The sequence below is a fragment of the Nocardioides marinus genome (assembly GCF_013408145.1).
In the GTDB taxonomy this organism is placed as follows: Bacteria; Actinomycetota; Actinomycetes; order Propionibacteriales; family Nocardioidaceae; genus Nocardioides; species Nocardioides marinus.
Genome location: NZ_JACBZI010000001.1, coordinates 111,669 through 166,164, shown reverse-complemented (window position 1 = coordinate 166,164; position 54,496 = coordinate 111,669). Strand labels below are relative to the sequence as shown.

57 protein-coding genes and 4 tRNA genes (1 of these 61 running past the window's edge) are annotated in these 54,496 nt (G+C 73.4%); 31 read left to right on the top strand and 30 right to left on the bottom strand.

Features of this window, described 5'->3' with window-relative positions:
• Positions 1–1,200, top strand: partial view of a hypothetical protein gene (locus tag BKA05_RS00870; RefSeq protein ID WP_179529740.1) — the 3' portion only. Its footprint begins 348 nt before the window's first position; only the last 1,200 of its 1,548 coding nucleotides appear in the window; the start codon falls outside the window, past its left edge; its stop codon occupies positions 1,198–1,200.
• Between the two features lie 56 nt (positions 1,201–1,256).
• Positions 1,257–1,931, top strand: a complete 675-nt coding sequence (locus BKA05_RS00865) for a PaaI family thioesterase (protein WP_179529739.1) — start codon at positions 1,257–1,259, stop codon at positions 1,929–1,931.
• 66 nt (positions 1,932–1,997) lie between these two features.
• On the opposite strand, the gene BKA05_RS00860 is transcribed toward BKA05_RS00865, so the two are convergent.
• Positions 1,998–3,509 (bottom strand): NAD(P)/FAD-dependent oxidoreductase, encoded by a 1,512-nt coding sequence (locus BKA05_RS00860; RefSeq protein WP_179529738.1) that lies wholly within the window; start codon positions 3,507–3,509, stop codon positions 1,998–2,000.
• A 344-nt stretch (positions 3,510–3,853) separates the two neighbouring features.
• On the opposite strand from BKA05_RS00860, the gene BKA05_RS00855 reads away from it, so the two are divergent.
• The 3 genes from BKA05_RS00855 (at position 3,854) to BKA05_RS00845 (ending at position 5,594) form a co-directional block, all read left to right on the top strand.
• Complete coding sequence (locus BKA05_RS00855) at positions 3,854–4,816, top strand: ATP-binding protein (protein WP_179529737.1); 963 nt, start codon at positions 3,854–3,856, stop codon at positions 4,814–4,816.
• Between the two features lie 68 nt (positions 4,817–4,884).
• On the top strand, positions 4,885–5,259 hold the full coding sequence (locus BKA05_RS00850; RefSeq protein WP_218842197.1) for a CrcB family protein: 375 nt from the start codon (positions 4,885–4,887) through the stop codon (positions 5,257–5,259).
• Positions 5,256–5,594: a CrcB family protein gene (locus BKA05_RS00845; protein ID WP_179529736.1), complete on the top strand. Its 339-nt coding sequence runs from the start codon at positions 5,256–5,258 to the stop codon at positions 5,592–5,594. Before BKA05_RS00850 ends, BKA05_RS00845 begins: the two co-directional genes overlap by 4 nt.
• A gap of 19 nt (positions 5,595–5,613) precedes the next feature.
• Here the strand turns inward: BKA05_RS00845 and BKA05_RS00840 are convergent, their stop codons facing one another.
• Positions 5,614–5,970 carry a metallopeptidase family protein gene (locus BKA05_RS00840; RefSeq protein ID WP_179529735.1) on the bottom strand — a complete coding sequence of 119 codons (357 nt, stop codon included), beginning with the start codon at positions 5,968–5,970 and terminating at the stop codon, positions 5,614–5,616.
• A gap of 95 nt (positions 5,971–6,065) precedes the next feature.
• A tRNA-Asp gene (locus BKA05_RS00835) sits at positions 6,066–6,142 on the bottom strand.
• 176 nt (positions 6,143–6,318) lie between these two features.
• Between BKA05_RS00835 and BKA05_RS00830 the strand changes: the two genes are divergently transcribed.
• Positions 6,319–7,674, top strand: coding sequence for a helix-turn-helix domain-containing protein (locus BKA05_RS00830; protein ID WP_179529734.1), 1,356 nt, complete (start codon positions 6,319–6,321; stop codon positions 7,672–7,674).
• A gap of 132 nt (positions 7,675–7,806) precedes the next feature.
• Here BKA05_RS00830 and BKA05_RS00825 read toward each other — a convergent pair.
• Together BKA05_RS00825 and BKA05_RS00820 are read right to left on the bottom strand one after the other, a co-directional pair.
• Positions 7,807–7,884: transfer RNA gene (locus BKA05_RS00825), tRNA-Gly, on the bottom strand.
• A 25-nt stretch (positions 7,885–7,909) separates the two neighbouring features.
• Positions 7,910–7,982, bottom strand: a tRNA-Glu gene (locus BKA05_RS00820).
• A gap of 123 nt (positions 7,983–8,105) precedes the next feature.
• Here BKA05_RS00820 and BKA05_RS00815 point away from each other — a divergent pair.
• The 3 genes from BKA05_RS00815 to BKA05_RS00805 all read left to right on the top strand — a co-directional run bounded on the left by BKA05_RS00815 (position 8,106) and on the right by BKA05_RS00805 (position 9,535).
• Positions 8,106–8,318: a hypothetical protein gene (locus BKA05_RS00815; protein WP_179529733.1), complete on the top strand. Its 213-nt coding sequence runs from the start codon at positions 8,106–8,108 to the stop codon at positions 8,316–8,318.
• 56 nt (positions 8,319–8,374) lie between these two features.
• Complete coding sequence (locus BKA05_RS00810; RefSeq protein WP_179529732.1) at positions 8,375–9,427, top strand: LacI family DNA-binding transcriptional regulator; 1,053 nt, start codon at positions 8,375–8,377, stop codon at positions 9,425–9,427.
• Between the two features lie 34 nt (positions 9,428–9,461).
• Positions 9,462–9,535 (top strand) — tRNA-Phe (locus BKA05_RS00805).
• A gap of 71 nt (positions 9,536–9,606) precedes the next feature.
• Here the strand turns inward: BKA05_RS00805 and BKA05_RS00800 are convergent.
• Both BKA05_RS00800 and BKA05_RS20150 read right to left on the bottom strand, forming a co-directional pair.
• Positions 9,607–10,857, bottom strand: a complete 1,251-nt coding sequence (locus BKA05_RS00800) for a cytochrome P450 (RefSeq protein ID WP_343045456.1) — start codon at positions 10,855–10,857, stop codon at positions 9,607–9,609.
• Positions 10,858–11,068: 211 nt separating this feature from the next.
• Positions 11,069–12,277, bottom strand: coding sequence for a cytochrome P450 (locus BKA05_RS20150; protein ID WP_218842195.1), 1,209 nt, complete (start codon positions 12,275–12,277; stop codon positions 11,069–11,071).
• Positions 12,278–12,358: 81 nt separating this feature from the next.
• Here BKA05_RS20150 and BKA05_RS00790 point away from each other — a divergent pair, with 81 nt between their 5' ends.
• Positions 12,359–13,327, top strand: coding sequence for a bile acid:sodium symporter (locus BKA05_RS00790; protein ID WP_179529731.1), 969 nt, complete (start codon positions 12,359–12,361; stop codon positions 13,325–13,327).
• A gap of 138 nt (positions 13,328–13,465) precedes the next feature.
• Here the strand turns inward: BKA05_RS00790 and BKA05_RS00785 are convergent, their stop codons facing one another.
• Positions 13,466–13,744: an HU family DNA-binding protein gene (locus BKA05_RS00785; RefSeq protein WP_179529730.1), complete on the bottom strand. Its 279-nt coding sequence runs from the start codon at positions 13,742–13,744 to the stop codon at positions 13,466–13,468.
• Positions 13,745–13,843: 99 nt separating this feature from the next.
• Here BKA05_RS00785 and BKA05_RS00780 point away from each other — a divergent pair, with 99 nt between their 5' ends.
• The 9 genes from BKA05_RS00780 (at position 13,844) to BKA05_RS00740 (ending at position 17,083) form a co-directional block, all read left to right on the top strand.
• A complete protein-coding gene (locus BKA05_RS00780; RefSeq protein WP_179529729.1) occupies positions 13,844–14,119 on the top strand; it encodes a type B 50S ribosomal protein L31 in 276 nt (91 codons plus the stop codon).
• Entirely contained in the window at positions 14,116–15,201 is a 1,086-nt protein-coding gene (locus tag BKA05_RS00775) for a GTP-binding protein (RefSeq protein ID WP_179529728.1), read from the top strand. The genes BKA05_RS00780 and BKA05_RS00775 overlap by 4 nt, the downstream gene beginning before the upstream one ends.
• Before the next feature lie 87 nt (positions 15,202–15,288).
• Positions 15,289–15,507 carry a 50S ribosomal protein L32 gene (gene rpmF, locus BKA05_RS00770; RefSeq protein ID WP_179529727.1) on the top strand — a complete coding sequence of 73 codons (219 nt, stop codon included), beginning with the start codon at positions 15,289–15,291 and terminating at the stop codon, positions 15,505–15,507.
• Positions 15,504–15,746, top strand: a complete 243-nt coding sequence (gene rpsR / locus BKA05_RS00765) for a 30S ribosomal protein S18 (protein WP_179529726.1) — start codon at positions 15,504–15,506, stop codon at positions 15,744–15,746. Before rpmF ends, rpsR begins: the two co-directional genes overlap by 4 nt.
• A 37-nt stretch (positions 15,747–15,783) precedes the next feature.
• Entirely contained in the window at positions 15,784–15,906 is a 123-nt protein-coding gene (gene ykgO / locus BKA05_RS00760) for a type B 50S ribosomal protein L36 (RefSeq protein ID WP_179529725.1), read from the top strand.
• Positions 15,907–15,941: 35 nt separating this feature from the next.
• A complete protein-coding gene (gene rpmB, locus BKA05_RS00755) occupies positions 15,942–16,178 on the top strand; it encodes a 50S ribosomal protein L28 (RefSeq protein WP_179529724.1) in 237 nt (78 codons plus the stop codon).
• A complete protein-coding gene (gene rpmG / locus BKA05_RS00750; RefSeq protein ID WP_179529723.1) occupies positions 16,178–16,348 on the top strand; it encodes a 50S ribosomal protein L33 in 171 nt (56 codons plus the stop codon). Before rpmB ends, rpmG begins: the two co-directional genes overlap by 1 nt.
• On the top strand, positions 16,348–16,650 hold the full coding sequence (rpsN, locus tag BKA05_RS00745) for a 30S ribosomal protein S14 (RefSeq protein WP_179529722.1): 303 nt from the start codon (positions 16,348–16,350) through the stop codon (positions 16,648–16,650). Before rpmG ends, rpsN begins: the two co-directional genes overlap by 1 nt.
• 37 nt (positions 16,651–16,687) lie before the next feature.
• Positions 16,688–17,083: a Fur family transcriptional regulator gene (locus tag BKA05_RS00740; protein ID WP_179529721.1), complete on the top strand. Its 396-nt coding sequence runs from the start codon at positions 16,688–16,690 to the stop codon at positions 17,081–17,083.
• Positions 17,084–17,149: 66 nt separating this feature from the next.
• Here BKA05_RS00740 and BKA05_RS00735 read toward each other — a convergent pair whose 3' ends face one another.
• The 4 genes from BKA05_RS00735 to BKA05_RS00720 are packed head-to-tail and all read right to left on the bottom strand — an operon-like array spanning position 17,150 to position 21,290.
• A complete protein-coding gene (locus BKA05_RS00735) occupies positions 17,150–18,124 on the bottom strand; it encodes a carbohydrate ABC transporter permease (RefSeq protein ID WP_179529720.1) in 975 nt (324 codons plus the stop codon).
• A complete protein-coding gene (locus tag BKA05_RS00730) occupies positions 18,121–19,122 on the bottom strand; it encodes an ATP-binding cassette domain-containing protein (RefSeq protein ID WP_218842192.1) in 1,002 nt (333 codons plus the stop codon). The genes BKA05_RS00735 and BKA05_RS00730 overlap by 4 nt, the downstream gene beginning before the upstream one ends.
• Positions 19,123–19,131: 9 nt before the next feature.
• Positions 19,132–20,451 (bottom strand): ABC transporter substrate-binding protein, encoded by a 1,320-nt coding sequence (locus tag BKA05_RS00725; RefSeq protein ID WP_179529719.1) that lies wholly within the window; start codon positions 20,449–20,451, stop codon positions 19,132–19,134.
• Positions 20,448–21,290, bottom strand: a complete 843-nt coding sequence (locus BKA05_RS00720) for an ABC transporter permease subunit (protein WP_179529718.1) — start codon at positions 21,288–21,290, stop codon at positions 20,448–20,450. Before BKA05_RS00720 ends, BKA05_RS00725 begins: the two co-directional genes overlap by 4 nt.
• Before the next feature lie 23 nt (positions 21,291–21,313).
• Between BKA05_RS00720 and BKA05_RS00715 the strand changes: the two genes are divergently transcribed.
• Positions 21,314–21,796: a hypothetical protein gene (locus BKA05_RS00715; protein ID WP_179529717.1), complete on the top strand. Its 483-nt coding sequence runs from the start codon at positions 21,314–21,316 to the stop codon at positions 21,794–21,796.
• Positions 21,797–21,858: 62 nt separating this feature from the next.
• Here BKA05_RS00715 and BKA05_RS00710 read toward each other — a convergent pair whose 3' ends face one another.
• Positions 21,859–25,500 carry a WD40/YVTN/BNR-like repeat-containing protein gene (locus BKA05_RS00710; RefSeq protein WP_179529716.1) on the bottom strand — a complete coding sequence of 1,214 codons (3,642 nt, stop codon included), beginning with the start codon at positions 25,498–25,500 and terminating at the stop codon, positions 21,859–21,861.
• A 206-nt stretch (positions 25,501–25,706) separates the two neighbouring features.
• Here BKA05_RS00710 and BKA05_RS00705 point away from each other — a divergent pair, with 206 nt between their 5' ends.
• Positions 25,707–26,546, top strand: coding sequence for an ATP-binding protein (locus tag BKA05_RS00705; RefSeq protein ID WP_179529715.1), 840 nt, complete (start codon positions 25,707–25,709; stop codon positions 26,544–26,546).
• Here BKA05_RS00705 and BKA05_RS00700 read toward each other — a convergent pair.
• Entirely contained in the window at positions 26,527–27,861 is a 1,335-nt protein-coding gene (locus tag BKA05_RS00700) for a helix-turn-helix domain-containing protein (RefSeq protein WP_179529714.1), read from the bottom strand. The two genes, BKA05_RS00705 and BKA05_RS00700, sit on opposite strands and share 20 nt — an antisense overlap.
• Before the next feature lie 158 nt (positions 27,862–28,019).
• Between BKA05_RS00700 and BKA05_RS00695 the strand changes: the two genes are divergently transcribed.
• The gene (locus BKA05_RS00695) at positions 28,020–29,675 is read left to right on the top strand and encodes a GMC family oxidoreductase N-terminal domain-containing protein (RefSeq protein WP_179529713.1); all 1,656 of its coding nucleotides are present in this window, start codon (positions 28,020–28,022) and stop codon (positions 29,673–29,675) included.
• Positions 29,672–31,183, top strand: a complete 1,512-nt coding sequence (locus BKA05_RS00690; protein WP_179529712.1) for an aldehyde dehydrogenase family protein — start codon at positions 29,672–29,674, stop codon at positions 31,181–31,183. Before BKA05_RS00695 ends, BKA05_RS00690 begins: the two co-directional genes overlap by 4 nt.
• A gap of 72 nt (positions 31,184–31,255) precedes the next feature.
• Here BKA05_RS00690 and BKA05_RS00685 read toward each other — a convergent pair whose 3' ends face one another.
• The gene (locus BKA05_RS00685) at positions 31,256–31,519 is read right to left on the bottom strand and encodes a metal-sensitive transcriptional regulator (protein ID WP_179529711.1); all 264 of its coding nucleotides are present in this window, start codon (positions 31,517–31,519) and stop codon (positions 31,256–31,258) included.
• On the bottom strand, positions 31,519–31,965 hold the full coding sequence (locus BKA05_RS00680) for a DUF302 domain-containing protein (protein WP_179529710.1): 447 nt from the start codon (positions 31,963–31,965) through the stop codon (positions 31,519–31,521). Before BKA05_RS00680 ends, BKA05_RS00685 begins: the two co-directional genes overlap by 1 nt.
• Positions 31,966–32,071: 106 nt before the next feature.
• Between BKA05_RS00680 and BKA05_RS00675 the strand changes: the two genes are divergently transcribed.
• Together BKA05_RS00675 and BKA05_RS00670 are read left to right on the top strand one after the other, a co-directional pair.
• Positions 32,072–34,237 (top strand): MMPL family transporter, encoded by a 2,166-nt coding sequence (locus BKA05_RS00675; protein WP_179529709.1) that lies wholly within the window; start codon positions 32,072–32,074, stop codon positions 34,235–34,237.
• Between the two features lie 16 nt (positions 34,238–34,253).
• A complete protein-coding gene (locus BKA05_RS00670; RefSeq protein ID WP_179529708.1) occupies positions 34,254–34,457 on the top strand; it encodes a YgaP family membrane protein in 204 nt (67 codons plus the stop codon).
• 12 nt (positions 34,458–34,469) lie between these two features.
• Here BKA05_RS00670 and BKA05_RS00665 read toward each other — a convergent pair whose 3' ends face one another.
• The 3 genes from BKA05_RS00665 to BKA05_RS00655 are packed head-to-tail and all read right to left on the bottom strand — an operon-like array spanning position 34,470 to position 37,439.
• Positions 34,470–35,438 (bottom strand): ArsA family ATPase, encoded by a 969-nt coding sequence (locus BKA05_RS00665; protein WP_179529707.1) that lies wholly within the window; start codon positions 35,436–35,438, stop codon positions 34,470–34,472.
• Positions 35,435–35,689, bottom strand: a complete 255-nt coding sequence (locus BKA05_RS00660) for a cory-CC-star protein (RefSeq protein ID WP_179529706.1) — start codon at positions 35,687–35,689, stop codon at positions 35,435–35,437. Before BKA05_RS00660 ends, BKA05_RS00665 begins: the two co-directional genes overlap by 4 nt.
• Positions 35,690–35,732: 43 nt before the next feature.
• Positions 35,733–37,439, bottom strand: coding sequence for a carbon starvation CstA family protein (locus tag BKA05_RS00655; RefSeq protein ID WP_179529705.1), 1,707 nt, complete (start codon positions 37,437–37,439; stop codon positions 35,733–35,735).
• 156 nt (positions 37,440–37,595) lie between these two features.
• Here BKA05_RS00655 and BKA05_RS00650 point away from each other — a divergent pair, with 156 nt between their 5' ends.
• Both BKA05_RS00650 and BKA05_RS00645 read left to right on the top strand, forming a co-directional pair.
• On the top strand, positions 37,596–38,270 hold the full coding sequence (locus BKA05_RS00650; RefSeq protein ID WP_179529704.1) for a hypothetical protein: 675 nt from the start codon (positions 37,596–37,598) through the stop codon (positions 38,268–38,270).
• A gap of 64 nt (positions 38,271–38,334) precedes the next feature.
• A complete protein-coding gene (locus BKA05_RS00645; RefSeq protein WP_179529703.1) occupies positions 38,335–39,126 on the top strand; it encodes a siderophore-interacting protein in 792 nt (263 codons plus the stop codon).
• Between the two features lie 21 nt (positions 39,127–39,147).
• Here the strand turns inward: BKA05_RS00645 and BKA05_RS00640 are convergent, their stop codons facing one another.
• Positions 39,148–39,699, bottom strand: coding sequence for a TetR/AcrR family transcriptional regulator (locus BKA05_RS00640; RefSeq protein ID WP_179529702.1), 552 nt, complete (start codon positions 39,697–39,699; stop codon positions 39,148–39,150).
• A gap of 58 nt (positions 39,700–39,757) precedes the next feature.
• Here BKA05_RS00640 and BKA05_RS00635 point away from each other — a divergent pair, with 58 nt between their 5' ends.
• On the top strand, positions 39,758–40,939 hold the full coding sequence (locus BKA05_RS00635; protein WP_179529701.1) for an acyl-CoA dehydrogenase family protein: 1,182 nt from the start codon (positions 39,758–39,760) through the stop codon (positions 40,937–40,939).
• Positions 40,940–40,998: 59 nt separating this feature from the next.
• Here BKA05_RS00635 and BKA05_RS00630 read toward each other — a convergent pair whose 3' ends face one another.
• Positions 40,999–42,090 carry an NAD(P)H-dependent amine dehydrogenase family protein gene (locus BKA05_RS00630; protein WP_179529700.1) on the bottom strand — a complete coding sequence of 364 codons (1,092 nt, stop codon included), beginning with the start codon at positions 42,088–42,090 and terminating at the stop codon, positions 40,999–41,001.
• Between the two features lie 61 nt (positions 42,091–42,151).
• Between BKA05_RS00630 and BKA05_RS00625 the strand changes: the two genes are divergently transcribed.
• The gene (locus tag BKA05_RS00625) at positions 42,152–42,889 is read left to right on the top strand and encodes an SDR family oxidoreductase (RefSeq protein ID WP_179529699.1); all 738 of its coding nucleotides are present in this window, start codon (positions 42,152–42,154) and stop codon (positions 42,887–42,889) included.
• Between the two features lie 55 nt (positions 42,890–42,944).
• Here BKA05_RS00625 and BKA05_RS00620 read toward each other — a convergent pair whose 3' ends face one another.
• Both BKA05_RS00620 and BKA05_RS00615 read right to left on the bottom strand, forming a co-directional pair.
• On the bottom strand, positions 42,945–43,343 hold the full coding sequence (locus tag BKA05_RS00620) for a response regulator transcription factor (protein ID WP_179529698.1): 399 nt from the start codon (positions 43,341–43,343) through the stop codon (positions 42,945–42,947).
• Entirely contained in the window at positions 43,337–43,702 is a 366-nt protein-coding gene (locus BKA05_RS00615) for a hypothetical protein (protein WP_179529697.1), read from the bottom strand. Before BKA05_RS00615 ends, BKA05_RS00620 begins: the two co-directional genes overlap by 7 nt.
• A 251-nt stretch (positions 43,703–43,953) precedes the next feature.
• Here BKA05_RS00615 and BKA05_RS20145 point away from each other — a divergent pair, with 251 nt between their 5' ends.
• Entirely contained in the window at positions 43,954–45,420 is a 1,467-nt protein-coding gene (locus BKA05_RS20145; RefSeq protein ID WP_179529696.1) for an ATP-binding protein, read from the top strand.
• 7 nt (positions 45,421–45,427) lie between these two features.
• Here the strand turns inward: BKA05_RS20145 and BKA05_RS00605 are convergent, their stop codons facing one another.
• The 3 genes from BKA05_RS00605 to BKA05_RS00595 are packed head-to-tail and all read right to left on the bottom strand — an operon-like array spanning position 45,428 to position 49,733.
• Positions 45,428–46,870 (bottom strand): M28 family peptidase, encoded by a 1,443-nt coding sequence (locus tag BKA05_RS00605; protein ID WP_179529695.1) that lies wholly within the window; start codon positions 46,868–46,870, stop codon positions 45,428–45,430.
• Positions 46,867–48,162, bottom strand: a complete 1,296-nt coding sequence (locus BKA05_RS00600) for an alpha/beta hydrolase family protein (RefSeq protein WP_179529694.1) — start codon at positions 48,160–48,162, stop codon at positions 46,867–46,869. Before BKA05_RS00600 ends, BKA05_RS00605 begins: the two co-directional genes overlap by 4 nt.
• A complete protein-coding gene (locus tag BKA05_RS00595; protein ID WP_179529693.1) occupies positions 48,159–49,733 on the bottom strand; it encodes a M28 family peptidase in 1,575 nt (524 codons plus the stop codon). Before BKA05_RS00595 ends, BKA05_RS00600 begins: the two co-directional genes overlap by 4 nt.
• Positions 49,734–49,872: 139 nt before the next feature.
• Here BKA05_RS00595 and BKA05_RS00590 point away from each other — a divergent pair, with 139 nt between their 5' ends.
• Positions 49,873–50,541 carry a TetR family transcriptional regulator gene (locus BKA05_RS00590; protein ID WP_218842188.1) on the top strand — a complete coding sequence of 223 codons (669 nt, stop codon included), beginning with the start codon at positions 49,873–49,875 and terminating at the stop codon, positions 50,539–50,541.
• A 15-nt stretch (positions 50,542–50,556) separates the two neighbouring features.
• Here BKA05_RS00590 and BKA05_RS00585 read toward each other — a convergent pair whose 3' ends face one another.
• The 4 genes from BKA05_RS00585 to BKA05_RS19315 form a co-directional block, all read right to left on the bottom strand.
• The gene (locus BKA05_RS00585; protein WP_179529692.1) at positions 50,557–50,940 is read right to left on the bottom strand and encodes a nuclear transport factor 2 family protein; all 384 of its coding nucleotides are present in this window, start codon (positions 50,938–50,940) and stop codon (positions 50,557–50,559) included.
• 10 nt (positions 50,941–50,950) lie between these two features.
• Positions 50,951–52,291 (bottom strand): molybdopterin-dependent oxidoreductase, encoded by a 1,341-nt coding sequence (locus BKA05_RS00580; RefSeq protein WP_179529691.1) that lies wholly within the window; start codon positions 52,289–52,291, stop codon positions 50,951–50,953.
• A gap of 16 nt (positions 52,292–52,307) precedes the next feature.
• On the bottom strand, positions 52,308–53,759 hold the full coding sequence (locus BKA05_RS00575; protein WP_179529690.1) for an LVIVD repeat-containing protein: 1,452 nt from the start codon (positions 53,757–53,759) through the stop codon (positions 52,308–52,310).
• Between the two features lie 118 nt (positions 53,760–53,877).
• Entirely contained in the window at positions 53,878–54,363 is a 486-nt protein-coding gene (locus tag BKA05_RS19315) for a VOC family protein (RefSeq protein WP_218842186.1), read from the bottom strand.
• Between the last annotated feature and the right edge of the window lie 133 nt (positions 54,364–54,496).

Genomic DNA, 54,496 nt, shown 5'->3' with positions numbered 1-54,496 from the left:
CCCGGCGAGGCCCTGGTCGACGCGCCCGCCACGCCGCCGTCGGGCCGGCACCCCGCCGCCCCGGCCACCAGCACCGGACTGACCGACTTCGAGCCCGTGGTGCTGGCGTCGGTCCGCCGCAGCGAGCAGCAGCCCGCTACGACCTCTCGGTTCGGTCGCCGTCGCCGCGCGGAGGCCCCGGCACCGGCTGCGCCGGACGAGGAGGAGACCGCCACCCCCGAGGACGAGATCTCGGACGAGGGCGGGGACGCGATCACCGAGACCCAGGCAGCCGAGACCGAGTCGGAGCCACCCGCGGAGGCCGAGCAGGTGGCGTTGGCGGAGGACACGACTCCCGCGCCGGACTCGGCGGCGGCCGAGGTCTTCGCTGCGTTCAACGACCCCGCACCCGTCACTGCTCCCCCTGCCGACTCCCCAGACGGGTCGGCCGAGGAGCCGCGGCGCCCGCGCGCCCGCACCCCGAAGCCCAGTGCAGCCAAGCCGGCCCGCACGCCGACGGCCAGGCCCGCGGCCGGCGCCGCCGTCGCGAAGTACGCCGCCGGCGCGCGCGAGCTGCTCGACCGCTCGGTCCGCGGGGCACCCGAGGAGCGCGGCGCCTCCCCGACCGCTCCGGCTCCCCGCGCACCCGACCCCGCGACCACCGACCCGGCACACACCGACCCCGCACACACCGACCCGGGGTCGACGCCCGCGGCCGCGGCTCGGTCGACGTCGGCGTACGACGCCCTGCGGGCCGAGCGCGAGGCAGCCGTGCCACCGCGACCCGCCGTGCTCCCGCCCGACATCGACTTCCGGCCCCGCACCCTCGCGCGGCGGATCACCTCCGCGCTCCTGCTGGTCGGGATCGCTCTCACCCTGCTCGCCGCGTGGCGCGCCTACGACTCCCGGGTCCAGACCGACATCGGGTTCGCTGCGATCCTGGCGCTGTTCACCGGCATCGTGTGGGCCGTGCGCGCCGGCTCGGTGCCGACCCGGATGAGCCTGCACGGGGGGTTGCTGGAGGTGCGGACGCAGGCGGGTCGGTTCCTCTTCGAGCTCACCAGCGCCCACACGCACCTCGAGATGGTCGGCACGCCGGGTCGCCCCGGCTGGAAGGTCCTCATCCACCGACGGGGCATGAACCCCTTCGAGATCACCCGCGCCATGGTCGATCCGCACGAGTTCGTGGACGCCGTGCGCTACTACCGGCCTCGCCTCTGAGGGATCCCGCGCGAGCGACCCCAGCCTGGAACTGGAACCTGTTCTAGAGTCCCGGCATGGCCGGCTACGTGCGCGACGACCTCCCGGAGACGGAGGTCCAGCGCCAGCGCGACCTCTACGGGCCCTTCACCCAGTCCCTGCGCGAGCTGGTCGACGCCGGGCTGCGCACCCTCGTCGACGACGAGGAGATCCGGGCGGCGCAGGCCGAGGTCGAGGCGATCACCGCGCGACTGCGGGCCCGCCAGCTCGAGGGGGCATACGGCGTCCGCTTCTCGGCCGAGGGTCGCGGTCGCCCCTGGGGCAACACCGTCGTGGGGCTGCGCAACGCGGTGGCCCCGCCGTTGCGCATCGAGCACCACCCCGACCGGGACGGCAGGGTCTGGTCGGACTTCCACCTCGGCGCCGTGTACGAGGGCCCGCCCGGCCTGGTGCACGGAGGCGTCTCGGCACTCCTGCTCGACCAGCTGCTCGGCGAGTCCGCCGGGGCGGGCGGTCGGCCGGGCATGACGGCGACGTTGACGCTGTCATACCGGCAGGGGACGCCGCTCGGCGACCTGCGCGGTGAGGCCTGGATCGAGCGCTCCGAGGACCACAAGACCTGGTGCCGCGGGCACCTGGTCGGCCCCGACGGGGTCACCGTCGAGGCCGAGGGTCTCTTCATCCTGCCGCGGTGGGCCCGGGAGCGGATCGCCAGCGAGCAGCCGCACCCCACCCCGCGCTACTTCGAGTAGGCGGCTCGGGGCTCCGGGGTCTCGTGGCTCGTCGCTGGCGCTCCTCGCACCTCGACCAGCGGGGAGTCAGCCGCCGACGCGCACGCCACGCTCGCCGGCGTCGGTGAGGCGGGCCTCCTCGAGCGCCTGCTGCTCCAGCGCCGCGCGACGCTCGGCCTCGTCGGCGATCCGCTTGTCGGCGTACGAGCCGGGGTCGGAGACGAGGTCCTGGGTGCCGCGCTCGAGCCGGCTCAGCGCGGACCGCGCGAAGATCTGCTGCTCGGTGGCGGTGCGCTCGGAGCGACCGCGACCCAGGAACGAGACGAACCAGTGCAGGACCGCGGTGACGCGGTTCTTGAAGCCGGTGATGTAGACGAGGTGGACCGCCAGCCACATCAGCCAGGCGACGAAGCCGGTGAGCCGCAGCTTGCCGATCATCGCGACCGCACGGAAGCGGCTGATCGTGGCCATCGAGCCCTTGTCGAAGTACTTGAACGGCGGCTGCGACGGCTTGCCCTTGAGCCGCCCGTCGATCTCCTTGGCGGCGTACTTCGCGCCCTGGATGGCCACCTGCGCGACACCCGGCAGGTTGTCGAGCGCGATCATGTCGCCGACGACGAAGACCTCGGGGTGGCCGGGGAGGGTCAGGTCGGGGTTGACGCCGATGCGACCGGCGCGGTCCAGCGGGGCACCGGTCTGCTCCGACAGGGTGCGGGCCAGCGGGCTGGCCTGGACACCGGCGGCCCAGATCTTGCAGACCGACTCGATCCGCTCGACGGTGCCGTCGCGGTGCTTCATCTGCAGCCCGCGCTCGTCGACGTCGGTGACCATCGCGCCGAGCTTGACCTCGACGCCGAGCTTCTCGAGCTCCTTCTTGGTCTTCTCGCCCAGCTTGGCGCCGAAGGGGGGCAGCACCTGTCCGGCGGCGTCGACCAGGACCACGCGGGCGGTGCGGGTGTTGATCGCCCGGAAGTCGCGGCGCAGCGTGCGGTGCGCCAGCTCGGCGATCTGCCCGGCCATCTCGACACCGGTCGGGCCGGCGCCGACGACGACGAAGGTCAGCAGGTGGTCGACCTCCTCGCCGCGGGTCGCGCCGAGCTCGGCCATCTCGAAGGCGCCGAAGATCCGGCCGCGCAGCTCGAGGGCGTCGTCGATGCTCTTCATGCCGGGCGCGAACTCGGCGAAGTGGTCGTTGCCGAAGTAGGACTGGCCGGCGCCGGCGGCGACCACGAGGGAGTCGTAGGCGGACACGGTCTCGCGACCCAGGACCTGCGAGGTGACCAGGCGACGCTCGAGGTCGATCTCGGTGACCTCGCCGAGCAGCACCTTGGCGTTGTCCTGGCGGCTGAGCACCTCGCGGGTCGGCGGGGCGATCTCTCCCTCGGACAAGATGCCGGTGGCCACCTGGTAGAGCAGCGGCTGGAAGAGGTGGTGGGTGGTCTTGGCGACCATGGTGACGTCGACGTCGGAGCGGCGCAGTGCCTTGGTGCCGAACAGGCCGCCGAAGCCGGAGCCGATGACGACGACCCTGTGACGACCACTGCCCTTCGCGGGGGTGGGGGCGGAAGCGTCCGCGCCTGCCGGTCCGGTCTGGGTCATGCCGAGCACCTCTCCTTGGGGTAGCGGGGTCCGGTGGGACCGCGTGCCCGACAAGTGTCGCGCTACCACAGCCGCAGCGCCCAACCCGACCGGGCGTTCCGTGGCTCACAGTGGCGTACGTCGCACGCGCCCGCACCACCCGTCCGCAGGGTCCCCCGCGCGTCCGACACCCTTCCCGAGGGGGTCCCTGCTCCGCCTCGGTGGTCTGGACCGATCGTTCACCCCTCGGCCTCGGACGTGAAAAAGTTCAACGACCCGGTTTGTCGGTGTCGATGGACGGGTAGTCGCGAACGCAGAATGGCGCATCGCGCCCTCTGCCCGGCCACATCCATGGGAGTCAGCACGTGCCGCTCAACCGACCAGCGCTCTCGCTCGGCGGTGGACCCCGTGGTGTGCAGGACGCCCGGCAGTGGGTGGTGCAGACGTGCCTGGACATCGATCGCCCCGAGCTGGTGGAGTGCGCCGAGCTCGGGGTCTCCGAGCTGGTGACCAACGCGCTGCTCCACGGCGAGGCCCCGATCCAGGTCCGTGTCCGCGGCACCCGCCAGCACCCGCGTGTCGAGGTCCGTGACGGCTCGCAGGAGCGCCCGGTGCTTCCCTCGGACGAGGACGAGGACGAGGACGTCCTGCTGACCTTCGGCCGGGGCCTGTCCATCGTCGCGCGCTGCGCCGACGCCTGGGGTGCGGAGATCGAGCGGGACGGCAAGGTCGTCTGGTTCGCTCCCGCCGACTCCTTCGCGGACGACCGCGGTGTGCCCGGGGTGATCACCGGCGTAGCGGCCGCTGCCGACGAGCTGCCCGAGGACGCGACGTCGGTCGTGGTGCGCGACGTGCCCGTCGAGGCGTTCCTCGCGTTCGGTCGTCACTTCAGCGAGCTGCGTCGCGAGGTGCGGCTGCTCTCCTTGGCCCACGAGAGCGACTACCCGCTCGCCAAGGACCTCTCCGACCTCTTCGGCGACCTCGATCGTCACCTGCGGGTCGGCACCGACGAGACCCCGGTCCTGCTGGCCCAGGAGGACGGTCAGGAGAGCGTCGACCTCGAGATCGTGGTCGCGCGGTCGGCCGGTCGCACCATCGAGCGGTTCATCTCGCTGCTCGACCTCGCCGACGAGTTCTGCCGCCAGCAGCGCCTGCTCTCGCTGGCCCGCAGCCCCGAGCAGCACGCCTTCCAGGAGTGGTACCTCGGCGAGCTGGTCCGCCAGACCCGTGGCGAGCCCTCCCTCCCCCGGCCGCGCGCCGCCCGGACCCAGCGCCCCGAGCACCGCCACGCGGGGACACCCCACCTCGCCGCCCGCCGCTACGGCTGACCGGGCCCGGGCACCTCTGGCCGCGGCTGACCCGACCGCGGCGCCTCGGCCTCGCTAGCCTGCCCTGCGTGAGACGCGAGCTGGCCGCCGTCGCCGCCGGCGGTGCCGTCGGCGCCGTGGGCCGCTGGGCGATCGGGGCCGCATCACCCACGACCGACGGGTTCCCGTGGGCGACGCTCGCGGTCAACGTGGTCGGCTGCTTCCTGCTGGCCCTGCTGCCCACGCTGCTGGCGGTACGCCGCCGGCCGCTGCTGCTGGTAGCGCTGGGGCCCGGCCTGCTGGGCGGGTTCACCACCCTCTCGGCGTACGCCGAGGAGGCCCGCGTCCTGGTCGCCGACGGCCGGCCGGCACTGGCCGCGGCCTACGTGCTCGGCACCCTGGCCGCCGGCGTGCTGGCGGTCACCGCGGCCCGCCTGCGCGACCAGCCGGAGGACCTGCGGTGACCCCGCTGCTGGTCGCCCTCGGGGCCGCCGTCGGCGCGCCGGCCCGTTACTGGCTCTCGGCCCGGCTGGACCGTCCCGGCCTGCCGCGCGGCACCCTCGTCGCCAACTCCGTCGGCTCCCTGCTGCTCGGGCTCCTGGTCGGGCTGGCGCTCGGCGGGCACGCCCTCGCCCTGGGCGGGACGGGCTTCGCGGGGGCGTTGACGACCTACTCCTCCTTCGCCGTCCAGGCGCACGGGCTGGGGCACCGCCGGGGTACGGCCTACGCGGCACTGACCGTGGGCCTGGCGCTCGCGCTCTGCGCGGCGGGTTTCGGCCTGGGGCGGCTGCTGGGGTGACCGGGCGGGTCGCTCGCGCTCAGGCGTAGCCGAGGTCGTGCAGTCGTGCGTCGCTGATCCCGAAGTGGTGGGCGATCTCGTGGACCACGGTGATGCGCACCTCCTCGACCAGCTCCTCCTCGCTCTCGCACATGTCCAGCAGCGGGTTGCGGAAGACGAAGACCCGGTCGGGCAGGTGCATGAGCGTGCTGGAGTCGCGCTGGGTCAGCGCGACTCCGTCGTAGAGCCCCAGGAGGTCGGCCGGCTCGTGCGCGGGCGGCTCGTCCTCGACGAGCACCACGAGGTTGTGCACGAGCGAGGCCAGCTCCTCGGGGATCGCGTCGAGGGCCTCGTCGACGAGGGCGTCGAAGCGCTCGCGGTCCATCTCGATCGGCACGGGCCCATCGTGCCAGGCACGTCCGAGGCCCCCGGGGGGCCAGGGCCGGAGAAGCACGAGAGCCCCGGACCTGGTGGTCCGGGGCTCTCGCCTGATGGCGACCCCGACGGGACTCGAACCCGCGGCCTCCGCCGTGACAGGGCGGCGCGCTAACCAACTGCGCTACGGGGCCTTGGTGCTCACCCTCGGCTCTCACCGAGGAAGCGTCGGAACTCTAACCCATGCTTTCCAGCACGCCCAATTCCCCGCGATCGAGCCCCGACCGCGCCGGGTTCCGGGCGGGGCCGGGACCGCCCGCCCTCGGGGAAGCCGCCGTGCGCACCGTCGCGATCAGGCAGAATCCGGGATGTGGATCCGGACCTCAGCGAGCGCTGCCGCACGATCGACCCCGCGGTGCTCGGACCCCGGGTCCGCTCCGCACGCCTGCGGGCCGGGCTCACCCAGACCGACGCGGCCGGGGGCGAGATGTCCACGGCGTACGTGTCCCGGATCGAGGCCGGCCAGCGCCGCCCCGACCCGGCCCTGCTCCTGCGCCTCGCCGCCCGGCTCGGCACCACCGTCGAGGAGCTGGTGACCGGCGTCGGACCCCAGCAGGAGCCCGAGCTGCGGACCCGGCTGACCTGGGCCGACCTGGCGCTCACCTCCGGCGACCTCGCCGATGCCGAGGCCCACCTCGACGACGCCGCCGGGCTCCTCGCCGGCCTCGACGACGACACGCTCCCCGACGTACGCCGGGAGGCCCTGGTCCTGCGCGCGCGACTGCGCGAGGCCCTGGGTGACCTCGACGGCGCCATCCTGCTCCTGGAGGACCTCACCGCGCGCGGCGCCGAGGACCTCGGGTGGCTGGAGCTCCTGACCGCCCTGAGCCGCTGCTACCGCGAGGCCGGTGACCTGGCTCGCGCGGTCGAGGTCGGCGAGCGCGCCGCCGGCGTGCTGGACGAGCTCGGTCTCGGCGGCAGCGACGAGGCCATCGCCTTGACGGTGACGGTCGCCGCAGCCCACTTCGAGCGCGGCGACGTCGCGCACGCCGCGCGCATGTGCCGGCGTGCGATCGACCTGGCCGAGCGGCTGGACTCCCCGCGCGCCCGCGCGTCGGCGTACTGGAACGCCAGCGTGATCGAGTCCCAGCGCGGCCGCCCCGCCGCCGCGATGCCCCTGGCCCGGCACGCCCTCGCGCTGCTGCAGCAGGCGTCCGGTGGACGCAACCAGGCCCGCCTGCGCAGCCAGCTGGGGCTGATGCACCTCAAGACGGATCCGCCCGACCCCGATGCCGCGTTCGTCGAGCTGCGTCAGGCCGAGGACGAGCTGCGCAACAGTGACGCGAGCACGGTCGACCTCGCCCTGAACCAGGTGTGGCAGGCCCGCGCCTGCCTCCTGCAGGGCCGTCACGACGAGGCCGCCGCCAGGGCGCACGAGGTCCTGGGCTCGGTGGGCGACTCGGCGCCGCTCGTGGCCGCCGACGCCCACGTCCTGGTCGGCGAGGTGGCCCTGCACCAGGGACATGCCGGCGCAGCGCGTGCGGCGTTCCAGCGGGCGGTGATGGCGCTCAGCGCGGCGGGCGCGGACCGTCAGGTCGCCCAGCTGTGGTTCGACCTCGGCGGACTGCTCGAGGGGGTCGGCGAGGCGGACCTGGCGCTCGACGCGTTCCGACGGGCGGCCGCCTCCACCGGGCTGCAGACCTCGCGCCAGCGCCTGCACGCCTGAGCGGGGCGCTCGTCACGCTCGCGTGGTTGGCACCCCCACGGGATTCGAACCCGTGCTACCGCCGTGAAAGGGCGGGGTCCTCGGATGCCCGCCCGTTAGACGATGGCTCCCATCGTCCTCCGCGCGGCTGCGCACCCCCAACGGGATTCGAACCCGTGCTACCGCCGTGGCAGGGCGGGGTCCTCGGATGCCCGCCCGCTAGACGATGGCTCCCATCGTCCTCCGCGCGGCTGCGCACCCCCAACGGGATTCGAACCCGTGCTACCGCCGTGAAAGGGCGGGGTCCTGGGCCGCTAGACGATGGGGGCCAGTGGGAGGGGACTCTACCGAGGACCTCTCCGGCGCGCGCAGTCGTGGAGGAGTTGACCGGTATACCAATATTGAGTAGTTTACCGGTACACACTTCGTCTCGCGTTCCGAGGAGGACCGCCGTGCTGCACGACACCGCCCTGCCCGTCCTGGCCCTGCCGGCCACCCGCGCCCACGTCCTGAGCGCACGACCCGACGCCCCCGTCGTCGCCGACCGGGAGCCCCGACTGGTCGGCCTGCGCGACGGCGTCGCCCAGGTCCTGCGCCGCGTGGCAGGGTGGGTCGAGCCGCGCCCGGCCACCCGCTCGGGCATGATCGGCTGCCAGGTCCCCTGAGACGAGCGGCCGGACCTGACCCCCACCAGCCGAGACGACCACCGAGGAGGGCACCGATGGGCAAGGTGACCCTCCAGTCGATCGCCGACGAGGTCGGCGTGAGCCGGATGACGGTCTCCAACGCCTTCTCCCGCCCCGAGAAGCTCTCCGCCGAGCTGCGCGAGCGGATCCTGGCCGTCGCCGACGAGCTCGGGTACGTCGGCCCCGACCCGGCCGCGCGCGCCCTGGCCCGCGGACGCACCGGCACCGTGGGGCTGCTGATCACCGGGCGGCTCAGCGAGCAGGCCTCGGACCCCGTGGGCGCCGAGTTCCTCGTGGCCGTCGCCGACGCGCTCTCCGACCACGGGCTCGCCCTCACCCTCATCACCGCCGGGGTCGGCGGGGAGACCGTCCCGGCCCGCGACGTCCCCATGGACGGCGCGCTCGTCTACGTGTGCGAGCCGGAGTCGACCGACCTGGCCTGGCTGCGCAGACGGGACCTGCCCCTGGTGACCGTCGACCAGGAGGCCCTGCCCGGCCACCCGTCGATCAACGTCGACGACCGCGCGGGAGCCCGGGCCGCGGCCCAGCACCTCGTGGACCTCGGCCATCGGCGGGTCGGCCTGCTCAACCTCCACCCGATCCAGGGCGGGGCCCTCGACGAGACGCCCACCGACGCCCCGTGGAACCCGCCCGCCTCCGAGCGCGACGCCGGGTGGCGCGCGGCCCTGGCCGGGGCCGGCATCGACCCCGCGGTCGAGCTGGCCCCCTTCCGGCCCGTCACGGCGGCGTACGACGCGGCCCGCCGCCTGCTCGAGCGACCCGACCGCCCGACCGGCCTGCTGTGCTTCTCCGACGTCTACGCCGCCCAGGCGATGCGGGCGGCGGAGTCACTCGGCCTGCGCGTGCCGCAGGACGTCTCGGTCGTCGGCTTCGACGACTCCAGCCTCGCGACCGCCGTCCACCCCACCCTCACCACGGTCAGCCAGCCGGTCTCCGACAAGGGACGGCTGGCGGTCGCAGCGCTGCTGGACTCGATGGGGGCCACCGGCCCCGACCCGGCGCGCACGGTGCTGCCGACCTCGCTCGTCGTGCGGGAGAGCACCGCTCCACCCCCCTCTGATTCGTGAGCGTCCCGAGGCCTGCGGTAAGGTGTCCGCGCTCGGGCAGGTAGCTCAGTTGGTACGAGCGATCGCCTGAAAAGTGATAGGTCGGCGGTTCGACCCCGCCCCTGCCCACGAGCACCGCAGGGCTCTGACCTGCAGCGCGGCCCCCGTCGGTTCCCGGCGGGGGCCGTTCGCGTCCCGCCTCAGCGGGTCCTCGCGCGGAAGCGGATCGGGAACGACAGTGCCCCGGTGTTGCCCGAGACCGGCAGCCACTCCCCCGGACCGTCGGCGACGGCCTCGGGCATGGCGCGCGCCAGCATCGGCAGCGCGACCGCCATGTCCGTGCGGGCGACGAAGTGGCCGAGGCAGTGGTGCACGCCCTTGCCGAAGCCGAGGTGCGGCGCACGCTCGCGGGCCGTGGTGATGTCGAAGGCCGGCTCCGGCATCACCCGCGGGTCGGTGCCCGCCGCGTGGGAGAGCACCTGCAGGATCGACCCGGCCGGGAAGTGCACCCCACGGAACTCCAGGTCGGTGGTGGCCTCCCGGGTCACCCACGTGACGGTCGGGTTCACCCGCATGACCTCCTCGACCGCCGCCGCGCCGAGCTCGGGGCGCTCGGCGAGCAGCTGCCACTGGTCGGGGTGGCGCAGCAGCGTCTGCACGGCCAGGCCGATCTGGTTGCGGGTGGTCTCCATGCCGGCGAAGGCCAGGAAGACCAGCCCCACGACCAGCTCGTCGCGGGTCAGCCGGCCGTCGGCGGCGTGCGCCTGCACCAAGGTGCTGACCAGGTCGTCGCGGGGGTGGGCGGCCCGGCCCTCGACCGCGGCGTCGACGTACCCCGTCAGGCCCTCCAGGGCGGCCTCGATGAGCGGGAGGTCCTGGGCCACGGCGATGCCGAACGAGCGACCGAGGTCGTCGGCCCAGTGCGCGACCTGCTCCCACTCCTGCTCGGGGAGGCCGAGGAGGAGGCAGAGGATGCGCGCGGAGTACGGCTCGGCGAACTCCGCGATCAGCTCGACCTCGCCCCGGTCGGCGAAGCCGGCGACGAGGTCCTCGGCGATCTCGACGAAGCGCGGCTGCATGGCCAGGATGCTCTGCCGCTTGAACGCGGGCATCAGCAGACGGCGCAGCCGGGCGTGGTCGTCACCGTCCAGGCTCAGCAGCACCCGCTGCCACCACGCGAGGAACGGCCCCTCGGTGACCCCGTTCTGCTCCGGCCACCGCGCGTTGCCCTGCCGGAACCGGCGGTCGGTCAGCAGCTCGTTGGCCTCGTCGTAGCGCAGCACCGCGAAGCCGTACGACGTCCGCACCAGCCAGTCCGCCTCGCGCGCGGCGTGCACCTGCTCCGACGTGGTGTCGAACGCCGGGTCCGCGAGGTCCAGGAACACCCTCCCTGAAGCGTCGCTCCCGGCACTCCCGCCCACCCCGCCCACACCGCCCACGCCCGTCGTCACCCGCCCATCCTCACACCCCGCGGGCCTCGGTGATCGGGTCGAACCGGCGTATTGATGCGCCGGCTCGGCGGGAACTGCGGGTCGAACCGGCGTATTGATGCGCCGGCTCGGCGGGAACTGCGGGTCGAACCGGCGTATTGATACGCCGGCTCGGCGGGAACTGCGGGTCGAACCGGCGTATTGATGCGCCGGCTCGGCGGGAGACGAGGGGTCAGCTGGGGGTGGGGGTGTCGAGGCGGACGAGGAGACGGGACCAGCCGCGCACGGTGGAGGTGTGGGCGCGGACGCTGCCGTCGCGGTCGACGCTCCACGTGGGGAAGCGGGCGAGCAGCTCCTCCAGGGCGACGCGGGACTCCAGGCGAGCCAGCGAGGCGCCGAGGCAGAAGTGCACGCCGTACCCGAAGGAGACGTGGTGGCGCGGCTCGCGATGGAGGTCGAAGACGCCGGCGTCGGGACCGTACTGCCGCTCGTCGCGGCCGGCCGAGGAGGTCAGCAGCAGCACGACCGAGCGGGCCGGGATGGTGACGCCGTGCAGCGTGACGTCCTCGGTGGTGAATCGCGCCTGGACCGGCGAGGGCCCCTCGAAGCGCAGCACCTCCTCGACCGCCCGCGGGATCAGCGACGGGTCCGCGACCAGGTCGGCGCGCTGGTCGGGGTGCTCGTCGAGCAGCAGCGCCGCCCACCCGAGCAGCCGGCCAACGGTCTCGGTGCCGGCCATCACCAGCAGCATGGCGAAGTCGACGGTCTCGCGGCGGGTGAGCCCGGTCTGCGTGAGCGCGGAGAGCAGGTCGTCGCCGGGCTCCTCGGCCAGGTGGCGCAGCCGCCGGTCGAGGTAGCCGCCGAGCTCGCCCATCGCGGTCAGGGCGACGTCGTTGACGAAGCCGTGCTCCTCGTCGAGGTGGAAGCACTCGTCGATGAGCAGCCGGATCCGCTCGCGATCCTCGCCGGGGACCCCGAGCAGCCGCGAGATCACCCGGGACGGGATCTGGGCGGCGTACTCCTGCATCAGGTCGACCTCCGAAGAGGCATCGATCGCGTCGAGGAGCTCGCGGCAGACGACCCGGACGTCCTCCTCCAACGCAGCGGTACGACGCAGGGTGAACGCGCGCGAGACCAGCTGGCGCAGCCGGGTGTGACCGGGCGGGTCGTTGAGGATCATCATCCCGCTGTCGACCGGCTCGGGGCTCATCAGCTCCAGGACGTTGCCGTGCGCGGAGCTGAACCGCGTGGTGTCCTTCAGGGCGGCGGCGACGTCCTCGTAGCGCGACAGCGCCCAGAAGCCCCGCCGCTGGTCGAGGTAGACCGGCTGCCGGTCGCGCATCGCCCGCCACACCTCGTAGGGCGCCTCGTCGAGGACCGGGTCCAGCGGGTCGTACTCGACCTCAGGGTGCGAGCGGGGGGTCGCGGCGGCGTGCGGCACCCCCACAGGATCGCGGTCCGACACGGTCAGGTCAACAGTGTTGACACCACCGCCGGTCGCCGCGACCCCTAGCCTGGCGCGGTGCCGACCCTGAGCGTCGCCCCCCTGCTGGTCGACGTGGTCGACGCAGTGGCCGCGGCCCGTGACATCGACGACTTCAGCCTCGACGTCGGCGGCGGGTTCAACCTGGCCGTGAAGCTGATGATCGGGCTGCTCCTGCTGGGCATCGCGCTCGACGTACGGCTCGAGGACCTGCGCGCGGCGCTGCGGCACCCACGGGTCTTCGCGGCGGTCACGGCCGCCCAGTTCGTGATCGTCCCCCTGCTCACGCTGGGCCTGGTCGCCGCCTTCGACCTGCCCCCGTCGGTCGCGCTCGGGATGCTGCTCGTGGTCTCCGGCCCGGCCGGCAGCATGTCGAACCTGCTGACGCACCGCGCCCGCGGAGACGTGGCCCTCTCGGTCTCGCTCACGACGGTCTCCAGCTCGATGGCCGCGGTCGTGACCCCGCTGGCGCTGGCCTTCTGGGCCGGCCTCTCCCCCCAGGCCAGCCAGGTGCTCGACGCGGTCGACCTCAGCCCGGTCGAGGTGCTGGGGGAGGTGCTGCTGCTGATCGTCACGCCGTTCGCGCTGGGCATCCTGCTCGCGCGGACCCGTCCCACCCTGGCCGCCCGCATCCGCCCGGCGGTCGAGCCGACGGTGCTGGTGATGCTGCTGCTGATCGTGGTCGGCGGGCTGGCCTCCAACCTGCGCGTGGGTGCGCCGTACCTGCTCGACGTGGGCCCCGCGGTCGTCGCCCAGAACGTGCTGTCGCTGCTCGTCGGCGCGGGCGTCGCCGTGCTGTGCCGGGTCCCGGCGCGGGCGCGGCGCGCGATCACGCTGGAGACCGGCGTGCGCAACACGGCGCTCGCGCTGGTGCTGGCGCTCGCGTTCTTCCCGGAGTACGGCGGCGTGGCACTGGTCTGCGGACTCTGGGGCGTCTGGGACGTGGCCACCGGGTTCGCCCTGGCGGCCTGGTGGCGGCGACGCGACGCGCACAGCGGCGTGGCCTGAACCATCCCGGACTCCGGATCGGTTGACCACTCACCGCCCAGCGCGGGGCCGACGAACGGCGGTGGGCCCTGACCCGTCGTACGTCGCGTCACGGTCGAGGACCCACCGCCGGCTCGCGAGCCGGCCTGAGCCGAGCACTCAGCCCCGCGCCACCGCCTGCTTGAACGCGGCGGCCGGCTTGAAGGCCGGCGCGACGGAGGCCGCGATCTCGATCGACTGACCGGTCTGCGGGTTGCGGCCGGTGCGTGCCGAGCGCTCGCGCGGCTCGAAGGTCCCGAAGCCGGCGACGGCCACCCGGTCTCCGGTGGCGACGGCGTCGGTGACCCCGGCGACGAACGCCGTCAGCGCGGCATCGGCCTGGGCGGCGGAAAGGTTCGCCCCCTGCGCGATGGTCTCGACCAGGTCCTTGCGGTTCATGCGTGCTCCTCACTCGTGCGGAACCCGGGTCGGATGGACCCGGGACCACCACTGTGTCATAGTGAGAATGATTCTCGTTACTGACACCAGGAGGACGACGTGAAGCAGGGGATCCACCCCGAGTACGGCCCGGTGGCCTTCAGGGACCGCAGCACCGGGCGGCTGTTCCTGACGCGCTCGACGCTGGTCGGCCGCGCCGACGCCCCGCAGACGGGGGTGGACGGCGTGACCTACCCGGTCGTCGACGTGGACATCTCCAGCGACAGCCACCCGTTCTGGACCGGCACCGCCCGCACGCTCGACAGCGAGGGTCGCGTCGAGAAGTTCCAGCGCCGCTACGGGGCCGCGGGGGCACGGAAGGACGACCCGGCATGAGGACCCCCCTGCTCGTCGTGACCGGGGTCGACCCCGTGGCCATGGACGCCACGCTGATGAGCCTGTCCTGGGACCTGCCCGACGCCGTGGTGGTCCGACACCGCATCGACCCCCACTCCCAGGTGCTGACCCGCACGGTCAGCGACGCCTCCGGGGTGTTGGAGCAGGAGCACGTCCAGCTCGAGCACGCCTGCGTCGGCTGCGCCCTGCGCGAGGACATCCTGCCGACGCTGGAGCGCCTGGGTCGCGACGGCCGTTGGCGCACCATCGTCTCCGGGCTGCCCACGTCCACCGAGGCCGGCCAGCTGACCCACGCCCTGGAGTCCGACACCCGGCTGGCCCGCCACCTCAAGCTCACCTCCGTCGTCGCCGCTCTGAGCAGCACGGACCTCTCGCGCGTGCTGCTCGGCGACGACCTGCTGCGCGAGCTGGACCTCCACACGGGCCCCGATGACAACCGTGGCGTCGGTGAGGTCGCCTGCGCCCAGGTCGAGCTCGCCGACGTCGTCGTGCTCGAGGGCGAGGTCCCCGACGAGGAGCTGGCGCTCGTGCGTGCCCTGGCCCGCCCCGACGCCGAGGTCGTCTGCGCGGCCACCGAGGTCGACGGGCCGGCGCTGACCAGCCGGCGCCGCTCGTCGTCGGTCGTTCGCGCCTGGGTCTCCCCCGCGCTCGACACCCGCATCCCCGCGCTCGACGACGCGACCGCCGGGCTCGCGTGGCGACTGGACCTCTGCTCCCCACGCCCCTTCCACCCCGAGCGCCTGCTCGACCAGGTCGAGCGGCTGGGCAGCGGTCCGTTCCGCTCCCGCGGCTCGTTCTGGCTCCCGACCCGTCCCGGCAGCCTGCTGGAGTGGTCGGGCGCCGGCGGCCAGCTGAGCATCGGGGGCTTCGGCTCCTGGGGCCGTCGTACGCCGGTGACGCGCCTGGTCGTGACCGGGCTCGGTTCCACGCCCACCGACCTGGCCGGGGCCTTCGAGGACATCCTGCTCACCCCCACCGAGGCGCTGCTCGACCAGCGCAGCTGGCGGGTGCTCGAGGACGGCCTCGAGCCGTGGCTCGGCGACATCCGCGACGTCGCCTGACCCAGCACCACCCAGCACCACCCAGCACCCAGCAGTTCCCAGGAACACCGAGCCCCAGCCCAGGACCATCGAGAAGGAGGAGAGCCCGTGGCCGTCCCCAAGCGCCGCACCTCTCGCAGCAACACCCGACACCGTCGATCGCAGTGGAAGGCGAGCACCCCCGGCCTCGTGCCCGTGGTCGTCGCCGGCGAGACCTGCCTGGTCCCGCGCCGCCTCGTCCGCGCCGTCCAACGCGGCTACGTCACGCCCTGGACGGGGTCGGCGACAGCGGCGGGGACCGGGATGCGGACAGGGGCCGGCCGATGAGCAGCCCCCAGCGGCGTACCGCACCCGCCCGACCGCGCGCCCGCAAGAAGCCGCTGCTCGGGCCGGAGGTGACCAGCGTGGACTTCAGGGACGTCCCGCTGCTGCGCACCTTCGTCTCCGACCGCGGGAAGATCCGCTCCCGCCGGATCACCGGGGTCACCCCGCAGCAGCAGCGCATGGTCACCCGGGCGATCAAGAACGCCCGCGAGATGGCGCTGCTGCCCTACACCAGCCGCTGAACGGCGCTGCCGCGAAGCCACAGAACAGGAGGGACCCGTGAAGGTCCGCAACTCGATCCGTTCGGTCAAGAACCAGCCCGGCTCCCAGGTCGTCCGCCGCCGGGGACGGATCTACGTCATCAACAAGCGCAACCCGCGGCTCAAGACCCGCCAGGGCTGAGCGGCGACCCGTCCAGAGAGGAACCAAGGATCTCCATGGCACGCGTCTGCCAGGTGACCGGGGCCGAGCCCGGCTTCGGTCACCACGTCTCCCACTCGCACCGCCGCACCAAGCGCCGGTTCGACGTCAACATCCAGTCCAAGCGCTACTGGGTGCCCAGCCTGGGGCGCCACGTCACGCTCACCCTCAGCGCTCGCGGCATCAAGACCGTCGACCGGCGCGGCATCGAGGCGGTCGTCGCCGACATCCGCGCCCGCGGAGGGCGGGTCTGATGGCGGGCAAGGGCAGCGACGTCCGGCCGATCGTCAAGCTCCGCTCCACCGCGGGCACCGGCTACACCTACGTGACCAGGAAGAACCGCCGGAACGACCCCGACCGCCTCGTGATGAGGAAGTACGACCCCCGCGTGCGTCGGCACGTCGACTTCAAGGAGGAGCGCTGATGGCCAAGAGGTCCAAGATCGTCGCCAACGAGCGCCGCACGCAGGTCGTCGCGAGGTACGCCGAGCGGCGCGCCGCCCTGAAGCAGGCCGTCCGCACCGCCGCGACCCCCGAGGAACGCGACGCCGCCGTACGGGCGCTGTCGCGGCTGCCCCGGGACGCCAGCCCCGTCCGCGTGCGCCACCGCGACCAGGTCGACGGACGACCCCGCGGCTACGTCGGCAAGGTCGGCCTGTCGCGCATCAACCTGCGCACGCTGGCCCACCGGGGCGAGCTGCCCGGCATCACGAAGTCCTCCTGGTAGCCGACTCGACGGCCACGGGGGTCCCTAGACTCCCCCCATGGCCCAGCCCTCCGGCGCCCGTCGCACCACCCGCCAGCAGACGGTGGTCCGAGAGCTGGTCGGCGAGCTCGACGCCCTCACGAGCGCCCAGGACATCCACCAGATGCTGCGCTCACGGGGAGAGACCGTGGGGCTGGCGACGGTCTACCGCACCCTGCAGACGCTCAGCGAGACCGACGAGGTCGACAGCGTGCGCAACGAGTCCGGCGAGGTGCTGTACCGCCAGTGCAGCACCCAGCACCACCACCACCTCGTGTGCCGCTCCTGTGGACGAGCCGTCGAGCTCACCGGACCGGTGGTCGAGCGGTGGGCCGACCGCGCAGCGGCCGAGCACGGCTTCACCGACGTCTCGCACACGGTCGAGATCTTCGGGCTCTGCCCCGACTGCGGCTGACCCGGCGCGGCCGCCCGGGTGGGCGGTGCGTGGCCAACCGACCCGCCTCGCGAGACGGTTCAGGACTCACCGCTCCCGGGCGCGCAGCCGCCGCAGCAGGAGCACGGGCGCCACGGTGAGGGCGACGAGGAGCACCGTGGCCAGCAGCACCAGGACCGAGACGGCGCTGACGTAGCCGAGGTCGCCGTAGAGGAACCCCTGGCGGTAGAGCAGCACGGGCAGCGTGGTCGTCGCCTCGCGCGGACCGCCGTCGGTGAGCACGAGGATCGGCACGAACACCGCCGTCGCGACCAGCACGGTGTCGCGCAGGACCAGGAACCCGATGACCGGGGCGAGCAGCGGGAGCGTCACCCTCCGCAGGACGTACGCCGACGAGGCCCCCTCCATCGCCGCGGCCTCCATCACCGCGCGGGGCAGGGCCGCGCGGGCCGCGAGCAGCACCACGAAGGACTCCCCCAGCTGCAGCGCCACCATCGCCGCGACGCCGAGCCGCGTCGGGCCGGGCTCGGTCAGCAGCCCGGTGCCGGGGCCCAGCGCCAGCGCGACCGGCCCGTTGACCGGGTTGAGCAGCCACAGCCACAGCAGCGCCCACGCGGACTCGGGTACGACGGTGGGCGCGACGGCCGCGACCCGACCCCAGCCGCGGGCGACCCGGCCGGTCAACCGCGAGCGTCGGCCGGGCGGCGGGCCGGCCAGCAGCAGGGCCAGGGGCAGGACGAGCAGCAACCTGGTCGGGACGACCAGCGCCACCAGCAGCCCGGTGGCCCGCAGCGCGCGGTGCAGCGCGTCGTCGTCGAACGCCTCGCGCACCTGGTCGAGGCCGACGAAGCGGGGCCGGTCGATCCCGTGGAACTCGGTCAGCCCCAGGGCCGCTCCGGCCAGCAGCGGCAGGCCGACCACGAGCACCAGCCCGACGACGTACGGCACCCCGAGCCGGCCGTATCCGGGCTCGCCGACCCCGCGCCGCGGCGCGGCCGAGGCATCGGCGCGGGGCTCGGGTGACCCGGCGGCCTCCTCCGTCTCGGGGGCAGCAGCAGTCATCGGGCCAGCCGCCGCCCGTCGCGGTCGAAGGCGTGCAGGTGCGCGGGCGACCACCCCAGGCGCACGTCGTCCCCCACCCGGGGTCGCTCGCCCCAGGGCAGTCGGAGCACGACGGGCCCGCGCTCGGTGGTGGTGTGCACGACCGCCTCGGTGCCGGCGTGCTCGACCCGCTGGACCCGGGCATCGAGGTCGTCCCCGAGCCGGACGTGCTCGGGGCGGATGCCGACGTGGCCGTCGTCGCGGGAGAGCAGGTTCATCGGCAGCGGCCCGACGAAGCGGGCCACGAAGGTGTCCGCGGGCGTCGCGTAGACCTCCTCGGGCGTGCCCACCTGGACGATGCGTCCCTCGCGGAGCACGGCCACCCGGTCACCCATCGACAGCGCCTCGTGCGGGTCGTGGGTCACCAGCACGACCGGAGCCCCGTCACGGGAGCGCAGCACCTGCACCTGGGAGCGGGCCTCCTCGCGCAGCACCGGGTCGAGGTGGGAGAGCGGCTCGTCGAGGAGGTAGGCCGAGGGGCGGCGCAGCGCGGCCCGGGCCAGTGCCACGCGCTGCTGCTCCCCGCCGGAGAGCCGGGTCACCCGCCGTCCCAGCAGGTCGGCGATCCCGAAGTCGGCGGCGACCTCCTTGACGCGGGCGCGCACCTGCCGGCGGCGTGCCCCGCGGGCCAGCTCGCCGAAGCCGATGTTGGCGGCGACGTCGAGGTGCGGGAGCAGCGCCAGGTCGGCGAAGACCATCGCGAGGTCGCGCTGGCCGGGCGCGAGGTCGGTGATGTCGTCGCCGTCGAGCAGCACCCGGCCGGAGTCGACGGGCTCGAGGCCGGCCGCGGCGCGCAGCATCGTGGTCTTCCCGCTGCCGCTGGGCCCGACCACGACGAGCAGCTCTCCGGGTCGGACGTCGAGGGACAGGGCGTGCAGCACCCGGCGACGGCCGTGGGAGACCTCGACGGCACGCAGCTCGAGCGTGGGCGGCCCGGAGGAGGGGGCGGGGGCGGACACGGGAGCGGCTCAGTCCTCCTCGAACAGCGGGCGGGTGCGCTCGTCGAGCTCGTCGATCAGCTCGTCGATCTGCTTCGTGGTGGTGGCGTCGTACCAGATCCGCGTGAGGTACTCCTCCGCGAGATCCTCGACCTGCGGCCACCCGGCCAGCACGGGCGTGGCACGCATGCCCTCGACGGCCTCGAGGAACACCTCGGAGTGCGCGGGCTCGACGGTGTCGTTGAGGAACGCACCGGACTCGGCGACCGAGATGAGCGAGGGAACCGTCCGGCCGCCGAGCGCGGCGATCGACTGACCCTGCGGGCCGACGGCGAAGGCGATGAAGTCGGCGGCGGCGCTGGCGTCCTCGGCCTGGCTGGAGAGGCAGTAGGCGTCGGAGTGCAGGATCGTGGCCGGCTCGCCGAGGGTGGGCAGCGGGGCCACGTCGAAGTCGAGGGTCGGCGCCTCGCGGTAGAGCGGCACGCTCTTGCGGCTGGACAGGATCATCGCCAGCTCCCCGTCCATGAAGCGGGTGTCGGCGTCCTTGGCCGCCAGCTCCTCCTCGGTCGGCATCAGCCCACTGGTCTGCAGCGAGGCCAGCAGCCCGACGACCTGCCGGGTGTCCTTGTCGTCGAGGGTCAGCCGGGTGGGCTCCTCAGGGTCGTCGGTGATCTCCGCGCCGTCGGACCACGCGAACGGCGCGACCCGGATCACCGACGGCTCGACGTAGACGCCGTCGACGTCCTCGCTGGCCAGCGCCTGGGCGGCGGCCACGAAGTCCTGGAACTCCCAGCCGTCGACCGGCAGGTCGATGCCGGCCTGCGCGAACAGCGCGGTGTTGACGTAGACCACGAGCGAGGAGACGTTCTGCGGCATGCACTGCAGCGTGCCGTCGAGGGTGAAGGCGTCGACCGGCGGCTCGTAGTAGTCGACGAGGTCGATGTCGCGGCGCTCGAGCAGGCCCGCCACGGGCGTGAGCGCACCGCGCCGCACGAAGGGCGCGTACTCGCGGTAGTTGAGCAGGAACACCTCGGGGGCGTCACCGGCCGCGAACGAGGTCTGCAGCAGCGCGAGGTGGTCGCCCTTGCTGGGGACCGCCACGACCTCGACGGTCGTGGCCGGGTCGGTGTCGTTGTACGCCGTCGCGATCGCCTCGTAGACCGCCGTCTCCTCGGGGTCGCCCGCCACCTGGAAGGTCAGCGAGGCGGTGGGGGCGTCACCGGACCCCTCCCCCGGGCCGGCGTCCTCGGAGCTGCAGCCGGCCAGCGCCAGCGGCACGAGCAGGCCGAGGGCGGCCAGCCGGACCGGTGCGGGGCGCCGGGACGCGAGGGATCGCGGGCGGGTGGTCATCGTTCCTCCGAGGTGGTGAGCGCGAAGATGCGGCGTTGGGCGAGCAGGAAAACCAGCAGCGGCGGGATCGTCACGACGAGCGCGGCGCTGAGGAAGACGGGGTAGAGCGTGGGCTCGAGACCGGCCAGGGTGCGCACGCCCAGGGCGGCGGTCTTCCGCTCCGGGTCGGTGAGCAGCAGGGTCGGCTCCATGACGTTGCCCCAGTGGGCGGCGAAGGCGAGCGCGGCCACCGCGAAGGTCGCGCCCGGGACCTGCGGCATCGCCACCCGCCACCAGGTCGCGACCGGCCCGAGCGACTCGCTGCGCGCGGCGTCGAGGGTGCTCGCCGGCACCCGCCGGTAGGCCAGCGCGTAGAGCAGCACCAGCAGCGGGCTGGTCGCGGCGAGCGCGGTGAAGGTGACCGTGAGCGTCTCCCCACCCAGCCCCAGCCAGCGCAGCAGCACCACCCGTGGCACCCACAGGCACACCGGCGGCACCAGCGCGAGGAGCACCGTCAGCCACAGCAGCCACCGCGCGGAGCGGCCGCGGCCGGCGCCGATCGCGAAGCCGGCCGAGGAGGCCAGCAGCACCGTGACCGGCACGGCCACGGCCGTCACCAGCGCGGTGTTGGCCAGCTGTCGCCACAGCGGGGTCATCGCCAGCGCCGCGTCGAGGCCCGCGCGGCCCGGCTCGTCGGGCAGCAGGTCCCGCGCCGTCTGCGGAGGCGACTGTCCGGGGGCGTCCAGGGCGCCCAGCACCAGCAGGACCAGCGGCAGCACGAGCGGCGTGAGCAGCGCCAGGACGGCCAGCACGCGCGCCGTCGTGCGCCACCGGCTGCGCCGTGCCATCGGCCAGGTCATGGGCGGACCCTAGGCTCTGGGGCATGCTCGCGCCGACCGGCCCCCACACCCCGCTGCTGCGCGCCCTTGCCGCGAGCCTCGCCCTCGGCGGCGCGCTGACGGCGTGCGGCGGGGCGGCCGGCGACAGCGAGGGCGCCGGGTCCCCCGGGGGTACGACGGCGGCCGACTGCACGGTCGAGGCCGGCGTACCCGCCCCGGAGGAGCTGACCGCGCGCCTGGACCTGGGCAGCTCGGTCACGTGGTCGGTCGCCTCGGGCCGCACGGGGTCGGTCAACGCCTCGGGCGTGGCAACCGACTCCTCGACCGCCGACCTGCTGCCGACCGTGCGGGCCGCTGCGGACGCCGGCGGCTGGGACGTCTTCAGCCTCGACGACGAGGGCTTCGAGGCCGAGCTGCTCGCCCGCGACGAGGCGGGCGAGCTGCTCGGGGTGAACCTGCGCGACGGGGCGTGCCCGGGCCAGGTGCTGGTCGCGGTGTCGGTCACCGACTACGCGAGCCTCTCCTGACCCCGGGCGCACCGGTCCCGGGCTCCGGGACCCCACGTCCCCGGACCTGACCCCGGACCCGGCTACTTGGCGGTGCCGAGGACGAAGTCGTCGACGCGGATGCCGTCCCAGCCCGAGGTGCTGCTGCAGATCGGACCACCGAGGTTGGAGCAGATCTCGTCGGCGGTGAAGTGGAACCGGACGATGACCTCACCCCCGCCCGCGGCGATGGGCGCCGTGTACTTCGACCAGCCGGGCGCGTCGGGGTTGCCGCCGGAGTAGGAGCCCAGCAGCTGCCACGAGTCGCCCCCGTCCTGGCTGATCTCGAGGGTCGCGATGTCGTAGCCGCCCTCGGTGTCCAGGCGCATCCACCACTGCAGCAGGCCCTTGCCCTTGGGCATGTCGACGGCCGGCGAGGTCAGCGTGGCGTCGGCCAGGTCGGTGTACCCCAGCGGTCCCGCAGCGGCCCAGGCGGAGCCGCCCGCGTCCTCCGCGGTGCCCTTGCCGTGGCCCGGCGAGCCCTGGGCCCAGCGGCCCGGGAAGCCCGAGGCGGTCCAGCCCTGGGCGCCGTCCTCGAAGTCGAAGGACTCCACGACCTCGTCGAGCTTCGGGGCGTTGGAGCCGCCGCCACCGGTGTTGACGACCGGGACCTTGACCTTCTGGCTGAACTTGTAGGTCCACACACCGCGACCGAAGAGCGCGAGCACGGCCAGGTTGGGGTTGTCGGGCTTGAGCTGGATGCTCGAGACCGGCGCCGGGGGCATGCCCTTGAGCCGCGCGAAGCGGGGCTTGGACTCCAACTTCCCGTTCGGGCCGGAGGCGAAGGCGCCGACGTCGGTGCCGACCAGCAGCTGGTTCTTGCGCACGGTCACCGCGGTCGCCGGGCTGTCGGGCAGGTTCCCGGTGATGTCCTTGAAGGACTTGCCGCCGTTGGTCGAGCGGAAGAGGTGACCCTTGCCGATCGCCTTGTTGGTGTCGCCGGCGGCACCCGGCGGCATCCAGCGACGGGTGTAGCCGCCGACGGTCACGTAGATCGTCTTGGACCGGTCGGGGTCGATGGCGATCGAGGTGATGTAGCGGTTGGGCAGGCCCTTGGCCTTCGCCACGTGCCACCCGTTGGACGTGCCGGCCTTCGGCCGCTTGTCGCCGCCGACGTTGGTGGCCAGGCCGTTCTGGAAGACCGGCCCGCTGTCGACGAGCTTGTTGAGCGTGTCGCACTGGCCGCAGAAGCCGACGTACGTCGCGTCCCCACGGGTCGTGATCGCCGTCATCGAGTTGTCGGGGTCGGTCGCCGACGACGAGGCGGCCGCGTCGCCCGGGGCGGTGCGGGTGCCGAGGTCGAAGACCTTGACCCAGGTGCTGGTGGACTCGTCCGCGTCCGCGGCGTCGGTGAAGCCCGAGGTGGTGCTGGGCCCGATGAGCGTCTCCACCACCTCACGACCGGCCGTCACCAGGTGCTGGGCGTTGGTCGGGTCCATCGCGAAGGGGTTGGCGAACCGTGCCGCGGTCAGCCCCGGGTCGATGCTCGACCAGCTCGAGCCGCCGTCGGTGGTCACCGAGATCGCGGCGTTGGTGTACTCCTCGTAGGAGATGTTGGAGTCGTAGGGGTCCACGGCGGTGAAGAAGCCGTCGCCGCCGTAGGTCTCGTACTGCTTGCGGGTCTTGCCGTCGATCTTCAGGTTGCCGTTGTCCTGCAGACCGGCCCACACGGTGCCGTCGTTGGCCATCGCGGCCCAGTAGGGCAGCAGCGTCTGGAAGCCCTTCTGGTCACCGCGGCCCCAGTTGGCGTTGTCCAGCTCCTCGTCGCTGTCCTCCTCGAAGCGGTAGCGGTAGGCACCGCCGTCGTTGCCGACGACGAGCTGCACGCCGTTGTCCGCCTCCGGGTCGAGGATCCAGATCCCGTCCTGCTGGTCGGGGTGCGTGGTGGAGTTGTCGTCGGTGGGGTCGCGGTCGGTGGGACAGGCCGGGAGCCCGACGTTGAGCAGCAGGCACGAGTCGCCGCCGAAGTACTTGCCGATGACCCCGAAGTGCACCGGGGTGGTGCCGTCGAGGGGCTGACCGAGCTGCGGCAGGTCGTTGGACCACAGCTCCTCGAGCCCGAAGGCCATCCGCGTCGGGACGCCCGAGGCGGTCGCACGCGAGGGGTCGGGCTGGACCCAGAGGTTGTACCAGCCCTGGACGCCGGGCTGGTAGCCCGTCGCCGTACCGGTGCCGATCAGCGCCGAGCCGGTGGTCGGGTCGGCCGCCAGCGTCGTGCCGGTGGCCATCACGGTCCAGGACTGGCCGAAGTCGTCGGAGACGTAGATGCCGTTGAGCACCGTGCTGCCCAGCGGGGAGGAGAAGCCCTCCGGTGCGTCGATGCCGAGCAGACCGCCGTTGTTGAGCAGGTTGGCGTCCTGGACGATCGCGTAGAGGAAGTCGTGGTCCTGCTCGGGACCGACCGCATGGCCGAGCTCGGTGCGACCGATGGCGTCCTGGGCGGCGAAGCCGGTGGTCTCGAGCTTCTCGAAGGAGCCGGGCTTGCCGTTGCCGCTGCGGTAGATGCCGTTGTTGGGCGACTGGACCGAGCCGTCGGGGTTGGTGCGCTGCCCGCCGCGCCAGCCGACCGAGGCCACGACCGTGCCCGCCTCGGTCTCGGTGTTGACGCCGCCCGGCTCGACCACGACGACGTCGGTGACGACGCTGGCCAGGGCGCACTGCGGCTTCTTGCTCATGTTGGTGACACCGGCGCAGGGGCCGGTCGGGAGCTTGGCGTTCTTGTAGGAGCGGCCGGCGTTCGTGGAGACGAACAGGCCGTACTGGGTGGCCGCGTAGACCTTCTTCGGAGACGTCGGGTCGACGGCGATCGCGAAGCCGAGCGCGCCGGCCGGCACGCCCTTGCTGCGCTTCCACGACTTGCCGAGGTTGCCGGACCAGTAGGCGCCCAGGCCGGTGTAGGCCGAGGAGCCGAAGGTCGGCTCACCGGTCAGTGCCAGCAGGGTGCCGCCCTTGGCCTTGGTCCAGCCGACTGCGCCGGTGACCGTCGTCGGCAGGTTGCCCGTGGCGTCCTTCCAGGAGGCCGCCAGGTTGTCCGAGCGCCAGATGCCGCCGCTGCCGACGGCCGCGAAGAGCCGGCGGCCCTTCGGGTCCCAGGCGTAGTCGTCGATGCGGCCCATGTTGTCCTCGAGGCCGAGGCCGTTGACCTGGGGGTAGTTCTCGTCGTCGACGATGAGGGGACCCTTGCCGTAGGCCTTCGCCTTGCCCGCGGTGCCGGGGACCGACGCACGGCTCAGCGTCGCCGACTGGCGGGCGGCCGCGGTGGCGGCGCCGTCGTCGTAGGCGCCGAAGGGCGCCAGACGGGAGATGGCGCGGGTGTCGAAGAGCGCGTTGAGCTCCTTGAGCGACTCGGGTCGCTTGCTCACCACGCAGAGGCTGTCCCAGTCGTCGGGGTCGGTGCCCTGGAGCATCGGGAGCTCGCGCATGGCCTCGCGGACCAGCTCGGCCTCACGCGACTCCTCGCCGGCCTCGCCGTCCTCGCGCAGCTCCTCGAAGTCCTCCTCGGTGCGCATCTCGGCCCGCACCTCGCGCAGCGCGTCGTGGACCGGCTGGAACCCGGGGGCGCACTCTCCGATCGGGGCGGCGGCGGTGCGGGTCTCCGAGGCCCGCAGCTGCATCACCGCCAGCACGCCTGCGAGGACCAGCGCGAACGCTGTGACGACTGCCAACCACCGGTGCCGAAGGGCCACGGACTCACTCCTGAACTTGTGCCGGATGAACTGCCGGAAACCTGTGACTGCCTGCGCGGGTCTCGCGAGACGGCACGGGACGGGGGTGGCCGGTCGGCGACCCCCGGGCGTGACGAGGACGTCCGGACCATGAAACGACCGACCCCCGCTCCGCGTCACGGTATTGGCCGAAGAACCCCCTCGGGACCCGCCTGCATGAAGGAGTCGTGAAGACCCCTACAGCGGTCCACTGCCGCGCCGATCCGTGCAGCGTGCAACGCATCGGCAGCGGGGAGGGTGGCCCGGTGGAGGCAGGGTCGGCCGGGCCCCGCCACGAGGACGCCGTCCGGGCGGCCGAGGCCCTGGCGCAGAGCAACCTGCGCCTGGAGGAGAGCAACCAGAGCCTCAGCGACCTGTTGGGCCTGGTGGGGCACGACCTGCGCAACCCGCTCACCGTCTCCCTGGGCTTCCTCAGCATGACCGAGCTCGAGCTGGACGACCTGGAGCAGACCGGGGTCGACGTCAGCGGCGCCCGGGCCATGCTCGGGCGGGCCACGGAGGCGGCCCACCGGGTGGAGAGCATGCTGGCCAGCGTGCTCGAGATGAGCCGCATCGACTACGCCACGCTGCGCGGGCGCGGCGAGCTGCTCGACGTCGCCGAGACCGTGCGGCGGGCCGTCACCGACCTCACGATCTCCTCCGCGGTCGAGATCGGCGACCTCGACGGGCTGCGAGCCGTCGCCGACGCCTCGCACCTGCGTCAGGTGCTCGGCAACCTGCTCAGCAACGCCGACAAGTACGGCGCCGCTCCGATCACCATCACCGGCACGACCGTCGGCTCGACGACCCGGGTGGTGGTCGCGGACGCCGGGGCGGGCGTCCCGCCCGACTTCCTGCCCCGACTCTTCGAGCGCTTCAGCCGGGCCGAACGGGAGTCCGAGCCGGGCACCGGCCTGGGCCTGCACCTGGCGCGGCGGCTGTGCCGGATCATGGGCGGCGACCTCGGCTACCTCCCGCCCGAGGGCGACCAGGGCCCGCGCTTCGTGGTCAGCCTGGCCGCGGGCTGAACCATCCCCCCGTCCCGGTCCCGAACCGTTCCAGGCAGGCCAGCGCGACGGCGACCTCGGTACGCCGCTGCGAGAGAGGGTGACCGAGCAGCTCCTCGGCGCGAGCCACGCGGTAGCGCACGGTGTTCTTGTGCACGAAGAGCTCGGCCGCGGCCAGCTCGACCGAGGCCCCGTGCGCCAGGAACGCGGCCACCGTCTCCCGCAGCCGGTCCAGCGAGGGGTCCGGGTCGGCCAGCCCACCCAGCTCACGCTCCACGAGCCGGCGGGCCCCCGCCTCGTTGCCGGCCACCAGCGCGGCCAGCTCCACGTCGGCGTACGCCGTCCACCGCGCATCGGAGGCGACGCCCAGCGCGTGACGCTGTGCGTCGACGGCCTCCCGGTGGGAGTGCCGCAGCCCCGCGACCCCGGCGCCCGGGCAGCCGACCGCGATCCGCCAGGCCGCGCCTGCCGGCGACCCGTCGTCCTCGCCGCGGCCCTGCAGGAGCTCGGTCACGGCGGCGCGCACCGCTGTGGCACCGATCGGTTGGCGCGAGGTCAGCCAGGCCCACACCTCGGCCCGCCCGGCCGGGATGCTCAGGACGCTCGCCGCGAGGTCGGCGCCGAGCCCGTTGACGACCACCGAGAGTCGGGTGAGGACGTCCGGCGCGGCAGCCTCGCCGTCCTCCCAGAGCACGACGGCGGTGTGCTGGTCGCGGACGGGGTGACCCAGGGCGGTGGTGGCCTCGGTGAGGCTCACCTGCTCGCCCCGCAGGATCGCGTGGACGACCTCGCTGCGGCGCGCGATCGCCCCCTGCAAGGTGGCCTCCCGCTCCGCGGAGAACACACCGATCAGCTGCTCGACGGCGCCGTTGATCCACGCCCCGCCGTGGCTCCACAGGTAGACCAGCAGGTCGGTGCGGTCCAGGCCCTCGGTGTCGGCGGTGCGCACCACCTCGGTGAAGTACTCCCACACCGCCGACGACGCGCTCCGGTAGACCTGCAGCAGCACGCCGAGGTCGAGCTGGCGTCGGGCCAGGGAGAGCGCGAGGTCGACCGCCTGCGGAGGGAGCAGCACCTCCTGCGCCGGGCGCTCCAGCAGGCTGAGGAAGATCTGGAACTGCGCGCGGGTGCTGGCGTGCAGGTCGAGCACCAGCGCCGGGTCCCGGGCGATCTCGGGGATCGCCGCCATGATCGTGTCGTCCACGCGGGTCACGAAGGCGTCGAGCTCGCTGCGGCGTGCGGTCCGGGCGGCATAGGCCTGGACCCACGCCACGATCTGCTCCTGCGCCTGCGCGTCCGACCCCGCGTCCGACCCCGCGTCCGCCTCCTGCGCCACGGCCCACCCCCTCCACGCTCGACTGTGCTGAGGTCCAAAGACTGCCCCGAAGTCTGGCGGTGAGCGCCAAGATCCGGAAGAGGGACTGTGCTGGACTCTCAACCACGTCCCGAGGTGTGGTCACGATCACACCTCTCCCCGATCCGCCGGAGGTCCCCGTGGCCCAGCAACCCTCCACCCCCGCGACCTACGACTACATCGTGGTCGGGGCCGGCAGCGCCGGCGCCGTCGTCGCCTCCCGGCTCAGCGAGGACCCCACCACCTCGGTGCTGCTGCTCGAGGCGGGTCCGGAGGCCGAGGCGCTCGAGATCTCGATGCCCGCCGCCTTCCCGAACCTGTTCAAGACCCGCTGGGACTGGGACTACGCCACGACCCCCCAGCCCGGCCTGGGCGGGCAGCGCGCCTACTGGCCGCGCATGAAGGCGCTCGGCGGCTGCTCGTCGATGAACGCGATGATGTACGTCCGCGGCGCCCGGGCCGACTTCGACGGCTGGCAGCGCGACTTCGGCGCGGTCGGCTGGTCCTACGCCGACGTGCTGCCCTACTTCGTCCGCGGCGAGGCCAACTCCCGCGGCGCCGACGCCTTCCACGGCGCCGGCGGCCCCCTGCACGTCGAGGACCGCCGCTACACCCACGAGACCACGCGGGCCTGGCTGGAGGCCGCCCGGATGTCGGGACTGGCGGCCAACGACGACTTCAACGGCGAGACGCAGATGGGAGCAGGGGAGTACCAGGTCACCTGCCACCGCGGCCGGCGCTGGTCGACCGCGGAGGCCTACCTCGGCGCCGAGGTGCGCCGCCGCCCCAACCTGACGGTCAGGACCGGGGCGCTGGCCACCCGCGTGCTCCTGGACGGGACCCGCGCGGTCGGCGTGGAGCACCTGGTCGCCGGCGAGGTGCGGTCGGCGTGGGCCGACGCGGAGGTGGTGCTCAGCGGCGGTGCGATCAACACCCCGCAGCTGATGATGCTCTCCGGCATCGGTCCGGCCGACCACCTGCGCGCCCACGGCCTCGACGTCGTCCTGGACGCCCCGAGCGTCGGCGGCAACCTCCACGACCACGTGGTCGCCCCCCTGGTGTGGTCGACCACCGCCAAGGACCTCGCGGTGGACCACGTGAACCCCGCGCGGCTCGTGCAGTGGCAGGCGACGGGTCGCGGACCGCTCAGCTCCAACGTCGGTGAGACCGGTGCCTTCGTCACCACCCGCGGGGGCCTCGAGGGTCCCGACATCCAGTTCATCGCGGCTCCCACCGGCTTCTACGACAACGGCATGCACGAGGCCACCGTCCGTTCGCTGACCGCCGGGGTGGTCCTGGTCGACGTCGCCAGCCGCGGCCGGCTGTCGTTGCGCGGCAGCGATCCGCGCTGGAAGCCGGGGATGGACCCGGCCTACTACGCCGACCCCACCGACCGCGCCGCGATGCTGGCCGGTGTCCGGCAGGCTGTCGACATCGCCCGGCAGGGGCCGTTGGCCTCGATCATCACCGGCGCCCGCCTGCACCACGGCGAGGACGAGGCATCGCTGCAGGAGTTCGTCTCTCGGTGGTCCCAGACGCTCTACCACCCGGTCGGCACCTGCGCCATGGGCACCCACGACGACGCCGTCGTCGACCCGGAGCTGAAGGTGCGCGGCATCGAGGGCCTGCGCGTCGCCGACGCCTCGGTCATGCCCCGCATCACCCGCGGCAACACCAACGCCCCGACCATCATGATCGGCGAGAAGGCCGCCGACCTGCTGCGCGGTACCTCGCTGCCCGCCGCCGCCGTGCCCGCGCCCCGCACCACCACCCGCACCCAGGAGATGAGCCGATGACCACCGTCCAGGACCCCCGCTCCGACGCCGCGCCGGCCGGCGAGGACCGCCCCACCTTCGAGGTGCGCAACCCCGGCACCGGCGACCTCGTCGGCACCTGGCCGGTGCAGTCGGAGGCCGAGGTCGAGGAGACCGTCGCCCGGGCCCGGCTGGCCGCGGAGTGGTGGGCGGAGATCGGGTACGCCGAGCGCCGCAAGCGCCTCGACGCCTTCCGCGGCGTCATCGCGCGTCGCATCCACCAGCTGGCGCACCTCGTCCACGACGAGATGGGCAAGCCCCACAGCGACGCCTTCCTCGAGGTCGCCCTCGTCCTCGACCACCTGGCCTGGGCCGGCAAGCACGCGCCCAAGGTGCTCGGCCAGGAGCGGCGGTCCACCGGCCTGATCAACGCCAACCTCAAGGCCACCGTCGAGCACCACCCGCTGGGTGTCATCGGCGTGATCGGGCCGTGGAACTACCCCGTCTTCACCCCGATGGGCTCGATCGTCTACGCCCTGGCCGGCGGCAACGCCGTGGTCTTCAAGCCCAGCGAGTTCACCCCCGGCGTGGGCGCCTGGCTGGTGGCCGCCTTCGCGGAGGTGGTGCCCGAGCACCCCGTCCTGCAGCTCGTGACCGGCGACGGGTCGACCGGTGCGGCACTGTGCCGCGCGGGGGTCGACAAGGTCGCCTTCACCGGGTCGACCGCGACCGCGAAGCGGGTGATGGCCACCTGCGCGGAGACCCTCACGCCGCTCGTCGCCGAGTGCGGCGGCAAGGACGCGCTGATCGTGGACCGCGACGCCGACCTGGCAGCGGCAGCCGACGGCGCGGTGTGGGGCGGCATTGCCAACGCCGGGCAGACCTGCATCGGCGTCGAGCGCATCTACGTGCACCAGGACGTGGCCGCCGAGCTCGCGCGGCTGCTCGTCGAGCGCTTCGACGACCTGCGCGCCGGCGCCGACCCCGCCGCCGCGGTCGGGCCGATCACGATGCCCTCGCAGGTGCGGATCATCGACCAGCACGTCGCCGACGCGAAGGCCGCCGGCGGCCGGGTGCTGGCCGGCGGAGCACCCACGCAGGGCCAGGTGGTCCAGCCGACGCTGCTCACCGACGTACCCGAGGACTGCGCGGCCGTCGCCGAGGAGACCTTCGGCCCGACGCTGGTGCTGCGCGCGGTGCGCGACATGGACGAGGCCGTGACGCTGACCAACGCCTCGCGCTACCACCTCGGCGCCTCGGTGTACGGCAAGGCCGACGCCGAGCGCGTGGCCCGGCGGATCCGCTCGGGCATGGTGTCGGTGAACTCGGTCCTGGCCTTCGCGATCGTGCCCACCGTGCCGTTCGGCGGCGTGGGCGACTCCGGCTTCGGTCGGATCCACGGCGAGGAGGGGCTCAAGGAGTTCTGCTACTCCCACTCCGTGGTGCGCCAGCGCTGGAAGGCGCCGCTCCCGCTGACCTCCTTCGCCCGCACGGCCAAGCACGAGGAGACCCTCGGCAAGATCATCGCCCTGCTGCACGGGGGCAAGTAGCGGTCCCTGACGTGCCGAGCCGGCGCATCCTGCGTACACGCTGTACGCAGGATGCGCCGGCTCGGCGTCTGCTCAGGCCAGGGAGAGGAAGAGCTTCTCCATCCGGGCGCGCTGGGCGCCGTCGAGGTCACTGCCGTCGAGCAGGCACTGCTCCATGCCGGTGGCGACCAGGGCGAACCCGGCGCGCGAGAGGGCCTTGTTGACCGCGGCGAGCTGGGTGAGCACGTCCTCGCAGTCCGCGCCCTCCTCGAGCATCCGGATCACCCTGGCCAGGTGACCGTGCGCCCGCTTCATCCGGGTGACGACGGGCTTGGTGGCCGTGGCCTCGAGCTGCATCAGCCCGCCCCGTCCGTGCGGGCCCCGTCGTCGGCGAGCGCGGCGAGCATCTGCTGCAGCCGGGCACGGGCGTCCTCGGCGACCTCGCAGACCGCCTGCCCCGCGTCGGTCATCGAGATCATCACCTGCGGGTCGAAGGCCTCGACGACGACACCGTCGGCCTCCTCGCGCACCACCACGTTGCACGGCAGCAGCGCGGCGACCGACGGGTCGGCGGCCAGCGCCTGGTGGGCCAGCTGCGGGCGGCACGCGCCCAGGATCACCTGGGGCGCCACGTCCACGTCGAGCTTGGTCTTGAGGGTGGCCTTGAGGTCGATCTCGGTGAGCACGCCGAAGCCGGCGTCGCCGAGCAGCTCGCGGACCCGCGCGACGGTCGCGTCGTAGTCGTGCGGCGAGCGGGCGGTGAGCGTGTAGCCGGGCGTGCCGTCGGACGTGGTGTCGGTCATGGTCCCTCCTCGGACTTGCCTAACCCCCCTAGGGGTTGGTTGCATGTCCCCATCGTAACCCCCCTAGGGGTTCTGAGCCAAGCGATCTCCCTGAGGAGGAGCGTCCATGACCAGCACCGCCCCCCACCCACCCTCGACCCCCTCACGGGTCCCCAACGGACCGGGTCCGCTCGGCCGCCTGGGCACGTGGGTGCTCGACCACCGCCGCCTCGTCGCCGCGGTGTGGGCCCTGCTCATCGTCGGCCTGGGCATCTTCGCCCCCCGGGTCGAGCACGACCTCTCCGGCGCCGGGTGGCAGGCCGACGGGTCGGACTCCGTCGCGGCCCGCGACCTGGCCGTCGAGCACTTCGGGGGCAACGCCTCCTCGGCGATCCAGGTGGTCGTGCGCTCCAGCGACGGTCCGGTGACCGAGGGCGAGGGGGCCGAGGTCATCGCCGAGGTCACCGCACTGCTCGAGGAGGACCCGCGCATCGCGACGATCGTGCCGCCGCAGCCCGGGGCCACGCTGTCCCAGGACGGCGACACCGGCGTCGTGCTCGCCGGCGCCGGCGCCGACACCAACGAGATGGTGCGCGCGGCGACCGACCTGAAGGAGGAGCTCGCCGCGCTGTCCACCGACACCGTCGAGGTCACGCCCACCGGCTCCTCGCTGCTGTGGAGCGACTTCAACGACGCCAACCTCGAGGCCATGCTCAAGAGCGAGCTGATGTCGTGGCCGGTGACCCTGGCCATCCTCGTGCTGGCCTTCGGCGCCCTCGTGGCCGCCGGGCTCCCGCTCATCCTCACCCTCGCCGGGTTGGTCGCCTCCGCCGGCTCCCTGGTGCTCATCAACCAGCTGGTCCCCGTCTCCATCTGGGCCATGAACTTCGCGATGATGTTCGCCCTGGCCCTCGGCATCGACTACGCCCTGTTCCTCGTCGTCCGCTACCGCGCGGCCCGCGCCGCCCACCCCGGCCCCGAGGGCGTGCGCTGGGCCGTCGCCCAGACCATGGACACCGCCGGCAAGGCCGTCCTGCTCTCGGGTCTCACCGTGCTCATCTCCCTGTCGGCGGTGATGCTCGTGCCCTCGCCGTCCTTCCGGTCGATGGCCGGCGGGATCATGCTCTCGGTCGTCTTCGTGCTCGGCGCGACGCTGACGTTGCTGCCACTCGTGCTCGGCTGGCTCGACGACCGCATCAACAGGTTCTCGCTGCCCTGGTCGCGCTCCGGCGAGCACCGCTCGCCGCGGTTCGCGGCGTGGGGGGAGCGCCTGTGGGCACGCCCCTGGACGTGGGGGCTGGTCTCGCTGCTGGTGCTGCTGGCCCTGGCCGCGCCCATCCTCGGCCTGAAGACCGCCATGCCCTCGATCAAGGTGCTGCCGGAGGACGCGTCCGCGCGGGTCGGGTACGACGTCGTGCAGGCCGAGCTCGGCGAGGGTGCGCCCGGCGCCATCGGGGTCGTCGTCGACTCCGACCAGGCCGCTGCCACGCTGAAGGTGCTGGCCGACGACCCGGGGCTCGCCGGCGTACTCCCCGGGATGAAGGCGGCCGACGGCGCTGACCTGGAGATGTTCACCGCGGTCCCGACCGTCGACCCCTCCGACCCCGAGCTCGCCCAGACCGTGGACCGGCTCCGTGCCGACCTGCCGTCCTCGGCACTCGTCGGTGGTGCGGCCGTCGAGAACCTCGACCTGAAGTCGCAGCTGGACGAGTCGACGCCGATCGTCGTGGCCGTCGTGCTGGCGCTGGGCTTCCTGCTGCTGCTCGTCGCGCTGCAGGCCCCGCTGATCTCGCTGCTGGGCACCCTGGTGAGCCTGCTGTCGACCGCCGCGGCGTTCGGCGTGGCCCGCCTGGTCTTCCAGGAGGGGTACGGCGCGGACCTGCTCGGCTTCGAGAGCCAGGGCTTCCTCGACGCCTGGGCGCCGGTGTTCTTCTTCGCGATGATCTTCGCGATCGCGATGGACTACACGGTCTTCCTGCTGGCCTCGGCCAAGGAGCACTACGAGCGCTCGGGTGACCCGCACGAGGCGATGGTCGGCTCGCTGGCCCACTCGGGCCGGGTGATCTTCGCCGCCGGCGCGGTGATGGTGGCGGTGTTCTTCACCTTCGCCCTCTCCGGCCCGATCCCGCCCAAGGAGATGGGCATCGTGCTCGGCGTCGCGGTCCTGCTCGACGCCTTCCTGGTCCGCCTGGTGCTGCTGCCGGTGCTGCTGCGTCTGACCGGCAGGGCCGCCTGGTGGTCGCCGGCCTGGCTGCGCCGGGTGCTGCCCACCATCTCCTTCGCCCACGACTGAGCACCGGGAGTCCTCGATGAACCTCGACCGTGCCGTGCTCGCCCTCGCGGGCACCATCACCCTGGTCAGCGCCCTGCTGGCTGCCCTGGTCTCACCGTGGTGGCTGCTGCTCACCGCGTTCGTGGGGCTCAACCTGCTGCAGTCCAGCGTCACCGGGTTCTGCCCCGCGGCCGCGGTCTTCCGCCGGCTCGGGCTGAGCAGCGGGTGCGCGTTCCGCTGAGCTGAGGCCCCCTCAGCCGCCCAGGTGCTCGGCCAGGGCGGCGAGGGCGGTCTCGCCGGTGAGGTCGCCGGGGAGGAGCGGGACCTCGGTGAGGGGTACGCCGGGGACGGCCTCGCGCAGCACGGCGAGGTGCTGCTCCTCGACGGCCCGCCGGGCGGTGAGCACCGCACCGTCCGCGGGCGAGCGTCGGTTGACCAGCAACCGTCGGACCGGGATGCCCAGCGCACGCAGCTGGGTGTGCAGGGCCTGGGTCTCGGCGACGGGGAGTCGCTCGGCGGTCGTGACCAGCCAGAACCCGGCCCGGGCCGGGTCGACCAGCAGCTCGTGCAGCGCGGCGAACCGGTCGCGTCGGCGCAGCAGCACCCGGCGCAGCTCGGCGTCGCGGTCGACGTGCTCCTCACCGGCCCCGAGGCCGCGCAGCGCGGCCCCGAAGCGCTCGGAGCGGTCGCGGTTGGCCAGCAGCGCCTCGGTCCACGACGTGAGTCGCTCCGGCAGCGCCATCAGCCGCAGCGTGTGACCGGTCGGCGCCGTGTCCACCACGACGACGTCGTACGCCGAGGAGGGGTGGCAGGCCCCCACGACCAGCTCTGCCAGCCGCTCCAGGACGGCCGACTCGTGGGTGCCGGGCGCCTCACGGGCCAGGTCGAGGTGCTGCTGGGCCGGGGCGTGCATCCGCTCGGGCAGCATCCGACGCAGCGTCTCCCCCACCGTCCGCAGGTGCCGCTGCACGGTCAGGGCCGGGTCGATCTCCACGGCGTCGACGTGGCCGGCGTCGCGCAGGACCCGCCGCGGCTCGTCGCCGAGCGGGGCACCCCACGCGTGCCCGAGGTTGTGCGCCGGGTCGGTGGAGACCAGCAGCACCCGCCGCCCGGCCCGGGCCTCCTTCAGGGCGACCGCGCACGAGACCGACGTCTTGCCGACGCCGCCCTTGCCCGAGACCAGCAGCAGCTGCGGGTCCCCGCGGTCACCCCTGCCGCTCAACAGCACCCCACGTGGTCCAACGGCGAGCGCTCCATCCCCACCCGGCGGTGCCAGGCGTGGAACTCCTCGTAGGTCGCGGGCAGCAGCTCGGCCGACCAGTACGCCGCAGGGTCGGGCACCCCGAGGGCCTCGGCCAGCACGACCAGCATGAACAGGTCGTCCTCGTCGCGGCGGGCCCGGCGCATGGTGGTGCGGTAGGGGCCGGCGTAGAACTCCTCCAGCCCCGCGCGCACCGCCGCCCAGCGACCCATCAGGCGCCCGTCGGCACGTGCGCGCGTCCGGGGGTGGGCCCCCTCATCGCGTGGCCGACTCCGGGGCGGCGGCCTCCCGGTCGTGGGCGTCGGTCTCCTCCGGCATCGACCGGGCCGCGCGCATCGCGAGCACCGCCTCGACCGCCACCCACACGGCGGCGACGATGATGACGACGTCGATGCCGAGCAGCAGCCAGTCCTCGTCCTCGCGCAGCGTGCCGAGCTGGACGATCGCGGCGTAGAAGGACATGACGAACACGAAGACCAGGGGCACCAGCGCGGGGAGCGGGTTGCGCTTCTTGCGCAGCAGGATGACCGCCACGATCGACAGCGTCAGCGACGCGAGCAGCTGGTTGGTGGTGCCGAAGAGCGGCCAGATCCGCATGCCGCCCTCGCCACCGGCGCCGGCCGAGAAGGTCAGTCCCATGGCGACCACGAGCACGATCGCGGTGCCGACGTACTTGTCGACCCGGGTGCCGAGGACCTCACCGACCTCCTGGACCACGAAGCGCTGCAGGCGCACGCCGGTGTCCATGGTCGTCGCGGCGAAGAGCACCGCCATGGTCGCGAGGATCGTGGCCGACAGGGAGGTCGGGATGCCGAGGCCGGCGTTGAGGATGCTGCCGCCGCCCTGGACGAAGGCGGTCACTCCCCCGGCGTTGAACTCGGTGTAGACCGCCTCCCAGTCCGCGAGCGTGGCGTAGCCGGCGGTGGCGGCGATGATCGCGCCGAGCGCCAGCAGGCCCTCGCCGACAGCGCCGAAGTAGCCGACGAACCGGGCGTCGGTCTCCTTGTCCAGCTGCTTGGAGCTGGTGCCGGAGGAGACCATGCCGTGGAAGCCGGAGATCGCGCCGCAGGCGATGGTGACGAACAGCAGCGGCACCAGGCTGGGGGTGCCCTCGGGGACGTTGCCGTTGATCGCGGGCGCGGCCAGGTCGGGCGCCGAGAACAGGGTGGCGCCGTAGAGCAGGCCCAGGCCGATGAAGAGCTGCACGCCGTTGATGTAGTCGCGCGGCTGCAGGAGCACCCAGACCGGCAGCAGCGAGGCGATGCCTGCGTAGACGAACAGCGCGACGATCCAGAAGGTCGCCGGGGACATCCCGAGGGTGGAGGCGGGCAGCTCGATCGGGTACGCGTCGCCGAGCAGGATCAGGGCGTAGAGGGCGGTGACGCCGATGACCGTGGTGAGCAGCAGGTTCATCCGCCAGCGGTAGATCATCTGCCCGACGACCAGGGCCACGACGATGGCGCCCCAGGCGGGGATGACCGCGCTCGGGGTCGAGATCAGCAGGTTCTTGATGACCACCGCGAAGGCCGCGACCACCATGAGCAGCAGCAGGAAGATCACGACGAGGAACAGGTTGCGCCCGCGCGCCCCGATGTAGCGACCCGAGAGCATGCCCATCGAGCGGCCGCGGTTGCGGGTGGAGGCCCACAGCGCGCCCATGTCGTGCATGCCGGCGAAGAAGACGGTGCCGAGCGTGACCCAGAGGAACGCCGGGAGCCAGCCCCAGATCACCGCGACGGCAGGGCCGACGATCGGGGCGGCGCCGGCGACCGAGGTGAAGTGGTGGCCCCACAGCACGAACTTGTTGGTCGGCACGAAGTCGACCCCGTCGTGCATCTCGTGCGCCGGTGTCGGGTAGGCCTGGTCGAGCCGGTAGATCCGCTCACCGAGGAACTTGGCGTAGAGCAGGTAGCCGCCCGCCAGCATGGCGAGCCCGATGAACAACAACCACAACGACGACATGGGTCGGCCTCCGAGTAGACACGTCCGCACCCGGCACCCACCGGGTCGGCATCACCCTAGGTGTGCCCTGTGACCGCCCTCACCACACCTGCCTCGCCCGTCGGGGTGGCACCGCCCGGGTCGTCCGCGCACGCCGCGGTGCGGCACCCTGGGAGCGTGCAGACGCCCGATCCCTCCGACCCCACGGCCCAGGACCCGGCCCAGGACCCGGCCGACGACCCCGCCGAGCGGATGGCGCAGTGGCTGGGCGGGCTCGGCCTGGTCGACTACCTCTCCGACGAGGGGATGCTGCGGCTCGAGCGCGACGAGCGCGGTCGGGCGCGGTGGGTCGACCCGGCCACCGGCGACGTCCTCGACGCGGTGCGGCTCGGTGACCTCGAGCGGCAGCTGCGCCAGCACGGCGAGGACCCGGCCCACGCGGTGCCGGTGCCGCTGGTGCAGGCCGCGCACCTGGCCCGGGTACGCCGGCGGCTGCTCGACTCGGAGTGGTGCACCTACGAGACGCTGGCCGAGCGACGCGGCGCGAGCCTGGAGGCGACCCGCTTCGCGGTGACGCGGGCGGTCAACGAGCACCGGCTCCTCGCCGTACCCACCGAGCTGGCGCTGCTGGTCCCGTCCTTCCAGCTCGACGACGCCGGGGAGCCGCGGGCGGACCTGGCGCCGCTGCTGGAGCCGCTGCTGGCCGCGGGCACCGACCCCTGGCGGGTGTGGGGCTGGCTGACCCAGCCGGCGGCGCTGCTCGGCGGGCAGGTCCCGGCCGAGGCCGCGGCCGACCCGGAGACGGCGCAGGTGGCCGCCCACGCGGCCCGGCGACTGGCCGCTGCCGGCTGAGGCCGACCGGGCGCCACCTAGGCTCGGCACGCACGCTCACCCGCACCCGACCCGGAGGTCCAGCATGCACGGCGAGGTGCTCCGCACCGACCGACTCACCCCGTCGATGGTCCGCGTGGTCCTCGGCGGTCCCGGCCTGGCCGGCTTCCGGCCGAGCACGGAGGCCGACAGCTACGTCAACCTGGCCTTCCCGCCGGCGGGCGCGGCCTACGGGCCCCTCTTCGACCCCGCGGAGGTCAAGGAGACCCTGGCCAAGGACTGGTGGCCGGCCCGCCGCCGCCTGACCGTACGCCGCTGGGACGCCGCGGCCGGGGAGCTGACCCTGGACTTCGTGGCGCACGGCGACGTCGGCGTCGCAGGCGCGTGGGCGCTGCGCGCACAGCCGGGCGACGTCCTGGTGATGGAGGGCCCGAGCTCGGGCTACCACCCCGACCCGACCGCCGACTGGCACCTGCTGGTCGGCGACGAGTCGGCGCTGCCGGCGATCGCGGTGGCCCTCGAGTCGCTGCCCGCCGGTGCCAGGGCCGTGGCCGTGCTGGTCTGTGACGGGCCCGAGCACGAGCTGGCGCTGACCACCGACGCCGACCTCGACCTGCGCTGGGTGCACCGCTCCCCGGCCGACCCGGCTCCCCTCCCCGCCGCGGTCGAGGCGGCGAGGTTCCCCGAGGGCCGGGCGCACGCCTTCGTGCACGGCGAGGCCGACGAGATCCGTGACATCCGACGACACCTGCTCACCGAGCGTGGCCTGACCCGGGCCCAGATGTCGTGCTCGCCGTACTGGCGGCGCACGATGACCGACGAGGCGTGGCGCGCGGTCAAGCGCGACTTCGTGGCCTCGATGGAGGGCGACGCCTGACCCGAGGACCGCAGGCGCAGCTCAGGACGGCTTCGCCAGCAGCAGCCGGCGCAGGCTGTCGGCGAGGTCCGCGGCCACCTGGCCGGTCGGCCGGGGGTCGGAGATCGCGGTGAGGCACAGGGCTCGCACCGCGCGGGCCAGCCACTCGGGATCGACGTCGCGGTTGACGACGTCACCGTGACGCAGCAGCAGCCCGGCCATCGGCTTGTCGGTCGCCGCCTCACGCACGGCCTGGTCGAAGCGGTGGGCCGTGGCGGCGATCAGGAACCGGTGCTCGTGCGCGAGCGTCACCACACCATGGGCGAGCACGTCCAGCGCGTCGGCGAGCGGCAGGCTGCCGACCTCGGCGAAGAGCCCGGGAACCACCTTGGCCGCCTCGTGGATGATGAGCTCGTCGGTGAGCGCGTCCCGGTCGGAGAAGTGCCGGTAGAGCGTGGTCCGGGTGACCCCGGCCTCCTCCGCGACATCGGCCAGGCTGACGTTGTCGGTGGTGGCGAAGAGCCGCGCGGCCGCGTCGAGGATCGCCGCGCGGTTGCGCTGGGCGTCCGAGCGGGTAGCGCGGGCGGTGGCCATCCCTCCAGGCTAGCGACGTAGGTTGGCGCCGCACCCGGAAAGCGCCGAAGGAGTCGCCATGCCAGCCCGCCGCGTCCTCGACACCGAGGAGCACGCCGACCTGCTCCGCCTGACCCGCGAGATCGTCACCACCGAGCTCGCGCCCCTGGTCGCCGACGCCGAGCGCGACGAGGTCTTCCCCCGCGAGGCGTTCCGCACCCTGGGCCGCGCCGGGCTGCTCGGGCTGCCCTACCCCGAGGACCTCGGCGGCGGCGGGGTGCCCTACGAGGTCTACCTCCAGGTGCTCGAGGAGATCGGCACCGTCTGGGCCTCCGTCGGGGTCGGTACGTCGGTGCACGCCCTGTCCTGCTTCGCCCTCGCCACCCGCGGCACCCCCGAGCAGCAGCAGCGCTGGCTCCCCGACTTCCTGGCCGGCGACCTGCTCGGCGCCTACTGCCTCTCCGAGCCGCACGCCGGCTCCGACCCCGCCGCGATGCGCACCAAGGCCGTCCGCGACGGCTCCGGGCCGGACGCTGGGTGGGTGCTCACCGGGGCCAAGGCCTGGACCACCCACGGCGGCCACGCCGACTTCTACACCGTCATGGCCCGCACCGGCGAGGGTCGCGGGGACATCTCCTGCTTCCTCGTGCCCGCCGACACCCCCGGCCTGTCCGCCGACGCCCCCGAGAAGAAGATGGGGCTCACCGGCTCGGCCACCGCCACCATGCGCCTCGACGGCGCCCGCATCCCCGCCGACCACCTCGTCGGCGAGCAGGGCGAGGGCCTCAAGATCGCCCTCGCCGGTCTCGACGCCGGGCGCCTCGGCATCGCCGCGGTCGCCACCGGCCTGGCGCAGGGGGCGCTGGACCACGCACTGGCCTACGCCCGCGAGCGCGAGGCCTTCGGCCAGCGGATCCTCGACCACCAGGGGCTCGGGTTCCTGCTCGCCGACATGGAGGCCGCGATCCAGACCGCGCGGGCCGCGACCCTGCACGCCGCCCGCCTCAAGGACGCCGGCCTCCCGTACGGCCGCGAGGCCAGCATCGCCAAGCTGGTCGCCACCGACCACGCCATGAAGGTCACCACCGACGCCGTCCAGGTCCTCGGCGGCTACGGCTACACCCGCGACTTCCCCGTCGAGCGCTACATGCGCGAGGCCAAGGTCACCCAGATCTTCGAGGGCACCAACCAGATCCAGCGCATGGTCATCGCCCGGCACCTCGACCGCCAGCCCGACGACTCGATCACGCACCTCTCCTAGCGCCTCGTGTGGCTGAGCGCGGCGCATGGACCGCGCTGGGCCACACGAGCCGGACCCGCTCAGGGGCGCGGGCCGACGTACGTGCCGCGGCCGGTGGGCAGCGGAAGATCCAGCGTCGTGCGGATGCCCGGCGGCGCGGCGACGACGTCGGGGATGGCGTTCACGATGCGGCCGCAGGCGGCGACGATCGCCGCATGGTTGTGGTCACCGTGCTCGCTGCTCGGCACGACGTCCACGGTGTACGACGGCTCCCCGACGATCTCGACCCGGTAGGCGCCGCCACCGGCCGCGGGGTGGGCCCAGTCCGGGCGCAGGTCCTCGCGGGTGCGGGTGACGTGCTCGACGACGACCGCCGGGTGCCCGGCGACGATCCCGGAGATGGAGAACTTCATCGCCGCGATCGTCCCCTGCTCGATCCGGCCCGCAGCGATGTCGTAGGACTCCGGCGCCGGCTCGACCTCCCAGCGCTCGACGATCTCGTCGACCTCGATGCCGAGACCCGCGGCCATCATCCGGATCGCGGTGCCCCACGCCAGCGCGAGCACCCCGGGCAGGAAGAGCATCGGCACGGTGTCGATCGGCTGGCCGAAGCCCATCAGGTCGAACATCACCTCAGCCCCGTCGTACGTCGCGTAGTCGGCCAGCTCGTAGCAGCGGATCTGCTCGATGCGCTGACAGGTGCTGGCCAGGGCCAGCGGCAGCAGGTCGCTGGCGAAGCCGGGGTCGACCCCGGTGATGTAGAGGCTGGCGCCGCCGGCCTCTGCGGCGGCCTCGACCTTCTCGATGACCCGATCGGGCGCGGTGCCCCAGGGGTACTGCAGGGTCCCCGGGGCGGAACCCACCACGTCGATGCCGGCCTCGAGCAGTCGGCAGACGTCCTTGGTCGCCTCGACCGGACGGGTGTCGCCCATCGCGCAGTAGACAGCGACGTCGGGGTGCAGCGCGATCAGCTCGTCCAGGCTGCCGACCGCGGCGACGCCGGTGGTGACGTCGAGGCCCGCGAGGGTGCCGGCATCGACACCGACCCGGTCTGCCGTCGAGGTGCTGACGCCGACGAGCTCGAAGCGCTCGTCGGTGACGAGCTGGCGCAACGTGAGCCGGCCGGCGTTGCCGGTGGCGACCTGGACGACCCGGGTCGGGGACGGTGCCATGGGAGATCCGATCGGTAGAACGTGTTCTATTTCACGGTCAACCTACGCTACTTTCGCTCCCATGGGACGTGTGGACGGCAAGGTCGCGCTCATCAGCGGCGGTGCGCGCAACATCGGTGGCGCCACGGCGCGGTGGCTGGTCGCCGAGGGCGCCAAGGTGGTCATCGGCGACGTGCTCGACGAGGAGGGTCAGGCCCTGGCCGACGAGCTCGGACCCGATGCGACCTACGTCCACCTCGACGTGACCAGCAACGAGGACTGGCGGGCCGCGGTGGAGACCACGACCTCGACGTACGGCTCGCTGAGCGTGCTGTTCAACAACGCCGGCATCTTCAACGGCGGTCAGCTGCAGCGCTACAAGCGCGAGCTGTGGCAGCAGATGCTCGACGTCAACCTCACCGGAGCCTTCCTGGGCTGCCGCGCCGCGGCGGACGCGATGATCGCCTCCGGCGGCGGCTCGATCATCAACACCTCCTCCATCGAGGGACTGCGCGGGACCCCGTGGGCGCACGGGTACGTCGCCTCGAAGTGGGGCCTGACCGGGCTCACCAAGTCGGTGGCGATGGAGCTGGCGCCCCACGGCATCCGCGCCAACTCCGTGCACCCCGGCCGGATCAGCACGCCCGCCACCGACCAGATGCCTGCGGACCTCATCCCCATCCCGCTGGGGCGTCCGGGCACGGTCGAGGAGGTCGCGGGGCTCGTGGTCTTCCTCGCCAGCGACGAGTCGGCGTTCTGCACCGGCTCGGAGTTCACCGTCGACGGCGGCACGGTGATGCACATCCCGACCAACCCCTGATCGGGCGACCGATCAGGCCCCGCCCGGGCTCAGAGCTTCGGGCTCGGGCTCGGGCTCAGGTGGAGGCGCCGACCAGGGCCCGCTCGGCCAGCAGCTCCTCCACGCGGGTGCGCAGCACCTGGACCGTGAACGGCGTCGCCAGCACCTCGTCGGCACCGGCCAGGACGGCGGTGCGCACCTCCTCGCGGGTCCCCAGCGAGGACAGCATGATGACCGCGGACTGGGTCCGCTCGGCGTCGGCGCGCAGCTCGTGCAGCACCTCCAGCCCGGTCAGGCGGGGCAGGACCATGCCGAGGACGACGAGGTCGAAGGGCTGGTTGCGCCACAGCCCGAGCGCCTGCAGGCCGTCACGGGCGGCGGTGACGCGGTGCCCCGCGAGCCGCAGGACCGGCACCACGAGCTCCAGCAGCTCCGGGTCGCGCTCGGCGACGAGGATCCGGCCGGGCGTCACCATGACGACTCGGACACCTGCCGCGAGGTCGCCGTACGCCGAGCCGTGGCCAGCTCGCCGAGGAGCACCTCGACGTCGATGTCGTCCACCCAGTGCCGCAGCGCCGAGCGGGGCGGCCGGGCCAGGGCTGCGGCCATCTCCGGCGCCACCGGGTCGCCGTAGGTCAACCGGTAGATCGTCTCGGTCGCGGTGAAGTCCAGCCCGACGACCTCCGCGCAGCGGTGCACGCCGTCGAGCGTGCGCAGCAGCAGCATCTGGCCCGGCTCGAGGGGCTCCGCGAGCGCCACCATGTCGTGCGGCACGTCCAGGCCGTCGTGCGCCTCGAGCTCGAGGTCGGGGATCGGGATGTCGGCCAGGATCATCGGGCCTCCTGGGGCTCGGGACGCGCGGCGGGGTGGACCCTCCATGATCCGCCGGATCTGCCGCCGGCGCCACCTGGTCTGGCGCACGTCGACCAAAACTTGACGTACGTACCATCTGTGCGTCCGGTGGCGCGCGGCGACCGTCGAGGGACCGCGTTCCCCGGCGACCGGCGCGCCGCACGCCCTAGCCTGGGTGGCGCGATCACCGTGACGTCGTCCACCGGCGTCCGCCGCGGCAGAAGGGGGCCACCGTGACGACGCACCTGGCGTTCGGCGACGCCCCGCGTCGCGAACAGGTCTACCTCGTGCTCGCCGGCGTCGCCGCCGTTGCGGCGCCGCTGGCGCTGACCGGCCCGTGGGGCGCGGACCGACTGGTGTCCGCGCACCCGCCGGACTGGTTCACCTGTGCGGTCCTGGTCGCCCTGTCGGCGCTCAACGTCGAGATCGGCCGGGTCCTGGTCGGCGGGCTCGCGCGTGGGCAGCAGCCGCACAAGGCACTGTCGGCGTGGGCCTTCGCCTGCGCGATGGTGCTGCCCGCCGCCTGGCTGCTCGTCGTCGTACCCCTCACCTACGCGCACACCCGCTGGCGCGGGCTGCGCGCGCCGCTGTGGAAGTGGGTGGGCTCGGCGGCCTTCCTGGTCCTGGCCGGCACCGCCGCCTCGCTGGTCCCGCGACTCGTGCTCGGCGGCCTGCCGAACTGGATGCAGGGCGACGGGCGCGGGGGGCTGGGCACGCTGTTGGTCGCGGCCGCGGTGTTCCTGGTCGTGGAGAGCGCGCTCTTCGCGGGGTCGGCATGGCTGAACCACGCCGAGGACGAGCAGTGGCTGCGCAGCCAGCTGACCAGCCCGGGCTACCACCTCAACGAGGCCGGGGTCGTCCTCACCGGCGGGTTGATGGCGGCGATCTGGACGGCCGGGGCGTGGTTCGTGCTGCTGCTCGGCCCGCTGTACGCGCTGATGCAGCGCGCGGTGCTGCTCGAGCCGCTGCGCGAGAACGCCGCGATGGCCGCAGAGCTGGTCGAGACCAACCGGCAGCTGGAGGCGGTGAGCGAGTTCAAGAGCGACCTGATGGGGATGCTCGCCCACGAGGTGGGCAACCCGCTGGCGGCGGTGACCGGGTACGCCGAGGTCGCCGTCGACTCCCTCGAGGAGGGCGACCCCGACGGGGCGCTGCCGGCGGTCCGGGTCGTGCAGCGCAACGCCGACCAGATCGGCGGCGTCCTGCACGACATCGTCGCGCTGGTCGAGGCCAACCCGGGCGGCCTGACGGCCCGGCCCGAGCCGACCCTGCTGGGGCCGCACCTGCAGGCCGCCGCCGCGGCGCAGCCGGCCGGCGCCCAGCCCGAGGTGCACTGCGCCGACGACCTCGTCGCGCTCATCCAACCCGGCCACCTCGACCAGGTGCTGGCCAACCTGCTCGGCAACGCCACCAAGTACGCCGGAGGCGCGACCCGGCTCGTGGCCACCCCGGACGGCGAGCGTCGGGTGGTCGTCGCCGTGCAGGACGACGGGCCGGGGATCCCCGACGACTTCCGCGACCAGGTGTTCCGCCGGCGCACCCGGCACCCGGACACCGCCGACACCGTCTCCGGCCGTGGCCTGGGGCTGCACATCAGCCGTGCCCTGGCCCTCGCCAACGGTGGTGACCTGCGACTCTCGTCCGAGCCCGGCGGCAGCTGCTTCGAGCTGGTGCTGCAGGCCGGCCCGCCCCCGGCGTGAGCCGCTCTCAGAAGCCGATCCCCGCCCGCAGCACCTCCCTCGGCAACGCCATGGCGTCGGTCAGGAAGTCACGATGCGCCCGGACACAGCGAGCCAGCTGACCTGCGGGGATCCGAGCCGGGGTGTCCTCGACGGTGTGGTAGTGCGGGGTGGCCATCGTGAGGTTGACGCTGGGGACCCCGAGGGCTCCGACCAGGCCCTCCAGGTCCCCGTTGGCGTTGACCTCGGGGATGGTGGGCACGGCAGCGGTGAGCAGGAGCCCGTGGGCGACCAGGTGCGGCAGGAACGTCGCGGCGAGCGCCGGATGCCGCGTGGTGAACAGCGCGCGCTCCTCGTCCCCGGGCCGCTGGACGCCGACATCGACCTGCAGTCCGAGCATGTCGGTCAGTCCGGTGCCGCTCACGTGCTCGTCACCATGGGCGGCGAGGTGGTCGAGGTTCACGAAGAGGTCCACGTCGGCCATCAGCTCGGGCCGGCTGGCGACGAAGTGGTTCAGACCGAGGTGCGGGTAGCCCGCGTCGTGCCCGGTGACCCCGACGAAGACCATGTCGCGCGGTCGCTGCGACCGCGGGAGTGCCGCGAAGTGCTCGGCGAGACCGATGAGGCCCGCCACCCCGGTGGCGTTGTCGAGCGCCCCGGTGAACCACGCGTCGTAGTGCGCGCACACCAGCACGGTGCCGGGCAGCTCACCCGACCCACGGAGGTGGCCCACGACGTCACGGGTGGTGCCGTCGCGGTGCTCGGCGGCCAGTCGGTACCGAAGTCGACCACCCTCGCCGGCCGCCGCGCGCACGGCGGCGAGGTCCTGCGCCCCGAGCTGGAAGGCCGGTATCGGGTTCTCGTCGAGGAGGTTGCGGCCCGACGAGGTCGGTCGGATCAGGTTGTCCGGAGCGTCGGAGGTCACGACCATCGCCACCGCTCCGAGCTCCGCGGCACGGTGGTAGGTGTCGGGGTAGCTCGCGAAGACGTTGAGCAGGGCCTTCCCGGTCACCACGGCGACGGCCCCGGTGAGGTCGCGGGCCAGCAGCTCGGGCTCGGTGCCGAGTCCGACGTCGACCAGGGGCGCGGTGCCGCGGCCGGCGGCGGTCGACCAGATCGGGAACGAGGGCAGGACGCGGCGACCCTGTGCGGAGAGCAGCGTCGTGCGCCAGCCGTCGAGCTGCCACTTGCGGAAGGTGTAGCGGTCGACCTCGACGTCGAGGCCGGCATCGCGGAGCCGACGCGCGAGCCAGGCACCCGCCTGGCGCTCGGCCCGGTACCCGGCCCAGCGCGGCTGGAAGTCGCAGAGCTCGCGCACCCGGCGGTGCAGCCTCGCAGGTGCCATCGGATCGGGACGTCCGGCGCGGCCCGGGGACCGCTGGGGAAGGGCCTTGGCTGCGGGGCCGTTCAACGCCGTGGCGGCGGCAGCGGCCATCGTGCCCGCGACCAGGCTTCGTCGGTCGACACTCATCGCACGCTCCGGGGGTCGCCAGCGGTCTGGAACAGGTCGAGGATCCAGGCGGCGAGCTCGGGGGCCGCCTGGTCAGCGGTCGGCGAGTGCTCCGCGGGCCAGAGCGCGAGGTCGACGGGGTAGCCGCGGGCTCGGTACTCCTCCGCGAGCTGGATGGTGAGCGGGAGCGGCGCGACGCTGTCGAGCGCGCCTGCGTCGATCCTGATCGGGAGGCCGAGGCGCATCGTGAGATGACGTACGTCGTCGGCACGCAGCTTGTTCTTCATCTCCTCCAGCGCCTCGTCACCACGGGGCCCCTTGACCTGCTGGGGCGACAACCCGCCCCATGAGTCGGTTCCCCCGAGGTCCTCCAGGCAGAGCCGTTCCAGGTCCGGCCACAGGGCCACCGCCTCGGGCGAGAGACCGCCCTGCTGCAGGAGCAGCCGCCGCAGGGCGCGGTCCTCGGTGGCCTGGCCCTTCAGGATCAGGGCGGCGAGGGAGACCACGACGTTGACGGGGGCGCTCGCGATCGGCGCATCCCCCAGCAGCGTGGCCAGGATGTCGACCTGGGTGACCGGGGTGATGGCGGCGACGCCCAGGAGTCCGGGGATGCGGGCGGCCGGGCCGGTGCGCGCTCCGGTGTTGAGCGCCGCGACGCCGCCCTCCGAATGACCGGCAGCGACCCAGTGCCTCCCCACCTCCGGGAACGCGCGTCGCACCGCGCGGGCCATGTCGCCCATCGAGCGGGCCAACGACTCGCCCCGCAGGTAGGGGTGCGGACCGCGCACACCCAAGCCCTCGTAGTCGGGGCGCGCCACCACGGCGCCGCCCTCGAGGAGCGCCGCGGCCACGCGGTCGCCCTGCTGCATCCGCCGCAGCTCGGTGGAGTCGGGCGTGCCCCGCGTCGGCGCGCAGGCGTCCGCGGCGCCCGTGGTCATGTGCCCGTAGATGACCAGAGGGGCAGCCGTGCGTCGCTCGGCGGGCAGGAGGACCAGGCCCGAGGCGGGCACGACCCGCCCCCGACGGTCTGTCGTGGTGTACCGGACCTCCAGGGCGCGCCGCGCACCGGCGACCCGGCTCGTCTCCCCCGCAGGTCGACGGGAGAGCAGGCGTCCCGGCCTACCGGTCCTCCCGTCACGGCCGGCCGCCTGCGTCGGCGGCGCGGCGGAGAGCGGTGCCGTCCGCGTCTCGGAGGCGTCGTACGCCGGCAGCGTGGCGCCGGCCGGTGGTACAGCGGCGGGCACGGCCAGGCCCGCAGCGGTGGTCAGCAGCATGCTCAGCAGCAGGGCCCGCAGACTCCCGCGCCCCCTCATCCGAGGACTCCGGTCGGCAGGCCGATGAGAGCGGCGGGGGTCTGCTCCGCCCACTCGATGACATCCCGGTTCACCCGGAAGACCGGCACCATCGACCGCTTGTCGACGGCCGCCATCGTGTCGGCGGAGTCGTAGAGGTAGATGGGACCGGCGATCAGGCTGACCGTCGGCACACCGGCGACCATCGTGAAGGAGGCGTCCGTGGGCACGCCGACGGGGGTCATGACGGTGCCGTTCAAGATCGTGGTGGCGTTCATGCCGTGCTCGACGATCGAGCGGGCGAGCATCACCTTGCCGTCGGCGGCGATGTTCTCGAAGAACCCGCGCGGCTCGGACTCGTCGAGCAGCAGCAGGGTTCCGTCGGCCGCGACCTGGCCCTTGCGCGCCACGTGCTCGATCGTGTCGTTGAGGACGATGTCGTAGGGCGAGGCCGGGTCGTCGACGTACTTCTCGACGAAGTGCATGTGCGCCTGGTACCCGGTGAAGTGGGTCTCGAAGGTGGTGAACATCAGCGTCTTGTCACGCAGCTGGGCGCCGGGCTGTCGGGCCAGCGAGCCGTAGTGGTCGGCGAGTGCGATGACCTCGGCCGTCCCGGTGCCGTCCTCGACGGCACCAGGCCCCATCGAGTCGTGGTGGGACTGCACCATGATCGTCTCGTCGGTACGGCCCCGGAGGATGCCGATGGGCTGGTACGCCGTCACCTCGCGGCGCACGATGTCGAGACGCATGGTGGCGCGGGGGTCGGTGGCCAGCAGCTCGCGGAGCCTCACCGCCTCCCCCCGGGTGACCCAGTAGCCGGGGATCGTCATCGGCGAACGGCGGTAGTACTCGTTGTGGTACTCGTTGGAGTCGAAGTAGTCGGCCAGCACCCCGATCATCCCCGCCGCGCCCGCGAGCTGGAGCGCGTCGATCGTCTGTGACAGCGAGGTGATGTAGGGGTTCGGCGTGAGCAGGGTCTGGGCGTCGATGATCTCCCCGAACGGGTCGTGGATGAACTCCATCAACGGCGACAGCGCGGCCAGGGGAGTCAGGAACTTCACGTCGACCAACGCGATCTTGCCCGACAGGTCCAGCGTGGCGATCTCGGTGGTGGAGAGACCACCGAGATCGACCACCGGGGCGGTGAGGCCCTCCCGGCCCAGGCTCCGACGACCGGTGCCGGTGGGCCCGGTGATGAAGGAGAACGAGATCGGCGTCTGGTCGATGCGCTCACCGGCCACCCGCAGGCTGTCGTGGCGCACCCTCCATGAGTAGGAGGTCGACTTCTCCATGAAGACCTCGTCCATCCCGGCCGCCCTGAACCGCTGGGCGACGTAGCGGGCCGCAGCCCGGCCCTTCGCGGTGCCCGTCTTGCGCGGGGACAGGGCGACGAGGTCCTTGACCGTGCGCAGCATGTCGCGGCGCGAGGGCTCGACCACGCTGGTGACGGCTGCAGCCTCCCGGGAGGGTCCGTCGACGGCGCCGCGTGCAGCGGGCGACACGGCCCCGGCCGGCAGGGAACCCGCCGCCAGGACAAGGGCGACGAGAGCGCCGAGCAGCACGACGACGGGTCGCGACAGCAGGTGGGTCATGGGGTCTCCAGGTGATCGCACATAAAGATAACGAGCGCTACTTGTATCAGTTACGCCCGTCACACCGCGAGGTGCGATCCACCGGGCGACCGTGCCCCGCAGCAGCGCCCGCCCCTCGGGGTGCTCCTAGACTCCGCCCGTGCCCACAGGCTCCGAGCCCGACCCGACGCCGATCACCGACGGCGTCTTCTTCACCGTGCCCGACCCACTGCCCCGGGGGCGGCACCGCTTGCCCCGCTCGGAGGTCCTCGCCCGACAGCGCGACCGACTGCTCATCGCGGCGACCGAGCTGCTCGCCCACGGCGGACCCGGCGCCGTCGGCGTGAAACCGGTCTGCTCGCGCGCCGGCGCCTCCCTCGCCGCCTTCTACGAGTGCTTCGAGACCAAGGAGGACTGCATCTTCGCCGCCTACGACCGCTTCATCGCGGTCTTCATCGAGCGGCTGGTGGCGGTCCACGGGGAGGGTCGGACGTGGGAGGAGTACGTCGGGGCCGTGCTCGACTCCTATTTCGAGGTCCTCGAGCAGGACCTCGTGGTCGCGCGGGCCTTCCAGGTCGAGATGGACTCCCTGGGACCAGAGGCTCGCCGACGCCGGCGCGAGGCCCTGCACGGCCTGGGTCAGCTGCTGCACCAGAAGCACCGGGAGTGGGTGGGCACGCAGGGCGAGGTGCTGCCGGAGGCGGCCTACATCGCCGCGCTGTACGGGGTACGCCAGCTGGCCTCCGACGCGCTCGACACACCGACACCGGATCTGCCGGGGACCCGCGACTCGGTCGCGGTCTGGGTCAGCCGGGCGTTCGCCACCTGACCGGTCGCCCGCGACTCAGCCGAAGAGCTGGGCGGCCATCTTCTCGATCAGCGTGTGCAGGCCCTTGACCGGTCGCACCATCACGGTGAACTCGGTGATCCGGCCATCGGCCCCCCAGGTCATCATGTCGATCCCCTCGACGACGACCCCGTCGAGGTCGGCGGTGAACTGCAGGACCGCCGAGTCCTCGGCGTACCACTCGCGCTGGTAGGTCAGCGTCGGGCCGAGCACGACGAGGGCGGCCGAGAGGTAGGCCGTGGTCAGCTCCTTGCCGACCTGCGGCGCGTGCACCGCCGGGGAGCGGAACACGCAGTCCTCGTGCAGCAGGGCACCGAGCCCGGCAGGGTCGCGGGTGGCGGCGAGGGCGTGCCAGGCCTGGACGGTGCGGGGAGTCTCCACGGACCCGACCCTAGGCCCGGGCGACCTTCACCCGCACGCGGTGGAAGCCGTCGGCGCCCGAGGGGTACGGCGGTCGGCCGGTGCCGGCCTGGACGGTCCCGTCGCCCGCGCGGCACCGGACGGCGAGCTCGTGGGTGCCGGGCGCCAGGTCGAGCGGCGCCCGCCAGCGGCGCCAGGAGTCCGCACCCAGGTCGGCGGCCAGCTCGGCGGGCTGCCAGGGGCCGTCGTCGACGCGCAGGTCGACCCCGGCCACGCCGCCGTGGGCGGGGGCCCAGGCCACGCCGCTGACCTCGCCGCGTGCCTGGACCGGCACGGGTCGGCGGGGCAGCCGCGGGGGCATGCCGACGGTCCCGAGGGAGTCGATGCGGGCCATCATCGGCACGAGGACCGGCCCGCGCGGCCAGCCGCGGGCGACCCAGGTGGCGGTGACCGACCCGGTGGGGCGCAGCCGCAGCCCGGTGACCCACTTGGGTCCGCCGTACTGCCCCGGCAGGCCGGCGGTGAGCACCCGCGCCGGGTGGCCGTGCGCCGCGGTGAGCGGCCGCCCGCCCATCGCAGTGACGAGCCAGGAGCGGCGGGCGACGACGTCGGGCCACGGCAGCGTCATGACCAGCCCGTCGGCCCCCTCCATCACCAGGTCCAGCGAGTCGTCCGCGGCGTCCGGGACCGGCAGCCCGAGCGCGGCCAGCAGCTCGGGGACCGGGAGGCCGGTCCAGGACTGCTGGCCGAGACGGTCCCAGCCGGGACGGTTGTGGACGCACGCGAGGAGGGCCTGACGCTCCTGCCGCGGGAGGCCCGCGAGCCGGGCCGCGTCGACCACCGCACGGGTGCCGTCCGCGGCCTCGACCTCGAGGCGCCACCCGTCGGCGTCGATGACCGGCGCGCGCATCGTCACGTCGGTGACGTAGAAGTCCTCGACGGGGGTGACCAGCGGGGTGCTCGCCCAGCCGTCCGCGCCGTCGTCGGGGTCCGTGACGGGCGCTCCTGCCAGGTCGGCTCGCGCCTGCGGCTGCTGCCGCGCCAGGACGGCCCGAGCGGCGACCAGGGCCCCGAGGCCGACGCCCGCCTGCACGGCCGTACGCCGCCGATCGGACGACTCACCCGCCGGCGCCAGATGCCCGACCGCCGTACCCGCCGCGACCAGGGCACCCAGCGACTGCAGGCGCAGCAGCGGCTTGTCGGTGGTGCCCATCAGCTGCACGCCCAGCTCGATCAGCGGCAGCGGGGCGTGGTCGATGACGACCTCACCGAGGTCGTCCAGCACGCTGCGACCGCGCGTGGCCAGGGCCAGCTCCACCAGCCCGACGGCAGCGAGGGACCGGGCGGCGTGCCCGACGGGGACCGAACGCATGATCCGACCGGGGCCGTCAGCGACGCAGCAGCTTGCGGGCCGGCCCGCGCAGCGCGACGACGTAGAAGCCGGAGTTCCCGTCGGAGTACCAGACGTGGCGACGCCTCACGTCCCAGGCGGGTCGTGCCATCGCGAACGCCCCGACCGCGCTGGGCTGCAGGGTGCCGCTGCCGGGCAGGACCGGCTGGTTGAAGTAGGCGATCTCGCGCGGGCGTCGCAGGTTGGAGATGTCGAAGACGCGCAGGCCCGAGAGGATCATGGAGCAGGCCACGATCTTGGGGTTCTTGACGTAGGGGACCGAGCAGTAGTGGGCGGCATAGCCCTGCACCGGGATCAGCGCGCCGGGATCGAGCGCCTGCTCACCGCTGCCGAAGCCGGCCTCGTGGACGGCCAGGCGGATGTCGGAGACGACCTTCGGGCGCTTCGGGTTCTCGATGTCGATGATCCGTGCGGCGCCGATCTCGCGGTCGCCCTGGTAGTCGGCGTACTCGTCCGTCTCGAGCAGGTAGTGGCGCCCGCCGCGGGTGAACGGCTCGGCCGACTGCGGGATCGAGACGGTCTGCCACGTCAGGTCGGAGATCACGCTGACGTCGGGATCGGGGCGCCGGTCCTGCACCTCGGAGACGTCGAGCACCCGCAGGCCGGCGGTGCTCATGGCGCCCTGCGAGCCCCCCGTCACCGCGACGTACATCGTGCGGCCGTCCTTGGAGAGCCGCAGCCCGTGGTAGCGGACGCCGGTCTGCTCGAAGACCTGCACCGGCTCCCGCGGGTCGCTGATGTCGACGGCGGTGAGGTTGCCGCCGGTGGTGCCGGCGACCCAGAAGGTGCGGCCGTCACGGGTGAACCCGCTCTCGTGCCCGAAGGCCGCCGAGCGGGTCGAGGACAGCAGCTCGGGGCTGCGGCAGTCGGTGCCGACGTCGTAGAGGTCGACGATGCCGAGGTTGGTGGCGGGGTTGCCGAGCACGGCGGCGAGGATGCCGCGCTTCTTGTTGACCAGCAGCGACTCGTGCGGGCTCAACATGGCGGGCGAGGTCAACGTGGCGGTCTGCACGGGGTTGCGCGGATCGGTCATGTCCAGGGTGATGACACCGAGGCCCTCGACCGCGTTGAAGAGAACGTCGCGCGGGAAGAGCAGGGTGGAGTCGTAGTAGGCGCACGTACGTCCCGTCCGGTCCGTGTAGCGCTCGACCTTGAAGCCTCCCGAGGTGCCGTGGTGGGCGACCTGGGCCGCGTTGCACCGGTAGCCCTGTGCCGCCCTGCCCGACACGTAGTCGGCCAGCGCGACCCGCCCCTGCTGCGCGGTCTCGGGGAGGTCGTTCGCGCCCGTGCAGCGGGCCTGCGGCGTGGGGCGTGGCTCGAGGTCGGCGGCGGTCCCGAGGTCGGCGACGGCGAAGGTGGCGGTTCCGAGGACGAGGGCGGCCGTGGCGAGCAGCAGGCGCCGCGCGGCCGGGCGGGTGGCGGTCAGCACCGGTCGAGGCTACCGGGATCGTGTGACCGGCATCACCGATCCGCAGCCAGCGAGACGGGGACGGACGGTCCGCGAGCCCCCCGGGCGCAGCCGGCGAGTCGGCCGGCCACTGCCTGCGTCAGCCGCGGCGCATCGTCGCGAAGATCTCCCGCATCTCCTCCGAGAGCCACAGCAGCTCGACGAAGGGCACCCCGTGGGCTGCGCCGTCGAGGTAGGCGAAGCGCATCAGCCCGCCGGCCATCGACCCCTCCGAGAGCACCGGCAGACCCGCGGCCGCGACCGACGCGTCGACGTCCTCGGTCTCGATCGCCACGTGGTGCAGGCCGCCTGCCGGGTGCTCGGCGAGGAACTCGGCGTACAGCGACTCGCCGGCCAGGGGCTGGATCAGCTCGACCTGGAGGTCCCCCGCCCAGGCCAGGGAGACCAGCACCGTGAAGTCGGCCGGCGCGCCTCGGTGCGTTGCCTCGTCCGGCCCGAACCGGACCTCCCCCATCGACGTCCACGCGCCGACCCCGAGCGTCGTCGCGAGGAAGGACTCCGACGCGCTGATGTCGGGGACGACCCAGCAGACCTGGGCGATCGGACCTGGGGCGGTGTGCGTCACGGAGCCGACCCTAGGGCTCGGGCGAGCGGCCGACGAGCCGCTCGGACTCGGTGACGAACGTCGGCTCCTCAGGGATGCAGCGCGCCACGGCGCCAACCTAAGCGGGTTGTCGGTGCCGCGGTCGAGGGTGCAG

Excerpts from the sequence above, each read along its gene's own strand:
- BKA05_RS00865 (WP_179529739.1), top strand. The coding sequence starts at position 1,257 with ATGGCCGGCTACGTGCGCGACGACCTCCCGGAGACGGAGGTCCAGCGC.
- BKA05_RS00860 (WP_179529738.1), bottom strand. The coding sequence starts at position 3,509 with ATGACCCAGACCGGACCGGCAGGCGCGGACGCTTCCGCCCCCACCCCC.
- BKA05_RS00810 (WP_179529732.1), top strand. The coding sequence starts at position 8,375 with ATGGGCAAGGTGACCCTCCAGTCGATCGCCGACGAGGTCGGCGTGAGC.
- BKA05_RS00785 (WP_179529730.1), bottom strand. The coding sequence starts at position 13,744 with ATGAACCGCAAGGACCTGGTCGAGACCATCGCGCAGGGGGCGAACCTT.
- BKA05_RS00775 (WP_179529728.1), top strand. The coding sequence starts at position 14,116 with ATGAGGACCCCCCTGCTCGTCGTGACCGGGGTCGACCCCGTGGCCATG.
- rpsR (WP_179529726.1), top strand. The coding sequence starts at position 15,504 with ATGAGCAGCCCCCAGCGGCGTACCGCACCCGCCCGACCGCGCGCCCGC.
- rpmB (WP_179529724.1), top strand. The coding sequence starts at position 15,942 with ATGGCACGCGTCTGCCAGGTGACCGGGGCCGAGCCCGGCTTCGGTCAC.
- rpmG (WP_179529723.1), top strand. The coding sequence starts at position 16,178 with ATGGCGGGCAAGGGCAGCGACGTCCGGCCGATCGTCAAGCTCCGCTCC.
- rpsN (WP_179529722.1), top strand. The coding sequence starts at position 16,348 with ATGGCCAAGAGGTCCAAGATCGTCGCCAACGAGCGCCGCACGCAGGTC.
- BKA05_RS00740 (WP_179529721.1), top strand. The coding sequence starts at position 16,688 with ATGGCCCAGCCCTCCGGCGCCCGTCGCACCACCCGCCAGCAGACGGTG.
- BKA05_RS00735 (WP_179529720.1), bottom strand. The coding sequence starts at position 18,124 with ATGACTGCTGCTGCCCCCGAGACGGAGGAGGCCGCCGGGTCACCCGAG.
- BKA05_RS00725 (WP_179529719.1), bottom strand. The coding sequence starts at position 20,451 with ATGACCACCCGCCCGCGATCCCTCGCGTCCCGGCGCCCCGCACCGGTC.
- BKA05_RS00720 (WP_179529718.1), bottom strand. The coding sequence starts at position 21,290 with ATGACCTGGCCGATGGCACGGCGCAGCCGGTGGCGCACGACGGCGCGC.
- BKA05_RS00715 (WP_179529717.1), top strand. The coding sequence starts at position 21,314 with ATGCTCGCGCCGACCGGCCCCCACACCCCGCTGCTGCGCGCCCTTGCC.
- BKA05_RS00690 (WP_179529712.1), top strand. The coding sequence starts at position 29,672 with ATGACCACCGTCCAGGACCCCCGCTCCGACGCCGCGCCGGCCGGCGAG.
- BKA05_RS00685 (WP_179529711.1), bottom strand. The coding sequence starts at position 31,519 with ATGCAGCTCGAGGCCACGGCCACCAAGCCCGTCGTCACCCGGATGAAG.
- BKA05_RS00680 (WP_179529710.1), bottom strand. The coding sequence starts at position 31,965 with ATGACCGACACCACGTCCGACGGCACGCCCGGCTACACGCTCACCGCC.
- BKA05_RS00675 (WP_179529709.1), top strand. The coding sequence starts at position 32,072 with ATGACCAGCACCGCCCCCCACCCACCCTCGACCCCCTCACGGGTCCCC.
- BKA05_RS00670 (WP_179529708.1), top strand. The coding sequence starts at position 34,254 with ATGAACCTCGACCGTGCCGTGCTCGCCCTCGCGGGCACCATCACCCTG.
- BKA05_RS00660 (WP_179529706.1), bottom strand. The coding sequence starts at position 35,689 with ATGGGTCGCTGGGCGGCGGTGCGCGCGGGGCTGGAGGAGTTCTACGCC.
- BKA05_RS00655 (WP_179529705.1), bottom strand. The coding sequence starts at position 37,439 with ATGTCGTCGTTGTGGTTGTTGTTCATCGGGCTCGCCATGCTGGCGGGC.
- BKA05_RS00645 (WP_179529703.1), top strand. The coding sequence starts at position 38,335 with ATGCACGGCGAGGTGCTCCGCACCGACCGACTCACCCCGTCGATGGTC.
- BKA05_RS00640 (WP_179529702.1), bottom strand. The coding sequence starts at position 39,699 with ATGGCCACCGCCCGCGCTACCCGCTCGGACGCCCAGCGCAACCGCGCG.
- BKA05_RS00635 (WP_179529701.1), top strand. The coding sequence starts at position 39,758 with ATGCCAGCCCGCCGCGTCCTCGACACCGAGGAGCACGCCGACCTGCTC.
- BKA05_RS00630 (WP_179529700.1), bottom strand. The coding sequence starts at position 42,090 with ATGGCACCGTCCCCGACCCGGGTCGTCCAGGTCGCCACCGGCAACGCC.
- BKA05_RS00625 (WP_179529699.1), top strand. The coding sequence starts at position 42,152 with ATGGGACGTGTGGACGGCAAGGTCGCGCTCATCAGCGGCGGTGCGCGC.
- BKA05_RS00620 (WP_179529698.1), bottom strand. The coding sequence starts at position 43,343 with ATGGTGACGCCCGGCCGGATCCTCGTCGCCGAGCGCGACCCGGAGCTG.
- BKA05_RS00615 (WP_179529697.1), bottom strand. The coding sequence starts at position 43,702 with ATGATCCTGGCCGACATCCCGATCCCCGACCTCGAGCTCGAGGCGCAC.
- BKA05_RS00605 (WP_179529695.1), bottom strand. The coding sequence starts at position 46,870 with ATGAGTGTCGACCGACGAAGCCTGGTCGCGGGCACGATGGCCGCTGCC.
- BKA05_RS00600 (WP_179529694.1), bottom strand. The coding sequence starts at position 48,162 with ATGAGGGGGCGCGGGAGTCTGCGGGCCCTGCTGCTGAGCATGCTGCTG.
- BKA05_RS00595 (WP_179529693.1), bottom strand. The coding sequence starts at position 49,733 with ATGACCCACCTGCTGTCGCGACCCGTCGTCGTGCTGCTCGGCGCTCTC.
- BKA05_RS00580 (WP_179529691.1), bottom strand. The coding sequence starts at position 52,291 with ATGCGTTCGGTCCCCGTCGGGCACGCCGCCCGGTCCCTCGCTGCCGTC.